Below are 56,981 nucleotides of genomic sequence, written 5' to 3' on the forward strand. Positions count from 1 at the left end.
GCGGTGCCTGCGGACGATTCCGAGCAGGCTGTAGCCCCCCGCATGGGAGAGGTTGAAGTCCAGGTGGTCGCCGCCGCGCGGCAGGCCGCCGGGCATCACGACACCGCCGCCGTCGCCGAGCGGCAGCACGTCGTCGAGCGCACAGCCGGCGCAGTCCGTGGAGGTCACCGTGGCCGGCGCGCACACGACGTACTCCGGGAGCTGTCCGCCGCCGGACGGGCAGACACCGTCGTTCACGGCGACGTTCACGGTGGGGCGGCTGCCCGCGCAGGTGGAGTACCGGTGGGTGACGACCCGCGGCTCGGTGTCCGACCCGGGGTGGCACACGCTGTCGTTCCCGGACGGCGGCGGGAAGAGCCGGCAGGTGCGGGTGACCCTGGCGGTGTACCGCGGCAGCGGGACGACCGCGGACCAGATCAGTGTGAAGGTGCGCGCTCCCGTGCAGACCACGTCGAACGCGGTCCCGTTCTCGGTGGGCTGTACGACGGGCACGGCGACGGAGACCCCGTCGGGCGGGGCCTCCGCTTCGGCATCGGGCTCACCGACGAGTTCACCCTGAGGGGCGAGCCCGTTCGGGTCACGCGTTGTTCGTGAACACCGGCAGATAGCCGCCGGAGTGGCCGGCCGCGGTGGGGTGGTACGACTCGCTGATGTCGAGCCAGTTGACGCTGTGCAGCCACGAGTCGCCGGAGCAGATCTCGTGGGTGGAGAAGGCGGTGCGGACGTCGCCGAAGACGAACCCGTGGGCCTGGGCGCGCTTCTGGATGGCGGCGTCGATGTAGTCGGCCGCGCCGTTGATCGCGGACCGCTTGGTGTCGGAGAGCCCGAGGCAGGTCTGGCCCAGCAGGTAGAAGCGGGGGTAGCTGAGCACGACCACCCGGGCGCCGGGAGCCTTGGCGCTGATCGCGTTGTAGACGGTGTCCAGCTTGCCGGGGAGCGTGGAGTCGACGTACGCCTTCGCGGTGTTGATCCGGTCGATGCAGGCGCTGTCGGACTGGATCACACAGGTCGTCATGACGTCGGAGAAGCCGGCGTCGTTGCCGCCGATGGTGATGGACACCAGTGAGGTCGAGGAGCTGAGCGAGCCGAGCTGGCCCGCCATGACATCGTCCGTCGTCGCGCCCGAGCAGGCGTTGAACGCGAACGAGGACGGGCTGTGGGCGGCGTTCCACAGGTACGGGTACGCCTTGGTGCTGCGGTCGCAGGAGCCGCTGGAGCTGATGTAGCTGCCCGCGCCGACTCCGGAGGAGTAGGAGTCGCCGAGGGCCACATAGCCACCGGTGGCGGCGGTCGCATGGCCGGCCCCGGTGAGACCGAGGCCGGCGGCGAGGAGGAGCGAGGTAACGAATCCGGTAAGTCGGGAACGTCTCATGGAACCTCCCTTTAGCAGGATCTCTGCCACAACTGTCGTAGCAACTACGCGTGTTGACGGGAAGTGTTCATGCCAAGACTTTTGGGGTCTCAACAGGATCAACGCGAAACGTTCACCGCTCATCTATTGCATGGACATGCCAGTTCTGTTGACGGTTCGACAACCACCGTCTTGACGACCCCACATGAACTGCGCCACATTGAAGCCCGGCATCCGGCGCGTCGGGGGGCAAAGTCGGTCATGCAGACCATACGCATCAAGACATCTTCATTGCCGCTGCTCGCGGGAGCCGCGACCGCCGTCGCGGGGTTCGGCGCGCCGCTCGCTCTCATCGACTCCGCTTCTCCGCTGCGCGGCCCGTGCACCCTGTTCTTCCTGATCACGGCGCCGGCCGTGGCGCTCGCCGCGGCGCTGCGCGGGCTGGATCCCTTCGGCCGGGTGCTCTGCGCGCTTGCGGGGTCGGTCGTCGTCAACATGCTGGTTGCCCAGGGCATGCTCGCGGTCCACCGCTGGTCGGTCCGCGGCGGGGTGGTCGCGGTGACCGTGCTGAGTCTGCTGCTCCTGCTCCTGGTCCTGATCCGGGAACGAATTTCCGGAAAACGCACACAAACCCGAGCAGCAATGGCCAAAGTTGTGTAACGGCCAAACCAACAAAACTGTGAGGCAGTCCCCCAGGGGTTGCCTTTCGGGTTCAATCGTCAATAACGTCGTACAACTCACCCGCACCGGCACGTCGGCACACGGCTCCAGGGGAGGGCTCAGGGCCGCGGCGTCCACCGGCGCGGGGCGCGGTAGGGGGGTGCCGTACTCGGTGACCGCAACTGTGACCGAGTCGTGCCGCGCGACCGGCTGCCGTTCTTCTCCGGCATACCGGCCAGCTTTGCCAGCTCATCGACATACACGGAGATCAGTTCCGAGATCGATCCCGAGATCGGTTCCGACATCGGTTCCCCGTGCCGAAGATGAGAAGAACCCCCCTTTCGAACCGGACACAGAGCCGGGCCGCCCGGGGGTGGGCGGTCCACCGGACGAGAGGGAAAAGACTCATGAGTTCCGTCCTGCGCCCGCCGAGTTCGGGCCAAGATCCTTTAATCGCCGCGCACTACCGGCCGATCTCCTCTCACCTGGCGATCACGCCGCCGGTGAGCGTGGTGATTCCCGCCATGAATGAGGCGGAGAACCTGCCCTACGTCTTCAAGACCCTTCCGGACTGGATACACGAAGTCGTCCTGGTGGACGGCAATTCCACGGACGACACCGTCGAAGTGGCCCGGTCCCTGTGGCCGGACGTCAAGGTCGTGGAACAGCGGGGCAAGGGCAAAGGGGATGCCCTGATCACCGGGTTCGAGGCCTGCAGCGGCGACATCATCGTGATGGTCGACGCGGACGGCTCCGCCGACGGCAACGAGATCGTGTCGTACGTCTCCGCCCTGGTCTCCGGCGCCGACTTCGCCAAGGGCTCGCGCTTCGCCAACGGCGGCGGCACCGACGACATGACCTTCATCCGCAAGCTCGGCAACTGGGCGCTGTGCACGGTCGTCAACCGCAAGTTCGGCGCCCGCTACACCGACCTGTGCTACGGCTACAACGCGTTCTGGCGGCACTGCCTCGGCAAGATCGACCTCGACTGCACCGGCTTCGAGGTCGAGACGCTGATGAACATCAGAGTGGTCAAGGCCGGCCTGAAGGTCCAGGAGATCCCCAGCCACGAGTACCTCCGCATCCACGGCACCAGCAACCTGCGGGCCGTGCGCGACGGGTTCCGGGTGCTCAAGGTCATCCTCAAGGAGCGCTCCAACCGGCGCGAACTGCGCCGCCAGGAACACCACTCGCCGATGCTCGACGCGGTCCGGGGAGAGGTGTCTTGAGAGATCCCGGCATCTCCGTCGTGATCTGCGTGTACACCGAGGACCGCTGGGAGGACATCCTCGCGGCGGTCTCCTCGGTGCGCGCGCAGTCGTACCCGGCGCTGGAGACGCTCCTGGTCGTGGACCACAACCCGGCCCTGAAGGACCGGCTGGAGCGCGAGTACAAGGAGAGCGCGGGCGTCCGGGTGCTGGCCAACGCGGGCCCCCGCGGCCTGTCCGCCGGCCGCAACACCGGTATCGCCGCCTCCCACGGCGAGGTCATCGCCTTCCTGGACGACGACGCCGTCGCCGAACGCGACTGGCTGCGCCGCTTCGCCGAGGGCTACGCCGACCCGCGCGTCATGGCGGTCGGCGGCCGTACGGTGCCCGTCTGGGCGTCGGGCCGGCGGCCGGCCTGGTTCCCGGAGGAGTTCGACTGGGTGGTGGGCTGCACCTACAAGGGGCTGCCGCCGGGCCGGGTCCGAGTGCGCAACGTCCTCGGAGGAAACGCTTCCTTCCGGCGTACGGCGTTCGAGGCGGCGGGCGGCTTCGCCACCGGAATCGGCCGCGACGGCGACCGCCGCCCGCTGGGCTGCGAGGAGACGGAGCTGTGCATCCGGCTCACCCGGGCCCGCCCCGACGCCGTCCTGCTCATCGACGACCGCGCGGTGATCCACCACCGGGTGCCCGAGCCCCGCGAGCACTTCGCCTACTTCCGCACCCGCACCTACGCCGAGGGCCTGTCCAAGGCGCTGGTCGCGAAGAGCGTCGGCGCGGACAAGGGCCTGGAGTCCGAACGCCGGTACGCCACCAGGGTGCTGCCCGCGGGGGTCGCCCGTGGCCTGCGGGACGCCCTGCTGGCCCGGCCGGGCGGCGCGGGACGCGCGGGCGCGATCGTCGCCGGGGTGCTGAGCGCCGCCGGCGGCTACGCGCTGGGCAGCCTGCGGGCGCGGCGGGGCGGTACGACGTTCTCGGTGGCGCCGATCGAAGGGGGAACAGGTGAGTGACACGCCCGTACCGATCCTCATGTACCACTCCGTCGCCACCGCGCCCAACGACGCCACCCGCGCCCTGTCGGTCGCGCCGGAGGCCTTCGCCGAGCAGATGGCGCTCATCGGCGACCTGGGCCTGACCCCGGTCACCACCGCCGACCTCGCGGCCCGCTGGCGCTCCGGCCGCCCGCTGCCCGCCCGGCCGGTGCTGATCACCTTCGACGACGGCTACGAGGGCGTGCACCGGCACGGGCTGCCCGTCCTCGCCAAGAACGGCTTCCCCGCCACCCTGTTCGTCTCCACCGGCTGGATCAGGGGCGCGTACGACACCGGGGGCGGCCTGGACGCCATGCTCGACTGGCCGCAGGTGCGCGAACTGGCCGCCGCCGGCGTCGAGATCGGCGGGCACAGCCACACCCACCCACAGCTCGACCAGCTGGGCGACGAGGCGCTGCGCACGGAACTGGCCCGCTGCACGGAGCTCGTCCGGGACGAACTCGGCGCACGACCGGTGTCGTTCGCCTACCCCTACGGCTACTCCGACCGCAGGGTCCGCCGGGCCGTGCGCGAGGACGGGTACGTCCAGGCCCTCGCCGTCGGCAACGCCCTCGCCCGCCGCCGCCAGGGGCCGTACGCCCTGCAGCGGGTCACGGTCCGGCGCTCCACCGGCGTGGAGGAGTTCGAGCGGCTGCTCCACGGCCGCGCCGTCGCCCGCACCTTCGCCAGGGACCGCGCCCTCACCAAGGGCTACGCCCTCGTCCGCAGAGCCCGTCAGGTCCGCCGGAAGGCCATCCGTTCCCGTGTCTGACACGACGACCACGACCGAGTCCACGACGACCGGCGCCGAGCCGCCCCACAAGTCCGGGCGCCGCCTCCGGCTGCCCGGCACCGGCCGGTCCTCCGACGGCAGCCCGCTGTTCCGCAACGCCTACGCGCTGATGCTCAACACCGGCATCTCCGCCGTGCTCGGACTGGGCTTCTGGCTGGCCGCGGCGCGCTACTACTCCGAGTCGGCGGTCGGGCAGGGCTCGGCCGCCATCGCCGCGATGAAGTTCCTCGCCGGGCTGACCGCGGTGACCCTGACCGGCGCCCTGGCCCGGTTCATCCCGGTGGCCGGGAAGCGCACCGGAACCCTCGTCTTCCGTACCTACGCGGGCAGTTCCCTGCTGGTGGCGGTCGCGGCGGGCGTCTTCCTGCTGACCCTGGACACCTGGGGGCCGTCGTACCGCTTCCTGCACGGGACGGTCAACGGGCTCGGCTTCATCGCGGCCGTCATCGCCTGGAACGTGCTCACCCTGCAGGACGGTGTGCTGACCGGACTGCGCAGCGCGACCTGGGTGCCGGTGGGCAACACCGTGTTCTCGGCCGTGAAGCTCGCCCTGCTCGTCGCGTTCGCCGCCGCCATCCCGACCACCGGTGTCTTCGTCTCCTGGGTGGCCGCGATCGCCACCTCGGTGGTGCCGCTGGGCTGGCTGGTGTTCCGCCGGCTGGCACCCCGGCACGTCAGGGCGACCGAGGGACGCGCCGAGCCGCCGACGCTGAAGCAGGTCGGCCGGTTCCTGGCCGGGGACTACACCGGCTCGCTGTTCTCCCTCGCGGTGATCTACCTGGTTCCGGTGATCGTCGCCTCGCAGGTCAGCTCGGCGGAGAACGCGTACTTCTACATCGCCACCACCATCGGCGGCACGACCGACCTGCTCGCCATCAACATGGGCGCGTCCCTCACGGTCGAGGGCTCGCACGACCCGGCACGGCTGGCCGCCTACACCCGAGCCGCGCTGAAGCGGATGGCCCGGATCATGCTGCCCATCGCGGCCCTGTGGATCATCGGGGCGCCGTGGATCCTCGGCGTGTTCGGCACGGGCTACGCGCACGCGGCGACCCCGCTGCTGCGCTGGCTGGCGGTCGGCTCGATGCTGCGGGTCGTGATCGAGACGTACTTCGCGGTGCTGCGCGCCCGCAGCCGCACCGCCGGACTCGCCTGGCTCCAGGGCCTGTTGTGCGCCCTGACGCTGAGCCTGACCCTGCTGCTCCTGCCCCGGATGGGGCTGACCGGCGCGGGCCTCGCCGAGGCAGCCAGTCTCGCGCTGATCGCCGCGCTCGCCGCGCCGAGGCTCTGGAGGACGATCCGGACCGCGTCCGACGCCGTGTCCGACTCGGCGGCGCCCGACGGGGACCTCGCCGACCTGGGAGCACCTGAGGTCCCGGCCTCCGCCCCGGCGCGCCGGCACAGCCCGGCCTGGGCGCTGGACTCCGACACCCTCGCCCTCGGCATCCATGTCGACTTCGACCACGTGGAGCGCCGGCCGGACGTCCGCCCGGGCCCCGGCACCCCGCCCGCCGGTACGCCGGTGCCGCCGCCGGCGCGTACGGTCGGTCTTCCGGTGGAGGAGAGGACGCCCGGCACCGAGGCCTCACTCGGCCCGGCGGAGGCCGAACTGCTGCGGGAGGCCGAGGCGGCGGAGGTCGACGCGCCCTTCACGGCGGAGGAACTGGACGCGTCCGTCGGGAGGATCGACTCCGTGGCAGGGATCGACGCGCCCGGCGCGCAGGCCCAGGGGGACACCGCCGAACGGGACGCGCCCGTGTCGCTGCGGCAGCGGCTGCTGCCCACCCGTACCGGTGTCGTCCTCGGCTGTCTGCTGATCGCCGCGCTGCTGCTGTACTGGGTGCCCGCGCTCCGGCTCGGCGAGGCCGACCTGGACCGGATGGGCGGGCTCGGGCTGGTCTCGGTGCTGCCGCTGCCGACGCTGGTCGGAGCGGCCCTGCTGGTGATCGTCTTCGCTGTGCTGCTCTGGCTGCGCCGCGAGCACCGGACGCTGCTGCTGCTCACCCTGGTGGCGACGGTCGTCTCGCTGCACGCGCTGCCCGCGGTGATCGAGACCGAGCCGCGGTTCCCGACGGCCTGGCAGCACCTGGGCTTCATCGACTACATCGACCGCACCGGGTCCGCCGTACCGGACCTGGACGCCCGCTGGAGCTGGCCGGGCTTCTTCGCGGTGGCCGCGTTCGTCGGCCGGGCCTGCGGGGTCACCGACTTCACCGAGGTCATCCGCTGGTGGCCGACCGCCGTCCAGCTCGCCTGTCTGGCACCGATGTTCCTGCTCACCCGGTCGCTGCGGGCGAGCTGGCGGGCGAAGTGGACCGGGGTCTGGCTGTTCGTGCTGTGCGGCTGGGTCGGCCAGGACTACTTCTCCCCACAGGGCTTCACCTACCTCCTGTACCTGATGTTCGTGGCGATCCTGCTGGTCTGGTTCCGCCCGCCGCGGGTGATCTGGACGAGGTTCCGTCCGGGCGAGGCCGAGGTGGAACCCGCCGACCGCAGCCGGCGGGCGGTGCTCCTGCTGGTGCTGATCGGCCTGTACGCGGCGAGCGTGCCCGCACACCAGCTCACCCCGTTCGTCATGCTCGGCGTGCTCGCTGCTCTGGTCCTGCTCGGCCGGTCCGAACTGCGCGGACTGCCGCTGCTGTTCGCGGTGCTGGTCGCGGTCTGGGTGGGCTTCATGGCCGAGCCGTACTGGTCGGGGCACTTCAACGACCTGTTCGGCGGGGTCGGCGGGGTCGGCAGCAATGTCTCCACGTCCGTCTCCGGCCGGATCCAGGGCGGCAGTTCGACCCACAAGCTGGTGCTGTACACCCGGGTGCTGCTGGCCGGCTCGGTCATGGCCCTCGCCTGCTGGGGCTGGTGGCGCCGGCGCTTCCACCGCTACCGCGAACGCTCGCTGCTGGTGCTGACCTTCGTGCCGTTCCTGGGCTTCGGCATGCAGTCGTACGGCGGTGAGATGGCGCTGCGCGTCTTCATGTTCGCGGTGCCCGGCGCGGCCCTGCTCGGCGCCCTCGCCCTCTTCCCTCGCACCGGCGTCACCGCGCAGGAACGCGAGAAGGACCGGGTGAGCCTCGCCCCGCTGGCCGCGCTGCTGGCCGGGCTGCTGCTGATGGGCGGGTTCCTGGTGGCCCGCTGGGGCAACGAGCCGTTCGAGCGCACCCGCCCCGGCGAGGTCGCGGCCATGAACTGGGTGTACGCCCACGACAAGCCGACTCTGCGGCTGCTGTGGCCGACCCAGGACACGGTCAACGACGTGACCCCGGCGATGCCGTGGGGGGCGAAGGACATGGAGCGGGTGAACTATGTGCCGACGCTCGCGCCGACCGACCCGGTGCTGGTGTCGGGCCTGGTCAAGGCGCTCAAGGACGCCGGCCCGAACTCGTATCTGATGGTCAACAAGAGTCAGGTGACCTATCTGCAGCTGGACGCGGGCTACTCCGCGACCTGGGAGCCCCGGCTGCTCGAGAACCTGGACGACCGGCAGGAGCTGACGAAGGTCCTGGTCAACGACGACGTCACGGTGTTCGCCCTGCGCAGGCAGCCGGCCGGCCCGGTGCCGGAACCGCACCCGGGGCCGATCGGGCCGCAGGTGACCTGGACCCCGTGGTCGGTGGTCGGCGCCCTGGCCGCCGTCGTCCTGCTCCTGCTGCTGGCCGCGCGGGAGGTCGTACGGGTCGCGCTGCGGCCCGGTGTACGCCAACTGCGGCTACTGCAGGGCACGTTCTGGTTCTCACTGCCGCTGCTGGCGGTGGTGCTGGCCTCGCTGGTGCAGCGGTTCCTGACCATGAAGTGAGGGTGGCTCGGCCGATCAGCGGTCGAGCCACTTCACCTCGTACGGTCGCATGTCGAACCGCTTGCCGTCGATCTGGGCGCTGATGGTCCGGTTCTGCGTGTTGACCACGAGGACGGTCCTGTCGCTCGCCAGGACGCGGACGTCGGGCACGTCATCGGCCGCCACGGACACGTTCTCGTACCGCGTCCCCGGCGGGAACGCCTTGGCGAACCGGGACACCAGACCGTACATGGGCAGGGCCGTGCCGCCGCCCGCGCTGTCGGTGGGCGTCCACAGACAGCCGGCGCAGTCGGTGCCCGTCTTCTCCTCCGGGTTCCAGTAGAAGCCGGACTCCGCGCCGCCCCTGACCATGGCGATCATCCCGGTGGCCTGTACGGCGACACGGTGCGGCTCGGTCCAGCCCTTGCGGTCGTCGTTGCCGTCGCCGGGCTCCACGTAGTACTCGGCCCACCACAGCGGCAGCCCGTGGGTCTGCTGCCGTACCCACGCGCTGACCGCCGTCAGTTTGTCGGTGGCCGCGAACTCGTTGGGCAGCATGTCGTCGTCGTGGGTGTAGCTGGAGCCGTCGACCACGGTGAAGTCGGCGCCCGCCTTGTGCGCGTTCCAGTAGGAGAAGGCGTCGAGCACCCGCCGGTCCATGGCGCCCCAGGGCCCCTTCAGGGCGGTGGAGGCGTTCTGGTCACGCGGGTCGACGCTGTCCATCACCAGGTAGGGCCCGCCGACCATGATGTCCTTGTCGACCTTCTTCAGCGCCTGGTACACGAGGTTGTACATCCTGGTGTAGCCCTCGTAGTCCCAGCGTGACCTGGCGTCGTTCCAGAAGCCCTTGAACTCGTTCCAGACGATGAAGTGCTTCACGTCCGGGTAGCGCCGGGCCACGGTGGCGGCGAGATCGGCGAAGTCCTGGTAGTGGTCGGGGGTGGGCGCCGTCTCCAGGGCGGCCCGGCTCCAGTCCGTGTTCCCGACCCCGGCCCTGCCGCCCTTCATCCAGTCCGGGGAGCAGCACAGGGTGATCACCGGGGTGCCGCCGGAGGCGCGCATGAAGTCGACACGGCGGTCGAGGGCACCGAAGTCGTAGCGCCCCTCGACCGGTTCGGGATTGTCCGCGCCCCAGCCCATGATGTGCTGGTTCTGCGCCAGCCCGGCGTTCTGCCCGAGCAGTTGCCGCACGCGCGCGGTCGCCGCGCCTGCGCCCTCGTCGGCGCTGTACTGGGTGTGGGTGAAGCCCCAGCCGACGTACGGCTCCGGTTTCGCGCGGGGACTGGCGGGGGTGCCGTGCACCTTGTCGCCGTCACGTATGGTGCCGGCCGTGCTGGGCCCGCCGGACAGCGTGCCGAACAGGGTCACGGCCAGGGCCAGCGCGGCCGCACCCACACCGAGCAGGGCGGTGAGCCGCCACCGCCGAGTATCCGAATCCCACCCATGACGTCCCATCAAGGACAACAGTAACGGCGGAAGCAGCGCCTCCGTCAGGACTTGGGAACACCCGGAACAGTCGTGGAACACCCGGAACAAGTGGAGGAAATGCCGTGCGCGGAGCCCACCGGTGGCGGATCATGGCCGCATGTCTGCGAACCCACACGACGCTCTGCCGATCCGGCTCCACGTCGACGACTCCGACTCGCCGTCCGACGTCGTCGACGCGCTGTTCCTCGGCCGCTTCGCGACGGGCGAGCAGCCGTACTCGCACGCGGCGAACATCGACCGCGTCCGCACCGGAGCGACCCTGCTGCCCGACGGCGCCCGTGTGCTCAGGGTCGCCCGCGACGAGGACCGCAGCGCCACCCTCGCCGAGGGCGACGGCTGGACCCTGCTCGTCTCCCGCTGGAACCGCGGCGCGGACGTCACGGTGACCGCGACCAGCGCCGAACTGGCCAAGAACGTCCTCGAGCTGGCCACGGACGGCGCCGCCGACGAGCCCGAGCCACAGCCCGAGAACGTCACGATGGGCTTCTGGTACGTCTCCCCCCGGCGCGGCCCGCACCGCACCACCCGGCAGATCTCCGCGGGCACCTGGGACGAGGTCCGGCCCAACTACACGGCACCGGTGGCGGAGGCCATGGACCGCCTGATGAAGACGACCCCGCAGGACATCGCGGGCCGGCTGCTCCTCCTCCACGGCCCTCCGGGCACCGGCAAGACCTCCGCCCTGCGCACGCTGGCCCGTTCCTGGCGCGACTGGTGCCAGGTCGACTGCGTCCTGGACCCCGAACGCCTCTTCTCCGACGTCGGCTATCTGATGGACATCGCGATCGGCGAGGAGGACACGGCGGGCAAGGGCCGCTGGCGCCTTCTTCTGCTGGAGGACTGCGACGAGCTGATCCGCGGCGAGGCCAAGCACACGGCGGGCCAGGCCCTGTCCCGGCTGCTGAACCTCACCGACGGCCTGCTCGGCCAGGGCCGCAACGTCCTGGTCGGCGTCACCACCAACGAGGACCTGGAGCGTCTGCACCCGGCCGTGGTCCGCCCCGGCCGCTGCCTGGCCCGCATCGAGGTGGGCAGGCTGACCCACCGGGAGGCGGTGAACTGGCTGGGCAGCGACGCCGACGGCCGGGAGGAGGCCATCGGCCGGGAGGGGGCGACGCTGGCCGAGCTGTTCGCGCTGCGCCGGGGCACGGCACCGACCTCGGTGCCGGGGGCACGGGACGGCGCGGACGCGGGGCTGTACCTGTAGTGCTTTGATGGTGCTGTGACCTTGTTCGTCGGCACCTCAGGGTGGCAGTACAAGGACTGGCGGGACCTCGTCTACCCGGCCGGGGTCCCGGCACGGCTGTGGCTGGAGGAGTACACGCGCCTCTTCGCTACGGTGGAGATCAACAACGCGTTCTACCGCCTGCCGTCCCGCGAGAACTTCGAGGCGTGGCGGGACCGGGTCCCGGAGGACTTCACGGTCGCGGTCAAGGCCAGCCGCTATCTGACCCACATCAAGCGCCTGAAGGACCCCGGGGAACCGGTTCACCGCCTGATGAGCCATGCGGCGGGTCTCGGCGACCGCCTGGGACCGGTCCTCCTCCAGCTCCCCCCGACCCTGCGCGCCGACCCCGCGCTCCTGGACGCCTGCCTGGCCTGCTTCCCGCCCGGTACGCGGGTCGCGGTCGAACCGCGCCACGACTCCTGGTGGACGGGACAGGTGCGGGACGTGCTGTCGGGCCGGGGCGCGGCCCTGTGCTGGGCGGACGTCCTGGCCCGCCCCGTCACCCCGCTGTGGCGCACCACCGACTGGGGCTACGTCCGCTTCCACCAGGGCCGCGCCCACCCCTGGCCCCGCTACGGCAAGCGGTCCCTGGAGACGTGGGTCGACCGCATCGCCACGACCTGGGAGTGGGGGGAGGACGTGTACGCGTACTTCAACAACGATCCGGGGGGTGCGGCGGTGCGGGACGCGGTGACGTTCGGGAGAGCGGCGGGACGGGCGGGGTTGCGGGTGACACGGATCCCGGAGCCCGCGAGAGTCCGGTGACCCTCAGGCCCCGTAGGCCGCCCGCAGGGCATCCCGCACGGCGGCCAGCGCCTCCGGCTCCCCCAGCCCCAGCCGCCGCACCCGCTCCGCGTACGCCTGGGCGGCCAGGGAGGCCTCGCGTTCCGCGGCCGAGCCGGCGGCAGCCACGAACGTTCCGTTGCGCCCCCGCGTCTCGATCACCCCGTCGCTCTCCAGCGCCCGGTACGCCTTGGCCACCGTGTTCACCGCGAGGTTCAGGGACTCGGCCAGCCCCCGCACGGTCGGCAGCCGGTATCCCACCGGCAGGGCCCCGGACCGCGCCTGCTCGGAAATCTGCGCTCGCACCTGCTCGTACGGGGGCGCGCTGTCATCGATGCGGATCTTCAGGCTCACGGGCCGATTGTCCCGCACCCGCCGGAAAATCGGAGGCATCCCCGGCACGCCTGCGCCTACGGTGCCTACCCATGACAGTGATCGTGCGCGACCTGCGACCCGACGTCCCGGCCGACACCGAGGGCTTCGCCCAGGTCCGCCATCTCGCCCTGCCCTACATCCTGTTCACCTCGGACTCGGTCCGCCACAACGCCGCCCACATGCCCCCCGAGGCCCGCTACCGCCCGCTGGTCGCGGAGGAGGACGGCGAGGTGATCGGCACCGCCCAGGTCCATCTGGCCCACGACAGCGCCGAGCCGGGCCAGGGCCTGCTGAACATCTACGTGCGGCCGGACCGGACCGGTCGCGGCGCCGGCGGGCTGCTGCTGCGGGCGGCCGAGGAGTACCTCGCCGCCCTGGGCGCGACCAGGCTGCTCAGCTGGGTCCTCGACGAGCCGGCCAACCGCGCCTTCGCGGAACGGCACGGCTATCGCGGCAGCCGGTCCGCCCACTTCCTCCGCCTCGACCTGGCGGACGCCGGCCTCCCCGCTCTCCCGCCGATCCCGCCGGGCGTCGAGCTGCGCACGGCCGCGGACTTCGCGGACGACCCGCGGCCGCTGTTCGAGCTGGACGCGGAGACCATGCTGGACGAACCGGGCGACGTCGACTTCGAGTACACGGACTACGAAGCCTGGATCGAGCAGTACTGGAAGCATCCGCATCTGGACCGCGAGTTGACGGTGGCCGCCTGTGCCGACGGCCGTCCGGTCGCCTTCAGCGTGGTCTACACCGACGGGGGCACCCGCTACTTCACCGCGATGACCGGCACCGCGCGCGCCCAGCGGGGCCGCGGCCTGGCCAAGCTCGTCAAGACCCACTCCCTGCACCGGGCCCGTGCCGCCGGGTTCCGGGAGGCCTTCACGGGCAACGACACCGGGAACGGCCCGATGCTCGCGGTCAACAAGTGGCTCGGGTACGAGATCTGTGCGGCGGAGGTGCGCTATGTCCGCGAACTCGGCTGAACCGGCGGCCCGGCTGGACGTCGTCCTGGTCAAGGCGGGCCGGACGAAGATCCGTTACCCGGCCGAGCTGCTCGGCGACGACGGCACCCGCGTCGCCGTGCGCGCGCCCTGGGCGGGTTCCGGCGTCCGCGACTTCGGCTTCGTCCGCTTCGAGGCGGGCGATGTCTTCACCGAGTACTACTGGCGCAACCGCTGGTACTCGGTGAAGGAGGTGCGCGCCGCCGACGGCTCGGTCAAGGGCTGGTACTGCGACGTCACCCGCCCGGCGGTCCGCACCGGCGGTGAACTGGTCGTGGAGGACCTGGACCTGGACCTGTGGCGCTCCGCCGACGGCAGGGACGTACGGCGACTGGACGAGGACGAGTTCGCGGAGAGCGGGCTGTCGCGGACGGACCCGGAGGCCGCGTCCGCCGCGCTGGCCGCCCTGGACGAGCTGGAGGCGCTGGCCCGCGCGGGCGGCTTCGAGGAGTTGCTCTGCTGACACCCTCGGCCACCGCGCGCCCGGCAAGCCCACCTCACGCCCGGCACAGGCCACCGCACAGCGGGCGACTGCCCCCGGCCCCCGCTCTCACACCCGCGCCACCACCGCGTACCGCTCGTCCGTCACGGCCTTCCCCCACAACACCGGGTCGCCGGACAGGCGCTCGACGCGCACGTCCGGGCACAGCGGTGCGAGCAGCGCGGTGAGGCGGTCGGCGGGTATGCCGACGGGGTGCAGGGTGCCCCAGACGCCCTCCACCAGGACGAAACGGCCTCCGGGGCGCAGCAGGTCCCGCCAGTGCCGCAGGACCCGGCCGGGCTCCGGCAGGGTCCAGAGCACATGCCGTACGAGGACGACGTCGAAGCGCTGCTCCCCCACCGGCGGGGTGGCGGCCTCGCCTCGCAGGACCACCGCGTCGCGCCCGGCGAGTTTGGCGCGGGCCCGCTCGGCCATGGCCGGGGACGAGTCGACGCCGGTCACCCGGTGTCCCTGTTCGGCGGCGAGGAGCGACAGGCTGCCGGTGCCGCAGCCGAGGTCGAGGACGTCGGTGGGGCGCTCGGGCAGCCAGGAGCGGAGCCGGTCGGCCCAGGCCGCACGGGTCCCGGAGTCGCGCAGGCCGTGGTCGGGCTCGTCGTCGAAGGCGGCGGCCTCGGCGTCCCAGTCGATGTCGTCGGTGTCCCGGGTACCCGCCGCGACCGTGTCGTCGTTCACGTTCGTCATGCCCAAACAGTGACAGCCGCCACTGACAACCCGGCTCCGATGAGGAACTCTCGCCAAAAGCGTCTACCACCGTGACGACACGGAAACCCGGTAGGCACTGAAGGAGGCAGTCATGCGCCGCGCAACTGTGCAGAAGCCCCTGAAGAGGACGGACGGCCGCCGGATCCGCGACGAGGCGGAGGAGCGCCCCTCCGGGCGCCCGGAAGTGCGCAAGGACATCGCCCGCACCTGGTGGCCCGACGGCTGAACCGCCGGGGCCGTCAGTCCAGCCACTTGCGGTAGTGGATCCGGTCGTAGGGCCCGTCGACACGGCGTTCGACGACCTCGTATCCGTACTTCGGATAGATTTTCCGGTTCTCCCACATCATCGCGTTCGTGTAGAGCCTGATCTCGCCGAGTCCCAGCTCACGCGCGCGTGCGTCGACGAACTGCAGCAGCCGCCGTCCGACGCCCGTGCCGTGGGCCTCGGGGCGGACGGCGATGCTGTCCAGGAAGAGATGGCCGGCGAACGCCTCGATCACGACCAGCCCGTCGACGGGCTCTCCCGTGACGAACACCCGGCCGGCGGCCACGTTCGCGGCGTGATCCGCCTCCATGGGCTGCGGCACCACCCCGATGCGCGCGATGTAGTGCCGGTAGGCCGCGTCGGTCACGGCCTTGACGGCCGGTACGTCGTCGGCGACGGCCGGCCGGACGCACTGCGGGCTCTCTTCGATCATGGGCGCACGCTATCTGCCTGAGCGCAGCCTGAGTACGCCCTTAACGGCACCATAAGGATCTCCTCCAGCCGCCTCCAGCAGGCGATTTCGCGGTTTTCTGGGGCTAGCTTCGGATCACCCCCACGGCTTCCCGCCCCGCCGAAGGACCGTCTTTTCCGAGGAGTTCCGCATGCCCGCACGCGCCCGCCGCATGCCCGCACGTGCCCGCCGCACGGCCGCCGTCGTCGCCGTGCTCGGTCTGCCGCCCCTCGCCCTGACCGTGCTCGCCGCCGCTCCGGCGTCCGCGCACGGTTCGATGGGCGACCCGGTCAGCCGTGTCTCGCAGTGCTATGCGGAGGGCCCGGAGAGCCCGAAGTCGGCCGCGTGCAAGGCGGCCGTGGCGGCCGGTGGCACGCAGGCGCTGTACGACTGGAACGGCATCCGGATCGGCGACGCCGCCGGACAGCATCGGAAGCTGATCCCGGACGGCAAGCTGTGCAGCGCGGACAACGAGGAGTTCAAGGGCCTGGACCTGGCCCGCGCCGACTGGCCGGCGACGAGCGTGCACGGCGGGGCGTACACCTTCAAGTACCGGGTGACGGCGCCGCACAAGGGAACCTTCGAGGTCTATCTCACCAAGCCCGGTTACGACCCCGCCAAGCCGCTGGCCTGGTCCGAGCTGGATCTGGGGCACCCGGTGGCGAGGGTCACCGACCCGGTCGCCTCGGGCGGCTTCTACACGTTCTCCGGCACGCTTCCCGAACGGTCCGGCCGGCAGCTGCTGTATGCGATCTGGCAGCGCTCGGACAGCCCGGAGGCGTTCTACTCCTGCTCGGACGTGGACTTCGGCGGCGCCGGCGGGGGCAGCACCGGCACCGGGCCCGCTCCGGCCGCCTCCGCACCCTCGGACCGGCAGATCGCGGACGGTGCCGACAGGTCGACGATGCGGCACCAGGGTCACGGCGGCGACACCGCGGGCGCACCGGCCCAGCAGCCCGCGCGGCAGCCCTCGTCCGCGCCCAACGCGCCCGAGGTGGCCGGTACTTCGCGCGACCTCGCGGAGACCGGTGCCTCCTCCGGCACCACCTGTGTCGCGATCGGCGGCGCGGCGGCGCTGGCGCTCGGTTCGGCGGCGCTGTTCCTGTCGGTGCGGCGGCGTGCCACGGGTGGCACCCACCGCCGCGGAGGTTCCGGGGCCTGTCCGGCGGCTCAGGCCGGACAGGCCCCGGCGGCACGTCAGCTGAAGGCGGACGCGCAGGTGGTGGCGGTGGCGCGCGGCGGGTCGAGCGCGTTGGCCACCTCGTGGAAGGCGATGCGGTCGAACAGGCCGATGGCGACGTGCTCGGAGAGGTCGAGCGGGCACAGGTCCTGGAGCAGGACGTTGTGGACGTCGGAACCGCTCAGGTACTGGCTCTGCCAGGGGGTGGCCACCTCGTCGTACTTGGTGGCGATGACCGTGTAGTGCACTCCGGGGACGGTGTCGCCGCCCGCGTTGAGCCCGGCGAGGAAGTCGGAGCCGGGGATCTGGTCGGCGAGGCCGGGGGTGGTGGCCTTGACGAGGTCCGAGGCGCCGGGGAAGTACGGCAGCAGGTTGGTGAATCCGCTCAGGGTGGCGCCGTGGTTGTCGGGGGCGAGGCCCACGAGGGCGTTCACCTTGGCGGCTCCGCCGAGGAACTTCAGGTAGTAACGGGGCATCATGCCGCCCTGGGAGTGTCCGACCAGGTCGGCCTTGGCGGCTCCGGTCGCGGCGAGCACCTTGTCCACGAAGGCCGACAACTGCTCGGCGGACTTGTCGATGGGACCGAGGCCGTAGAAGAGGGGGACGCCGGTGAGCTGCCCGTAGTCCAGGGAGTAGACGCAGTATCCGCGGTCCTCCAGGTAGGGGGCGAGGGAGAGCCAGTTGTCGACCGAGTTGCCCAGGGTGCCGTGCACCAGGACGACCGGGCGGGGGTGGTCGGCGGAGGGCTTGCAGGAGAAGTCGTTCCAGCCACTGCTGGGGGCGGCGTCGGCGGCGGAAGCCGTTGCGGCGGGAACGGTGGCGACGGCGGCGGTGAGGAGCAGCGCGGCGAGGGGTCTGAGCACTCGCTTCCAGGGCAGCATCGTGTGATCTCCTTGCGGCTCAAGGGAGGTGGGGGCCTTACCCTGTGATCCGGATCACGAGGATGCTGTTCACTCGTCAAGTTACGGGCGAGTAGCAGGCGTGTGAAGTTACGCGTCAGTAAAAACTTCCAGTGATAACCTGAGCACCGCCTGAAAACTGACGGACCGTCACCAGGCAGGCCTGATCGGACCACAGGGAGCGATCCGCGCCAAACGCTCCCCCAGCGCGCGCACTTCGCCCTCACCCAGCAGCGCGGCCCATCCCCCCACGACCTCGGCCGCCGCCGCCTCCGCCGCCCGGGTGCAGGCCCGGCCGCGCTCGGTCAGGACGACCAACCGGGCCCGCGCGTCCTGCGGATGCGGCCGCCGCTCGGCGTATCCCTTGCGCACGATCTCGTCCGCCAGCTGACTCGCGGCCTGCTTGGTCACCCCGAGGTGCGCCGCGAGGTCGGTGACGGTGGCCCCGTCCGGGGCGAGCCGCGCGAAGGCGAAGCCGTGCGCCGGCCGCAGATCGGTGAACCCGCGCGCCACCACCCCGTCGTGGATGCGTTGCGTGAGGTCGCCGGCGACGGCGAGCAGGGCGGCGGACAGGGCCATGGCTTCGGAGTTCTGCACGGAGGCATTGAAACACCCTTGACAGGTTGGTCAAGCAGCTTGACCATATAGTCAAGTCACTTGACCACTTGAACGGAGACCACCGCCATGCCCGTCGTCCGCTCGTCCGAGGCCACGACCCATGAGATCCACGGCGCCCGCTTCGTCTCGTACGCCACCCCGCTCACCGGCAGCAGGGAACTCTGCGCCTGGCGCGGCGAGATCCCGGCCGGCACCAAGGCGCCCGCGCACACCGTCAGCCGTGAGGAGATCTTCCATCTGCTCGTGGGTGAACTGCTGATCACGCTGGACGGCCGCACCGAGCGCATCGCTGCGGGCGACACGGTGATCGTCAACCCGGGTACGACCCTCGCCCTGGAGAACCCGACCGATCACACCGCGCTCTCCTGGGTCACCACCTCCGTCGGCCTGGAGGCGGAGCTGGCCGACGGGAGCCGCATCACGCCGCCCTGGGCCAACTGACCGACGTGGAGCCGCCACCGCGCCCCAGCGCCCCCGGCATCACCGCCCTGGGCCCGAACTTCGCCCGCGCGCGGTCCGCGACCTCCTCGACACGGCGGACCTTCTCGTCCACGGGGTCGAAGGTGAGCTGGCAGGAGGCCTGGTCGGCGGGGGCCAAGCCCTCGGCGCGCAGGGCGAGCGCGCGGACCCGGGCGCGCTGCAGGCCGAGCGCCTCGTACATGCCGTAGGCCGCCCTGGTCAGGGCCGCCGAGTGCGCGGTCGGCTCCTTCAGGGTGCGGCTGCGGGTGGTCGAGGACCGGTCGGCGTAGCGCACGGTGAGGGTCAGGGTGCGGCAGACCTTCCGCACCGCGCGCAGCCGGGCGCCGAGCTCCTCGGCGGCGGACAGCAGCGCCCTGCGGTGCCGGTCGGGGTCCAGCTCGTCGAGTTCGAAGGCGCGTTCCGTGGTCAGCGACCGCGAGACGGCGTTCGGCACGACCCGGCCCCGGTCGATGCCGCTCGCCTTCTCGCGCAGCTCACGGCCGGCCTTCGCGCCGATCAGCCGCTGGAGCGTGGACAGCGGCGCGGCGGCGACCAGGCCCAGGGTGTCCAGGCCGTACTCGCTCAGGGTGCGGGCGGTCGCCGTGCCGACTCCGGGCAGCGCGGACACCGGCCGCCCGGCGAGGAACTCCGCGATGCCGTCCGGGTCCTCGGGCACGGCACACGTCACCCCGGGCCGGGCGCCCTGCAGCGCCACGCGGGCCAGCATCGGGCCGGGACCGGCGCCGATCACACAGTCGACGCCGTACAAGGCGAGGGCCCGCACCCGGATCACCGAGGCCAGCTCCACCGCGCTGCGCCCGAAGTACCGCTCGGCACCGCGCAGATCGGCCAGCGCGCCGTCCGGCGGCAGCGCCTCCACGACGGGGGTGAAGTCCTCCAGCAACCCGAGCAGTCCCGGCAGGGCCGCCTCGTACATCGGCGGCAGCTGGAAACGTACGCAGAGAATGGTCATCCCGCACTCCCCGGACTCTGGTGCCACAACTTCCGTACGGCAGCAGGCCCTTGTGCGGCCTCCTGCCCCGCGGGCCGCAGGTCGGCCCACGGATGCATCTGGTATCCGGTCGGCAGCTGGATCCGCCGCCCACCGGTCGGATCGCCGCCCGCGCCCTCGGCCGCCGGCTCCGCGAGCCGCGCCGCCACCTCCTCGAGCCCGCCCTCGGCGCGCAGCTCGACCAGCTCGGCGAGGTTCCAGGCGGCGGAACCCACCACGCTCAGGCTGCGCGGGCCACGCCGCTGCACCACCCCGCGCACCAGCAGCAGCCAGGAGTGGAAGACGGTGTGGGCGCAGGCGTCGTGCGAGTCGTCGAAGAACGCCAGGTCGACCAGCCCCGTGCCGTCGTCCAGCGTGGAGAAGATGACCCGCTTGCCGGAGCGGATCGGCGGGGTCTGGGTGGCTGCCTTGGCGCCCGCGACCAGCACGGTCTCGCCGTGCCGCGCCTCGCGCAGCCGCCGCGCGGAGACCACGCCCAGCTCCTTCAGGAACTCCCGGTGGTCGTCCATCAGATTGCGCGAGGCGTCCATGGACAGCACGCCCAGCTCGGCGCTGAGCCGTTCCGCCGACGTCAGGTCCGGCAGCCCCGCCGGCGCGGTCTTCCGCCCGCCCGCCAACGGCAGCTGACCCCCGCCACCGCCCCGGGCGCCCCGGTGCAGCTCGGTCAGGTGCAGTTGCAGATCGCGCCGGTTGGCGCCGAAGGCGTCCAGCGCGCCCACCTGGGCGAGTCGCCCAGCCAGCGGCCGGCTCGGCCGCGCCCGCTCCCAGAAGTCCACCAGGGAGGAGTACGGCTGCCCGTCCGCGATCCTTTTCGCCTCGGCCTCGCTGATGCCGTGCACATCGGAGAGGGCGAGCCGAAGTCCCCACACCCCAGAGGATTCAGACACCAGTTCGATCCTGTGTGCGACCCCGGACACGTTCACGTCCAACGGCAGGATCGGCACCCCACGCCGCCGCGCGTCCGCCAGCAGCAGCCGCTTCGGATACATCCCGGGGTCGTGCGTGAGCAGCCCGGCGTAGAAGGCGGCCGGGTGATGGGCCTTCAGCCAGGCCGACTGGTAGGTCGGTACGGCGAAGGCGACGGCGTGCGCCTTGCAGAACCCGTAGGACCCGAAGGCCTCCACGATCTCCCAGGTCCGCTGAATCGTTTCCGCCCCATACCCCCTGGCCGCGGCCTGCTGTGCGAACCACACCTTGATCCGCGCCTGCGACTCCGGGTCGGACAGTCCCCGCCGCACCCGGTCGGCCTCGCCCCGGCCGCATCCGGTCATGACGGCGACGATGTCGATGACCTGCTCGTGGAAGACGACGACGCCGTACGTCCCCTTCAGCGCCTCTTCCAGGTCCGGGTGCGGATAGCGCACCGGCGCCCGCCCGTGCCGCGCCTCGATGAACGGCCGCACCATGTCGGCGGCGACGGGCCCGGGCCGGAACAGCGAGATGTCCACGACCAGGTCGTGGAAGGTGCTCGGCTGCAGCCGCCCCACCAGGTCCCGCTGCCCCGGCGACTCGATCTGGAAGCAGCCCAGCGTCTCGGTGGAGCGGATCAGCCGGTACGTCTCCGGGTCCCCCGGCGGCACCGCGTCCAGGTCGATCCGCTCGCCCGTCACCCGCTCCACCTCGGCGACCGCGTGCGCCATGGCCGACTGCATCCGCACGCCCAGCACATCGAGCTTGAGCAGCCCGAGGTCCTCCACGTCCTCCTTGTCGAACTGCGACATGGGCAGCCCCTCACCGCTGGTCGGCACCACCGGCGTACGGGCGAGAAGCGAGGCGTCGGACAGCAGCACCCCGCACGGATGCATGGCGACCCCGCGCGGCAGGGCATCGAGCGCCTCGACGAGCTCCCACAGCCTGCCGTACCTCTCCCCTTCCCGCTGCAGCTCCCCCGCGAGCTGCTTCAGCTCCGGCAGCTCCTCCAGCGCGGCGCGCGCGTCCCGGGCCCGGATGTGCGGAAAGGACTTGGCCATCCGGTCGATCTCACCCGGATCCATGGACAGGGCGGCGCCCACGTCCCGGATGGCATGCCGCACCCGGTAGGTCTCCGGCATGGACACGGTCGCGACCCGCTCGGTGCCGAACCGGTCGATGATCGCCCGGTAGACCTCCAGCCGGCGCGCGGACTCCACGTCGATGTCGATGTCGGGCAGCACCACACGCTCCTTGGAGAGGAAGCGTTCCATCAGCAACCCGTGCTCGACCGGATCGGCGTGCGCGATCCCCAGAAGGTGATTGACGAGGGAGCCCGCGCCGGAACCGCGAGCGGCCACCCGGATCCCCATCTCCCGTACGTCCTCGACCACTTGAGCGACCGTCAGGAAGTAGGAGGCGAAGCCGTGACAGGCGATGATGTCCAGCTCGTGGTGCATCCGCTCCCAGTACGCGCGCCGCCCGCCGTACCCGAGCCGCACCATCCCCGCCACCGCCCGCGAGGCAAGGGCCCGCTGGGCGGTGCGCCGCCCGGCACCCACCAGATGCGCCTCGGGAAAGTGAACGGTCCCGATGCCGAGATCCGCCTCGGGGTCGACCCGGCACTCGGCGGCCGTGGCCAGGGTCTGCTCCAGCAGCCGGCGGGCGGTGTCCCGCCGGTACCCGGCGGCCTCCACGACCCGCTCGGCGACCTGCAGCATGGCCTGCGCGTCCTTCAGCCAGGCCTCGCCGGAGTCCAGCTCCCCGCGCGGGTCGATCGGAACCAGCCGCCGCGCGGCATCCAGCACATCGGCAACGGGCCCCGCCCCGGGATCGGCGTACCGCACGGCGTTGCTGAGCACCGGCCGCACGCCCTGCTCGGCGGCGAACCCGACGGTACGGGCGGCGAGCCGCAGGGACCCGGGTCCCGTGCCCGTACGCCCGTGCCACACAGCCTCCAGCCGCAAGGCGTCGCCGTAGACCTCGCGCCACACCCCGAGAAGCCGTGCGGCCCGGTCCGGACGCCCCGCCGCAAGGGCCCGCCCCACATCCGACCCGGGCCCGAGCAGGACGGTCAGGCCGTCACCGTGATTGTCGGGCCAGGGCAGCAGGGGGGCGCCCCGGCTCTTGTGCGCCGCTGTGATGATCCGGCACAGGTCCGCCCATCCTCGGGCATCCCGGGCGAGATAGGTCACACGCGGGGCCGACTCGTCCACGAAGGCCCCGCCACGCACCGGTACCCGCCGCCGCTTGGACCGTACGGCCTCGGCCTCGGCCTCACCCACCGCCAGATCCACCCCGAAGACCGGCCGCACCCCCACCCCGGCGCAGGCCTTGGCGAAGCGCACCGCGCCGGCGACGGTGTCCCGATCGGTGAGGGCGAGCGCGTCCATCCCCCGCTCCGAGGCGCGCCCGGCCAGCCGCTCCGGATGGGATGCCCCGTACCTCAGGGAGAACCCGGAGACGGTGTGCAGATGCGCGAAGCCCGGCACACCGCACCTCCCGCACTCGTGAGCCCCGAACGGCTCTCGAACATCAGTTCCCTACTTCCACCCCCACCATACCTCTATTCTCGAACGTGTGTACGACATCCGTGGAACCGTCCCTCACCTGCGCAAACACCCTGGCAGCGGTCACCCACGGCACCCAGCACGGAGCCCCGCCCCCACACACCGGGGGACGGGGCTCCACGGAACGCACGCCGGACGCGTCAGCCGATCTGCGCCCCCGTGGCGGACAGCGCGGCGGTGACCGGCTGGAAGAACGTCTCCCCACCGGAGGTGCAGTCACCGCTGCCGCCGGAGGTCAGCCCGATGGCGTTGCTCCCCGAGAACAGCGACCCGCCGCTGTCACCGGGCTCGGCGCACACGTTCGTCTGGATGAGACCGCTGACGGTGCCCTCCTGGTAGTTCACCGTGGCGTTCAGCCCGGTGACCGTGCCGTCGTGCACATGGGTCGTCGACCCGCTGCGCGTCACCTTCATCCCCACCGTCGCCTCGGCGGCACCGGTGATCTTCTGAGTGGACCCGTCGTACAGGTCGACCTCGCTCGGGTGGTCCACCTGTGACGTGTACTTGACCAGCCCGAAGTCGGTCCCCGGGAAGTGGGACTCCGCGTTCTGCCCGATCTCCTTGCCGCTGGAGTCCGACCAGCTGCTGATCGCCGCGGTGCAGTGTCCGGCGGTCAGGAAGTACGGCTGGCCGTCCTTGACCACGTTGAAGCCGAGCGAGCAGCGTCCGCCGGACCCGCTGATCGCGTCACCACCGGCGATGAAGGGCTTGAACTCCCCCTTCGACCGCTTCAGTTCGGCCTTGCCGCCCAGCCCGTCGACCACCCTGCTCAGCTTGGCCCACTGCGCGGCGGTGACCGTCCTGTCGGCGGTGACGACGACCTTGTTTCCGACCGGGTCGGTCGCCCATGACGTCCCCGGTATCGTCGCGTCCTTCTTCAGCGTCGTCCGCGCGCCGTCGAGCGCGGCCAGGGAGTTGGTGACGAGTCTCGCCTTGGCCCCGGCCGCCTCGACGGCGTTCGCCGCGGCCTGGTCGAGCACGTTGACGACGAGGCTCCTGGCCCGGGCGTCGTAGTAGCTGCCGGCGGCGTCGGAGCCGAGGCTCTTCAGCAGCGTCGAGGCGAGGTTTCCGGCCGCCGGGGCGGACAGAACCTTCGGTTCCGGAGCCGACTTCGCAGGCTCGCTGGCGTTCGCGTTCTGCAAGGTGACACCCGCGGCGACCAGTGCGGCGATTCCCGCACCGGCCACGGCGGTCCGCCGCCCGGTGATGCGTCGGTGCTTCAACTCACGTCCTCCTGTGGGGGGATGGTCCGTGAGTTGTGGGGACTTCACGGACCGGAAGGCTGGTTGACGAGCGCCCACTCTTCCGAATGGCACAGGGAGCACACAAGGTTGACTTCAGGACGCGCATGGAGAGGGCTTGCGCCCCCGGCCTCGGCTTGACCGTGCACAGTCACCCAGGGGGATTCGCACAGCAAACACGACATGCACGGAACCCACACCGGACGGTGACGACACCAACTGGCCGAAAAGAAACGCCCCCGCACACCACGTGGTGTGCGGGGGCTTCCCAAGGACCCGAGCCGGACCGTCAGGGCAGCGTGACCCCGTAGTAGCTCAACGCCTCGGTCACCGGCTGGAAGAACGTCGTACCACCGGAGGTGCAGTCACCGCTGCCCCCGGAGGTCAGCCCGTAGGCCACGGTCCCCCCGTACAGCGGGCCACCGCTGTCGCCGCCCTCGGCGCACACCGTGGTCTGGATCAGCCCGTAGACGATGTCACCGCTGCCGTAGTTGACGGTGGCGTTCAGCGCGGTGACCCGGCCGCTGTGCGTACCGGTGGTGGAACCGCGCCGGTACACGGTCGTGCCCACGGACGGCGTGGCCGCCCTGGTGATGGACTGACCGCCCACCGCACTCGGGTGCGAGATCGAGGAGTTGGTGTAGCGCACCAGAGCGAAGTCGTTGCCGGGGAAGCTGTAGCCGACGTTGGTGCCGAGCACCGTGCTGTGGCTGGAGTTGCTGTACCAGGTCGAGGCCACCTGACCGCAGTGTCCGGCGGTGAGGAAGTAGTACGTACCGCCGCTGTGCACGTTGAAGCCGAGCGAGCAGCGGTACTGGCCGCCGTAGATGGCGTCGCCGCCGCTGATCAGCTTGCTGAACCTGCCGGGGGTGTGCCTGATGGTGAGCGCGTCGGCGTCGGCGCCGGCCTGCCGCTTGATCTTGGCGATCTGGGCCTTGGACACGGTGCTGTCGACGGTGACGAGGACGCGGTCGGTCTTGCTGTCCACCGCCCAGGCCGTACCGGGTACGTCGGCCTTGAGGACGGCGTCGTTGGCCTTGCTGAGCTGCGCGGGGCTGAACGCGTGGTCGTCGCCGGCGTTCGCTGTGGGGGCGGCGAACGCCGCCGCGGCCAGGAGGCAGGTGGCCACGGCGATCAGCCGGGTCCGTCTCGCGGTGCCGTTGTGGGGAGTGTTGCGCTTGATCCTCACTTTTCGTTCCCTCCCAGGGGAAGTCGGGGGCCCATGTGGGGTCGGTGCCCGTGAGGCGCAGCCAGGGGGGCGACGCCGGGTTCCGGACATCCATGCCCCCTGACAAGCGCTGAGGGGGAGTATTCGGCCGAACGACTCATCGCCACAAGGGTTCCTTTCGGCCGTTGGCCTTTAAACCACCTTTACGCAGGAGCCCCTGACACCGGTTCGGCCCACACGCGCCGCGGGCCGTACGGGGTGGCCTCGATGCACTTGACGGCGCGGCGGGCCGCACCTCGGTGGGCCCTGTTCCGCGGGCCGGCGATCACCGCGCCCTGAGCCGTCAAGTCCCGTGTGACGCCGAGGACTTCGCCGACGGTGAGGTGCGCAGGAAGGCCAGCGCCGCGCGGGCGGTGGCGTCGTTCTGCCGGAACGCGGCCCCTCCGGTGCGCGGCCGGGTGAAGGCGCCGGGGGTACGGGCGTCGGTGTACGGGCCGAGCGCGAAGCGCCGGGGATGCGGCCGCCCGGCGCCGTCGAGGATCCGGCCGTCGCCGGGGTCGACCCGGAGCAGTCCCTCGGGGGTCTCGGCGGCGCCGTCGGCGTGCAGCGCGCGCAGCAGGCGGTCGCGGGCCCGGCCGACGGTGGGCTCGGGCAGCCGGGCCTCGACCAGCGCCCGGGCCTCGACGGAGAAGCCCGGCACGGTGGGACTCGTGGCCCGGAACACGCCGTCCTCGGCGGTGACGGTCATGTCGGCGCCGACGAAGCCGAGCAGGCCGGCCCGGGAGAGTGCGAGCATCTGCCGCAGCCGGGGTCCGGGCGGCCCGGACGCCAGGTAGCTGAAGAAGCCGTGCCACCAGGGGCCGGTGTTCCCGAGGCGGACGAGCTGCCCGTAGACGGAGAGAAGCCCGAGGAAGACACCGAGATCCGCACTGTACGAAGGATCGTGACGTCTGCTCAGGTCCGCCTCGACATATCCCCGCAGGCCCTCCTGGAAGTCCTCGTGGGAGGCGTACCGCACCCCGTCCAGCGGGTGGTCGAGTGCGGTGAGGTCGAGGCGGTCGGCCGGATCCGGCACGGCGGCGGCGACCAGCGCCTGCACCTCGGCGGAGTCGCTCGCGACGGCGTACTTCTCCTCGAAGTCGGCCCAGGCCATGGCCGTACGTTCGGCGTGGGCCGTGAAGAGGCGGTGGTAGTGGGCGAAGCCCAGCTCCTTCTCCACCAGCGGCCACACATCGCGCCGGAAGTCGAAGCCGCCGGGACGGGCCTGCAGGGCCTCGACCTCGGCCGGTCCCAGGAAACGGGGCAGCGGGGGCCGGTCGCCGGTCCAGTCGTAGCCGATCTTCGCGTGGTACGGCACGCCGCGCCGGGAGCCGACGTGGAGCACCGGCTCCCGGCCCGAGGGAACGTAGGTGCCGCCCTCGTACCGTCCGCCGCGCCCCTCGGTGAGCAGCACCATCAGGTCGACGAAGGCCAGCCCGAAGCCACGCACGAGCACGGGTTCGCCGGGCTTCAGCAGGGACAGATCGCTGTCGGCGGTGAAGTCGGGCGGCAGGTGCACCAGTCCGTGCTCGCGGGCGTACGCCGCCAACTCCGCCTGTTCTGCGTCGAGTTGGGCGTCCAGGTGGCCGATCGCGAGAATCACCAGGTCGGCCGGGAGGGGGCGCGGGTCGCCCTCCAGCCACACCTGCTGGCGGCCCTCGCGCGGACCCCTGATCCGCACGGCACGCCGGGGATGGTGGTGAACGGTGATGCCCTCGGGCAGCTCGGCCCGTGCGCGCTCGTACACCCAGCGCAGATAGCGGCCCTGGAGCTGCCGGTCGGCGAAGGTGCTGCCGTCGAGGCCCGACCACTCGTGCAGCGTGGGGCCCTCGCGTACCGGGCCGTCCATGAGCACCGTCTCGTCGGTGAACATGGTGACGTCCTCGGCGTGCGAGTTCATCCACAGCAGCGGTGACTGCGCCTGGCGCCAGATGCGGCCGCCGCCCGGCGGGTGCGGGTCGACCAGGTGGATGTCGAGGCCCTGACCGACGTACAGCTCGGGGGCGTTGGCGGCGAGGCGCTCCAGCAGTCCGGTCCCCCGCGGGCCGGCTCCCACGATCACCAGCTGCGGCCTCATCGGGCGTGCTCCGTCGGCGCGAGGACGACGGCGGCTGCCGCGGTGGGGACTTCGGCGAGGGTGTCGGATGGCATGCGAAGGCTCCGTGGCGTCGGGAGAACACGGGTGGTGCCTTCACACGGGCGCGCCGTGCGGCGCGGGTACGGCCGAGCCCCTCAGCAGGGCCGTCCACCGAGAGTACGCGGGCGTTTCGGTGCACTGTCAAGGCTGTCCGGACTGTGAGCCGTACGTCTCAGGGCAGTTGACGCGGAACCGGATGCCTGTTCCACTTGGCCCATGCATCCACAGCAGTGGCTGGTCACCCGCTCCCACATCGACTTCGGTCGCGTGTGGTCCTGTTCCTGTTGAGCTGACCCCCTGCGCGCGCCTGCCGTCCGGCGGGCGCCCTCCTCGCGCTCTCCCGCTTCTTCCGCCACGCCTTCACACGCGCCCCTCCCCTCGCGCTTCGCGTTCGCCCACCGTCACGTCTCGCATCAGCCCACCGGAACCAGGGAACCGAACGGCACTGTCACAGCCCGCAGTCACAGCACGAGCAGCACTCACAGCATTCACAGCACTGGCAGGCCTCGCAGCACGACAGGTCGCAGTCGCAGTCGCAGTCGGCGCAGCAGCCCTCGCGCTTCTTGCGCGACCAGGGGCCCTCGAACTCGTCGGCGCAGCACACCTTGCAGGTGCAGCACAGGCCGAGGGCGGCCGCGCAGCCGGCCCAGAAGCCCCGTTTGTCCGGGTGCGGCGGCTGCCCGCCGAAGGGGGTGCCGTACGGGTGGCCGGGCGCGTTCGGCGCGTGGTGACCGGGCGGCGGTCCGAACGAGGCCTCGGGCGCGTGGCCGCACGCGCGCGTGCCGAACGCGCGGTCCACGGAACGCTCCAGCTCGTGCACGAGCAGCAGGTGGACCAGCTTGCCGTCGGCGAACTCGGCCTCCCGCAGGGCGAGCCGGACGCCGTGCAGGGCGTCGTCGGCGAGCCGGCGGGCCTCGGTCCGGGAGGTGCCCGTGGCGGTGAGCGGATTCCAGGCGCCCGACGCGGCGTCGGCCTCCTGGTCCTCCACGGCGTCCAGCAGATGCGCGAGCCGGCCGAAGAGCCGTCCCGCCTCCGCGAGGGGCTGTGCGTTGCCCGGGCGCCCGGCCAGCACCGCGGTGTGGGCGAAGGCGGCGGCGGTCGCGCACTCGGTCGGCTCGGTGACCGTCAGGATCGGGGTGCCGTACCCGGCGAGGGCCTCCAGGCCCAGTTGCCGGTCCGTGGCCTCGACGAGGACGCCGGTGTCGAAGCCGACCGCGGCCCCGCTGTGGGCGCCGGCCCTGCCCCAGCCCGCGGCGACCCGGCGCGCGGCGGCGGCCATGGGCCGGCGGGCCAGCAGCCCGTCCCGGTCGGCGACATGGTCGCGCACCTTCGCCGCGGCGAGCACCAGCGAGACGGCGGCGGCGAGCCGGGCTCCCTCGCCCTGGGCGACGGACGCGGTGCGCAGCCCGCGCAGCGCGCACGGCCCGGCCGTACGGCGCCCGTCGGCGGTCCGTCCGGTCTGAGCCTCCGTCAGGACCGAGACGAGAAGGCCGTCGTAGTTCGTCACGACGCGCGCGAGCTGCCCGTGATCGCGGCGCAGCGCGAGGCAGAGTCCGCACAAGTGCGCCAGCCACTGGGCCTTGAGGCTTTCACCGAGTCGATGAGAGCACGGTCTGACGATTCCGAACACGACGATCCCCCGTGATGTGGTACGACGTTGACGTTCACCCGGACGCACCGATCATCACCCATCCGCCGCTGACAATCATATTTCACTCTCAGTCAGCAGCCGTACGTGTCGCGACCCTTGGGACACAAGGACTCTCGACGGATCGGCTGTGCACCAGTACCGTCACAAACCCCCCGCGCGGCGTCTATCCACTTGGCGCGCCGTCCGCATCATGGATGACCATAGGGACGCGGAAAGCAGAAAAAGACCGCTGTGAGAGGAGGCGTCCATGGGATCGGTACGCAAGGCGAGTGCGTGGCTCGGCCTCGTCGACGACAACGATGACGAGCGTTACTACGACGACGAGTACTCCGAGGGCACCGAATCCGAGGGCGCCTGGGTCACCGACCCCCGGGTGAAGGTGGCCTCGGACACGGCCGAGGAGAAGGGCCGCCGGATCGGCACGGTCAACCCGGACAGCTTCCGGGACGCCCGAGCGATCGGCGAGCTGTTCCGGGACGGGGTCCCGGTCATCATGAACCTCACCAACATGGAGCCCGGCGACGCCAAGCGGGTCGTGGACTTCGCGGCGGGGCTCATCTTCGGTCTGCGCGGCTCGATCGACCGCGTGTCGAACCGGGTGTTCCTGCTCACGCCGGCCGACACACAGATCATCAGCGGCGAGGCGTCCGCCCACCGCGAGGACGGCTTCTTCAACCAGAGCTGAGGCAGGGCCGCTCACCGGCCCTGCCTGCTGACGGGGATCAGCGGAAGGCGTCGAGCCCGGTGAGCGCCTTGCCCAGCACGAGCTGGTGCATCTCGACGGTGCCCTCGTAGGTGAGCACCGACTCGAGGTTGGTCGCGTGCCGCATGACGGGGTACTCGAGGGAGATCCCGTTGGCACCGAGGATCGTCCGCGCCGTACGGCAGATCTCGATGGCCTCGCGGACGTTGTTGAGCTTGCCGAAGCTGACCTGCTCGGGACGCAGGCGGCCGGCGTCCATCCGCCGCCCCAGATGGTGGGCGAGCAGGATCCCCTTGTGCAGTTCCACCGCCATGTCGGCGAGCTTGGCCTGGGTGAGCTGGAAGCCGCCGATGGGCCGCCCGAACTGCTCCCGCGTCCTCGCGTAGTCGACCGCCGCCTCGAAGCTGCTGCGCGCCGCGCCCATCGCGCCCCAGACGATGCCGTACCGGGCGTGCGACAGACAGCTGAGCGGTCCGCGCAGTCCGGTGGCCTCCGGGAGCACGGCGTCTGCGGGCAGTCGTACGTCGTCCATCACCAGTTCGCTGGTGACGGAGGCGCGCAGGGACCACTTGTGCTTGATCTCCGGCGCCGAGAAGCCGGGGGTGTCGGTGGGGACGGCGAAGCCGCGGATGCCGTCCTCGGTCTGCGCCCAGACGACGGCCACCCCGGCGACCGAGCCGTTGGTGATCCACATCTTGCGGCCGCTGAGCACCCAGTCGGTGCCGTCGCGCTTGGCGTGGGTGCGCATGGAGGCGGGGTCGGAGCCGTGGTCGGGCTCGGTCAGCCCGAAGCAGCCGATCACCTCGCCGGCCGCCATGCGGGGCAGCCACCGCTGCTTCTGCTCCTCGCTGCCGAACCGGTGGATCGCGTACATGGCGAGGGAGCCCTGCACGGAGACGAGGGACCGGATGCCGGAGTCGGCGGCCTCCAGTTCCAGGCAGGCGAGGCCGTACTGCACGGCGCTGGCCCCCGCGCACCCGTATCCGCTGAGCGACATCCCGAGCGCCCCGATCCCGCCGAGTTCCCTGGCGAGTTCACGGATGCCGGGCAGCTCCCCCTTCTCGTACCACTCGGCGACGTACGGCAGCACGCGGTCCGCCGCCCAGGCCCGCACGGTGTCCCGCACGGCCAGGTCTTCCGGTTCCAGCAGGTCGTCGATCCCGAGCGGGTCGGCGGGATCGAAGGGGGGCAACTTCGCGGACGCGGACATGGGACACCCTCCGGCACACAGAAAACTAGCACCGCTAGTCAGTTGTTTGCCGCCGACGTTACGGCGCGGTGTCCCGCACGTCCAGTACGTCGGACACCTCAGACCGAGACGCGGGACTCCGCCACTTCCCGCTGCGCGGGCAGCTCCAGCGCCTCCACCGCCGCCTCGGGTTCCGCGCACTGCATGACCCGTGGCAGCCGCAGCGCCATCACCGCGCCCAGCAGCAACAGCACCGCGCTCACCAGCAGCGTCACATGCAGCCCGTGCACGAAGGAGTCCCGAGCGGTCCGGCGCAGCGCCGCCCCGACGGGACCGCCGAGCCGCCCGGCGACCGCGTAGGCCTCCCCGAGCGAGTGGCCGGCCGCGTCCGAGGCGTGCCGCGGGACGCCCGGCACCGAGCGCAGATGCGGCGCGTAGGCCGCGTTCATCACGCTGCCGAGCAGCGCGATGCCGATGCCGGCGCCGAGCTGGTACGACGTCTCGCCGATCGCCGCCGCGCCGCCGGCCTGGTCGGCCGCGGCCTCGCTGAGCATCGACTCGTACGCGCCGAAGAGCGTGGTCTCCAGGCCGAAGCCCAGCAGCACGAAACCGGAGAGCAGCAGCGGCGCGTCGTCGGTGCCGCCCATCGCGGTGAGCGTCAGGACCGCGGCGGCGGTGAGGCAGAAGCCGAAGCAGACCATGCGGCGCGGTCCGAAGCGGCGCAGCATCCGCGCGCCCGCCAGGCCCGCCGCCATCGCCGCGACGGTCAGGGGCAGCAGCCTCAGGCCGGTCTGAAGCGGGGAGAGCCCGAGCACCAGTTGCAGGTACTGGGCGGCGATCAGCTCCAGGCCGACGAGCGCGAGCATCGCCAGCACGATGCAGCCCACCGAGGTGCTGAACGCGGGCCGGCGGAACATCCGCAGGTCCACCAGCGGATGCGCGAGTCCGCGCTGGCGCCGTACGAAGAGGACGAGGAGGGCCGCGCCGACCAGCAGCGGCAGCACGGTGAAGGGGCTCGCCGGTACCTCTCCCCCGCCCAGCCGCTTCACACCGAGGACGACACCGAAGAGACCGCCGGCCGCCATCAGGGCGCCGACGACATCCCAGGGGCCGCCCTGGTCCCCGCGCGACTCGGGCAGCAGGATCCGGCCCACCGGGAGACTGACCAGCATCAGCGGGATGTTGACGAGGAAGACCGCGCCCCACCAGAAGTGCTCCAGCAGGAAACCGCCGAGCAGCGGGCCGACGGCCGCGCCGACGGCGGCCACCGCGCTCCAGATGCCGATCGCGAGCGCGCGCTCGCGCCGGTCGGGGAAGACCTGACGCAGGATCGACAGGGTGGCCGGCATGATCATGGCGCCGCCGACGCCGAGCAGCGCGCGGGCGAGGATCAGCATCTCAGCCGTCTGCGCGAGGGCGGCCACGCCGGAGGCGATACCGAACAGGCCGTAGCCGAGCAGCAGGACGCGTCTGCGGCCGACCCGGTCGCCGAGGGTGCCGAAGAGGATCAGCAGCGAGGCGCAGACCAGCGGATAGACGTCGACGATCCAGAGCAGCTCTATCGCACTGGGCTTGAGGTCCTCGGTGACGGCGGGGACCGCCACGTGCAGCACGGTCGCGTCGAGGGCCACGAGCAGCAGGCTGACGCAGAGGACGACGAGGACGACCCAGCGGTTGGCACCGGCACCGGCCGCCCGACGGCGCGGCCGTACGGCAGCCGTGGTCGTCCCGGACATGTACGTACCTCCCAGATGTGCCACGCGCGGGGCGGACCGACGGGGTGGGGACTCCCTGCCGTACGGCCGGAGAGGAGCGGTGTCTCCGGCCCGCGCAAAGCCACGCGGGTGACTCGTCAGCGTACGCGAGTTCACCTCCAGGACACGTGGTGGACCTCTCACACGCAGGACGGAACCCGTGTGGCGTACGCCACGTCGTGCCCTCTTGACCACGCCCCGGGGGCCGGTCCGGTTCCGCCGCCCGTCGATAATCGGCTCCGTGACCGATCGTGACACGCGCGTGGCCCCGTCCCACGCCCCGCTCCTGCGCCGGGCGCTGCCGGCCCTCCTGGGCTATGCCGCGGTGCGCGCCCTGGGGCTGGTCGTGCTCGCGCTGTGGAGCGCCGCGCGCGGCAAGAGCGCGTACACCCTGCTGACCGCACGCTGGGACTCCCTCTGGTACACGCGAGTGGCCGAGCTGGGGTACGGCTACGAGGTGCGGCTGCCGAACGGCGACGTGCACTCCAATCTGGCGTTCTTTCCGCTGCTGCCGTGGCTGGAGCGGTTGCTGCACGCGGTCACACCGCTGTCGTACGCGGACGCCGGTTTCGCCGTCGGCCTGCTCGCCTCGCTCGCCGCGGCCTGCGGGATCTTCGCCGTCGCCGACCGGGTGTACGGCCCCCGGGCCGGGGTCTGCGCGGTGCTGCTGTGGGCGGTGCTGCCGGTCGGGATCGTGCAGTCGATGGCGTACAGCGAGTCGCTGTTCACGGCGCTGGCGGCCTGGTCGCTGTACGCGCTGCTGATCGGCCGGTGGATCACCGCGGGCACGCTGGCGGCGCTGGCGGGGCTGACCCGGCCGGTGGGGGCGGCGGTGGTCGCGGCGGTGTGGGTGGCGGGCGTGCTCTCGTTCGTGCGGGACCGGAGCGCGATGCACATGCCCGGCGCGGACAACGGCGGACGCGCCCCGGCGCCCACGCCGGGCGCGACCGACGGCATGCAAGCCCCCGCTCGCGCACCCGGCGCACACGCCACTTCCCACAACCCACAGATCCCTGAAGCACCGGCAGACGCACAGGCCCCCAGCGCCCCACGCGCCCCCGCATGGCGCCGAGCGCTCGGCATGGCGATCGCTCCGCTCGGCGCCGCCGGTTACGTGCTCTGGGTCGGGCGGCGCACCGGAAAGGGGGTGCTCGGGTACCTGGACATCCAGGCCGGATGGCGCAACGGGTTCGACGGCGGCTTTGCGTTCGCCCGCTTCGTGGCCGACAAGTTCACGTCATTTCCGTCCGCGTTCGCCGGCGTCGGCCTGATCATCGGGGTGGCCCTGCTGCTGTGGCTGTACGCGACCGGCATCCGAAGGCGTCAGCCGGTCGCACTGCTGGTGTACACGGGGGTCGTCCTCGCCCTCGCCCTGTGCGCGTCGAGCTACTTCGGCTCCAAGCCGCGACTGCTGATGCCCGCCTTCCCCCTGCTGCTGCCGCTCGCCTGCGCCCTCGCCCGGCTGCGCACATCCCGATCCGTGCTGGTCACGGCGGGGTTGGCGGTCGCCACGTCGGCCTATGGGGCGTTCTGGCTGAACGGCTCCGGTCCTCCATGATCGACTTCGTCGGCCGATGACACGCCGGAAAATTCCGCGCCAGGACCGGGTTAACGTATTCATAAGCGCCATATAAACAACGCCCGGCATGATCAAAGGAATTGAAGAGAACGGCCTCACAGGATTGCGGAATGCCTGGAATTCGGACCGCGCTTGAGAGGTTTCCCACATCACATCGTCATCACAAACCCGCTGTTTCGACCGGGACCACAGCTCACCCGCTGTAACGTCGATTGGGTGCGTACCGAACGAAACCTCACCCGGCGTCTGGACCGGGTGTTCGCCAGACTCGACCGTGAGCCGGAACGACCGGCCCACATCGATGTGCCAAGGATGAGCCGGCACCGGGTCGTTCTGTTCACCGCGACCCTGGCTTTCTACCTGGCGATCGTGTGGGCCGTGGTCATCACGTCCTGGCTGGTCCGGCTCGACTGGCAGGTCATGTTCTTCCGGCCGTACCAGCAGTGGCCGCAGATCCACGCCTTCCTCGACTACTACGTGGTGCTCGGCCAGCGCGGCCCCACCGCGGTGATGGTCGCGGCCTGGCTCGGCTGGCGCTCCTGGCGGCAGCACACCCTGCGCCCGCTGCTCACCCTGGCCACCTCGTTGCTGCTGCTGAACATCACGGTCGGCGCCGCCAAGCTCGGCATGGGGCGCCTCGGTCCGCACTACGCGACCGTGATCGGCTCGAACGAGATGGGCCTGGGCGGCGATATATTCCCCAGCGGCCACACCGCCAACGCGGTGGTGACCTGGGGCATCCTGGCCTATCTGGCCTCCACCCCGAGAGCGCGCCGCTGGCTGTCGGCGCTGTCCGCGATCACGTCGCTGGGCGTCGGCCTCACCACCGTCTACCTCGGTACGCACTGGCTGAGCGACGTGCTGCTGGGCTGGGCCGCGGGCCTGCTGATCATGCTCGCCCTGCCGTGGTTCGAGCCGCTGATCGCCAAGGCCGAGACCGCGCTGTTCGATCTGCGCGACCGCTGGCGCGCCCGCCGCGGCAGGCCCCTGCCCGAACCGGCCGTGCCGGTCACACCGGTGGTGCTCAGGCCGCTCGGCGCACCGGCCGAGCAGCCGGCCCCGGCGCGCGAGCCGGTCGCCTCGACCCGTGCCTCCAGAGGACCGGCGCATCTGGCCCCGGGACCGCACACGACCCGTTCGGAACGCACTCCGGTCACCCCGGCGGGCAGCCGCCGCCCGCCGCACGCCGACCGCCTCCCGCGCGGCACGACCCAGCCGGCCCGGCCTTGACGCGCGGCTGACCCCCGGGCCCGGTACGCACAGCCGCCCCGCGGACACGACGAAGGCCCCGCTTCCCGACGGAGGGAAACGGGGCCTTCGTCCTGCATGTGTCCAAAGGCGCGGCCCTCAGCCTTTCCAGGCACGGGCCACCACGCCGTCCCGCACCTCGAAGTTCAGCCGGCCGGCCCGGTACTCCATCGTGATGATCGCGCCCGGCGGCAGCGACCGTACCGTCGACCACCCGCGCTGCTGGGCGAGCGCCTCGGCGTTCGCGGCATCGAGGCCGACGTACCCTTCGGGACTGTCCTGGGGCTCCGCTGGCGGAGTGGGAATCGGTGCCATGCCGCCACGCTACCGCGCGGGGCAAGGTAAGAGTCGTATCCGGCTATCGTCACACTTCTGTCACAGCCGTACCGCCGCGTTTCCTTCGAACTGAGTCACACGTACGGGCGTTTCCGCAAGAGCCACCGGGATAATCGAACAGAATTGGCGAGCCCCTGAGCAGTCCGTCGAATTACCCCGGCGGAAAGTTCCACCGCCGGGATCCGGACGGGTCCAGGGGCGTGATTACCCGCGCAATCCGGCAGCGATGCCAGGGCATCTGACGCCGCATAGGAATTTTCACGGATTCAGCACATCAACGCCGTACGTCCCCTGTCGGAGCGGGGGGACCCCGAGCATCATGGCGCCGGTCCGCGGGTAGGCGTGCCGCGGCGGGCCCGGGCGCGACGATGCGAAGGGGCGGGGCAAGACGATGGGGACGCAGACCACAGGGGCGACGGCGGGGCCGGTGCGCGGCAGGGGCCGGGCCGGCCGGGTGGTGGTCGACTGGCTCACCACCACCGACCACAAGAAGATCGGGCATCTGTACCTGATCACGGCGTTCGGCTTCTTCCTGGCCGGCGGGGTCATGGCACTGCTGATGCGTGCCGAACTGGCCCGCCCGGGACTGCAGATCATGAGCAACGAGGAGTACAACCAGCTGTTCACGCTGCACGGCACGATCATGCTGCTGCTGTTCGCGACCCCGAGCTTCGCGGGCTTCGCCAACGAGCTGATGCCGTTGCAGATCGGTGCCCCGGACGTGGCGTTCCCCCGGCTGAACATGCTGTCGTACTGGCTGTTCGCCTTCGGCGGGCTGATCGTGCTGGGCTCGCTGCTCACCCCGGACGGGCCGGCCGCGTTCGGCTGGTTCGCCTACGCGCCGCTCAACGACTCCCTGCACTCCCCGGGCGTCGGCCCCGACCTGTGGATCATGGGGCTGGCGCTGTCCGGCTTCGGGACGATCCTCGGGGCGGTCAACTTCATCACCACGATCGTCGGGATGCGCGCGCCGGGCATGACGATGTTCCGGATGCCGATCTTCACCTGGAACACGCTGTTCACGTCGATCCTGATCCTGCTGGCGTTCCCGGTGCTGGCGGCGGCGCTGCTGGTGCTGGAGGCGGACCGGCGGTTCGGCTCGCAGGTGTTCGAGGCGGCGAACGGCGGGGCGCTGCTGTGGCAGCACCTGTTCTGGTTCTTCGGGCATCCCGAGGTGTACATCATCGCGCTGCCGTTCTTCGGGATCATCACGGAGATCATCCCGGTGTTCAGCCGCAAGCCGATCTTCGGCTTTCTGACGCTGGTCGCCGCGACGATGGCGATCACCGGGCTGTCCGTCGTGGTGTGGGCGCACCACATGTTCGCCACGGGTGCGGTGTTGCTGCCGTTCTTCTCCTTCATGTCGTTCCTGATCGCGGTGCCGACGGGCGTGAAGTTCTTCAACTGGACCGGCACGATGCTGGGCGGCTCGCTGTCCTTCGAGACGCCCATGCTGTGGGCGACGGGCTTCCTGGTGACGTTCCTTTTCGGTGGCCTGACCGGGGTGATCCTGGCGTCCCCGCCGCTGGACTTCCACGTCACGGACTCGTACTTCGTCGTGGCGCACTTCCACTACGTCGTGTTCGGCACGGTCGTCTTCGCGGTCTTCGGCGGCTTCTACTTCTGGTGGCCGAAGTTCACCGGGAAGATGCTGGACGAGCGGCTCGGGAAGATCCAGTTCTGGACCTTGTTCACCGGCTTCCACACCACGTTCCTGGTGCAGCACTGGCTGGGCGCCGAGGGCATGCCGCGCCGGTACGCCGACTATCTGGCGGCCGACGGCTTCACCGCGCTCAACACCGTCTCGTCCATCGGCGCGTTCCTGCTGGGCCTGTCGACGCTGCCGTTCCTCTACAACGTCTGGAAGACCGCCCGGTACGGCGAGAAGGTCGAGACCGACGACCCCTGGGGCTACGGCCGCTCCCTGGAGTGGGCGACCTCCTGCCCGCCGCCCCGGCACAACTTCAACGCGCTGCCCCGGATCCGCTCGGAGTCCCCGGCGTTCGAGCTGCATCACCCGGAGTACGCGGCGCGGGAGCAGGCGCCGCCGTCCGCGCCAGCGCCGCGTCGAGCCGGTCCCGGATCCTCCTGATCTCCTCGGTCAGCCCGGCGGGCTCGATCACCTCGAACGGGAAGCCGGTCATCATGAGGTGAATGACCATCACCTCCAGGTTCGGCGCTCCGCTGCGCAGGACGCACGCGTCCTCCCCGTCGGCCTCCAGTGTCCCGGCCGACGGCGAGATCCGCTCGGCGGCCTCGTCGAGCGGCACCAGCAGCCGGACGGCGGAGTGCGTGGCGTACGCGCGCGTGGAGACGCCGTTCGAGACGTAGGCGGCCAGGTCCTCGGCGGGCGGCTCGCGCGGGGTGAAGCGGGGCCCGTGCGGTGGTGCGGGGGTGATGCGGTCGACGCGGAAGGTGCGCCAGTCCGCCCGGTCGACGTCCCAGGCGACCAGGTACCAGCGCCGCTCGGTGCACACCAGCCGGTGCGGCTCGACGGTACGGCGGCTGTCCGCGCCGTCGTGCGTGCGGTACGCGAAGCGCAGCCGCTCGGCGTCCCGGCACAGGTGGGCGAGTTCGGTGAGCACCGCCGGGTCGACGTCCGCGGCCGGCGGGCCGCCGCGCAGCATCGGCACGGTGAAGGCGTTCAGGGCGCTCACCCGGCGGCGCAGCCGTCCCGGCAGCACCTGTTCGAGCTTGGCGAGGGCGCGTACGGAGGTCTCGCCGATGCCCTCGATGCCCTGTCCGGCGGCGGTGCGCAGGCCGACGGCCACGGCCACGGCCTCGTCGTCGTCCAGCAGCAGCGGCGGGAGTGCGGCGCCCGCGCCCAGCTGGTAGCCGCCGCCGGTGCCGGGGCTGGCGTTGACCGGGTAGCCGAGCTCGCGCAGCCGGTCCACGTCGCGGCGGACCGTGCGCGTCGTGACGCCCAGCCGGTCGGCGAGTTCGGCGCCGGACCACTCGCGGTGGGCCTGGAGCAGCGAGAGCAGCCGCAGCAGACGTGCCGAGGTCTCCAACATGGGGCCGAGTCTGTCAGGGAACGCGGACAGCCGCTGTCCTCGACGGACAGCGGCTGTTCTGCGCGGCTGCTCGGTGTTCAGAGCGCGAGGCGCTGGCCGGGCACGATCAGGTTCGGGTCGTCGCCGACGACCTTCTTGTTGGCGGCGTAGATCCGCTGCCAGGTGGTGCCGTGCCGCTCGGCGATGGCGCTCAGGGTGTCGCCCTCGCGGACGGTGTAGTCACCCGTGCCGCGGGACTCGCTGCGGTTGGTGTGTTCCGCCGGGCGTTCCGGCGACTTCGCCGGGGCGGACTTCGCCGTCACGCTGCCCTTGTCGGCGCCGGTCCCGGTGGTCGCGGCCGCCGGGGCCGCGCCGTAGGCTCCGGCGCGGGCCGAGCAGACCGGCCAGGCGCCCCAGCCCTGAGCCTGCTGGACCTTGCCGGCGACGGCGATCTGGGCTTCCCTGGAGGCCTGGTCGGCCGTCGGGGCGTAGGCGGTGCCGCCGTACGCGCGCCAGGTGCCGGCGGAGAACTGGAGCCCGCCGTAGTAGCCGTTGCCGGTGTTGATGTGCCAGTTGCCGCCGCTCTCGCACTGGGCGATGCGGTCCCACACCCCGTTGTCCGCCGCGGCGGCGTTGCCGGTGGCTGCCAGCAGCCCCAGCGGGGCCAGCAGCGCGGCTCCGGCCAGCGCGGCCGTCGTACGGCCCTTGCGGGCGCCCTCGGGACGAGCGGTGTTGCGGGTGGTATCGGCACACTCGGACATGTAATTCCCTCTCCACGAACCCGGGTTCCCCCGGGCGGAGCACGCCTCGCCGCGCAGGACCGCGGTTGCTCGTGCCCGCCCCGTCCGCGTGCCCGGTGCCGGCGGTGGTGCTGTGCCGGTGCCGGGTGTCGGACGTACCCGAGCGGTGCTCGTTGCACACGGCGGAGGAATGTAGGGAGGACGAGCGGTCTGAATCAACCAACTCCCTGTCATTCCAGGCCAGTTGCCTGTTACCGAGGGTATCGGCGATTTTCGGCCACCCACTACATCCGCTGATTTCCTGATTTGTCGACCATCGACCGGCGCGATCTGTGACTCACTTCACCGCTCCAAGTTCCTTGACGAGACGACGAGTTGACCGTGAGTAGCACATTCCGGACCGGCGGTGACCGTATGCGCTGGTTGGTTCGAACCGGTCGCACCCGGGGCGTGACTCCCACCACAGGACGTCCGTTGTCTTCTTCATGAGCCCGGAACCCCGGAACTCAGCGGCCGGGAGCCACCCGGCCGACCCCAGCACGCATCCCGAGGGAGCCACCGTGCCGCGCATGCTCGACGTCAGTGACGCCGTACGCGCCGAGATCGGCGACGAAGAAGCCGACCGGCTGCTCGCCGGAGAGAACGCCCCGGGCAGTTACGACTGCACGTCCTGCCGCACCCCGGGCGACTCCGAGCAGGAGCGCACCAGCACCGTTCTGTTCGTCGGCGACGAGACCGCCGTCCTCGCCTTCGCCCACGCCAGCTGCCTGCCCTCGCAGGTCGTCCAGGTCACCGAGGAGCAGCTGCAGGGCGCCGTCCGGTCCATCGGCGGCGTCGGTGCCGCCGCGGGCGAGCCGCACCGGGCCGCGCCCGAGCAGGCCGTGCTCGGCGTGACCAGCGGACTCGTCCTGATCGAGGGCGAACTCCACCCCGCGCTCGTGGTCGAGCCGACCTCCCCGATCGTGCGCCCCGGCTCCACCGGGGCCGGCGACGACTTCCTCCCGCTCCTCATCGAACAGGGGTTCATGCCGCTGACCGAGCTGGCGTCCGTGCCGCCGGTGCTGCACGGCTGGTCGGTGCTGCTCGCCGTGGGCCAGCTGCACGCGGTGCTGCAGCCCTCGGCGCACGGCGGGCAGCCGGTCGCGTGGTGGCAGGCGCATCAGCCGCTGCAGGTCACCGACAGCTGGCGGGCCGCCGCGAACAAGCACCAGCAGGTTCTGCTGTTCGCGGCGCCGGTGGGGTCGATCGGGCGGCAGCCGCGGGAGGATCTGCTGCGGGAGTCTCTCGACAGGGCCGCGGCGAGCGGGAAGTTGGTCGCGGCGGCGCTGCCGCTCGCGGGGACCTGATTCCCCCGCCCGAGGGACCAGGGTTGCGCGCCGCCCGGCGCCCCGCACCCCCCAGGGGGTTGCACAACCGCATCTCTTTGACGCCCCGGTCGTTTGGACACACGTGCACGCATACGACATTCCTCCCCCACGCCGGTCCGTCTTCGGCTCCGTTCCGTCCACTCGGACGACGCAGGACGGGGTCGGGGGCGCCTCGGCGACGCCGATCTACGACATGCTCTACGCGGAGTGGGTCAAGACCTTCCGCACGTTGCCCGGTGACCGCAGCGGGGAGGAGGGGCTGAGGTTCAGTCCCTTCGGTCTCCTGCAGGACCGTACGGGCACCTACGCCACCGGCCCCTACGGCGGTCACCGGCCGGGGTCGTTCAGCAGCTCGTACAGCGCCTACAGCGCCGGGGCCTACAGCGCGCGGCAGCAGTCGCAATGGCAGCGGGTCGGCGGGCTCGGGCGGCAGCAGCCGGACACCGGGATGCAGCATGTTCCGGCGGCGCTGCCTCCGGGGCCGCGCCGGGGCGTGTGACCCCCGCACGGTGAAGGGCGGCACCTGGATCTCCAGGAGCCGCCCTTGACGTCGTACCGCCGTTACTTCTTCTTCGCGCCGCGCTTCTCGCGCACCCGCACGGAGATGTGGATCGGGGTGCCCTCGAAGCCGAACTCCTCGCGCAGGCGGCGCTCGATGAAACGCCGGTAGCCCGCCTCGATGAAGCCGGAGGCGAAGAGGACGAAGCGCGGGGGCTTGGTGCCGGCCTGGGTGCCGAACAGGATGCGCGGCTGCTTGCCGCCCCGGATGGGGTGCGGGTGGGCGGAGACCAGCTCGCCGAGGAAGGCGTTCAGGCGTCCGGTGGGGACCCGGGTCTCCCAGCCGGCCAGCGCGGTCTCGATGGCCGGGACCAGCTTCTCCATGTGGCGGCCGGTGCGCGCCGAGACGTTCACGCGCGGGGCCCAGGCGACCTGGCCCAGCTCGGTCTCGATCTCCCGCTCCAGGTAGTAGCGGCGCTCCTCGTCGAGGGTGTCCCACTTGTTGTAGGCGACGACGATCGCGCGGCCCGCCTCGACGGCCATGGTGACGATCCGCTGGTCCTGTACGGAGATGTTCTCGGAGGCGTCGATCAGGATGACGGCGACCTCCGCCTTCTCCACGGCCGCCGCCGTGCGCAGGGAGGCGTAGTAGTCGGCGCCCTGCTGGAGGTGGACCCGCTTGCGGATGCCCGCCGTGTCGACGAACTTCCAGGTCACGCCGCCCAGTTCGATCAGCTCGTCGACCGGGTCGCGGGTGGTGCCCGCCAGCTCGTTGACGACGACGCGCTCCTCGCCCGCCACCTTGTTCAGCAGGGAGGACTTGCCGACGTTCGGGCGGCCGATCAGGGCGATCCGGCGCGGGCCGCCGATGCCGCCCCCGCCGAAGGTCTCGCGCGGCGCGTCCGGCAGCACCTCGAGCACGGCGTCCAGCATGTCGCCGGTGCCGCGGCCGTGCAGCGCCGAGACGGGGTGCGGCTCGCCGAGGCCGAGGCTCCACAGGTAGGCCGCGTCGGCCTCGCCGCTCGGGCCGTCGACCTTGTTGGCGCACAGCACGACCGGCTTGCCGGCCTTGCGCAGCAGCCGTACCACCGCCTCGTCGGTGTCGGTCGCGCCGACCTTGGCGTCCACGACGAAGACGACCGCGTCGGCCGCCTCGATCGCGTACTCGGCCTGGGCGGCCACGGAGGCGTCGATGCCGAGGACGTCCTGCTCCCAGCCGCCGGTGTCGACGACCTTGAAGCGGCGGCCGGCCCATTCGGCCTCGTAGGTGACGCGGTCGCGGGTGACGCCCGGCTTGTCCTCGACGACCGCCTCACGGCGGCCGATGATCCGGTTCACCAGGGTCGACTTGCCGACATTGGGCCGGCCGACGACGGCGAGCACGGGCAGCGGGCCGTGGCCCGCCGCCTCGATGGCGCCCTCGACGTCCTGGATGTCGAAGCCCTCTTCCGCGGCGAGCTCCATGAACTCCGCGTACTCGGCGTCGCCGAGAGCCCCGTGGTCGTACTCGTGCTCAGCCGAGTCGCCGGGCTGGATGTCGTCGTTCATGTAGTCCGTACCTCGTCGTTCATTGTGGTGATCGGTGGAACAGGCCCTGACGGGATGAACCCCGGTGGGCCGATCCACTACTCAAGTGTCGCCTGGCGCCCGGTCAGGCGCCTGGCGTTTTCCAGGTGGCTGGTGAGCTGCTTCTGGATGCGCTCGGTCGCCTCGTCCAGCGCCGTGCGCGTACGCCGGCCGCTGCCGTCGCCCGCGTCGAAGGGCTCGCCGAAGACGACGTCGATGCGGGAACGCAGCGGGGGCAGCCCCTTTATCAGCCGTCCCCGCTTCTCGGAGCTTCCCAGTACGGCGACGGGCACGATCGGCGCCCCGCTGCGTACGGCGAAGTAGGCGAGCCCGGCGCGCAGCGAGGCGAAGTCGCCCTCGCCCCGGGTGCCCTCCGGGAAGATGCCCAGCACTCCCCCGGCCTCCAGCACGCCCAGGGCACGGGTGATCGCGGTGCGGTCGGCGGTGGCGCGGTCCACCTTCACCTGGCCGATGCCGGTCAGGAAGGGGTCCAGCGGGCCGACGAACGCCTCCTTCTTGATCAGGAAGTGCGTCGGGCGGGGTGCCACGCCCATCACCATCGGGCCGTCGACGTTGTGGGAGTGGTTCACGGCGAAGATCACCGGGCCACTCGTGGGCACCTTCCAGGCGCCGAGCACGCGCGGCCTGAACAGCCCGTGCATCAGGCCCACGCCGATGCGCCGCCCCACCTCGGCGCCCCGCCGCGAGGGCAGCTTCTCCGAAGGGGCCGCGGGGAGGCTCACTTCCCGGCCCGCTTCTCCTCGACCAGGGTGACGACGCACTCGATGACCTGGGCGAGGGTGAGCTCGGTGGTGTCCACCTCGACCGCGTCGCCGGCCTTGGCGAGGGGCGAGGTCTTGCGGGAGGAGTCGGCCGCGTCCCGCTTGATCAGGGCCTCGCGGGTGGCGTGGATGTCGGCGCCCTTCAGCTCGCCGCTGCGGCGGGCCGCGCGGGCCTCCGGGGAGGCGGTGAGGAAGATCTTCAGGTCGGCGTCCGGCAGGACGGTCGTACCGATGTCACGGCCCTCCACCACGATGCCGTTCTCGGCGCCGGCGGCGATCGAGCGCTGCAGCTCGGTGATCCGGGAGCGCACCTCGGGCACCGCGCTGACCGCGCTGACCTTGGAGGTGACCTCCTGGGTGCGGATCGGGCCGGACACGTCGACGCCGTCGACCGTGATGGTCGGCTTGTCCGGGTCGGTGCCGGAGACGATCTCCGGCTTGCCCGCGACGGCGGCGATGGCGGTCGGGTCCTCCAGGTCGATGCCGCTGTTGACCATCCACCAGGTGATCGCCCGGTACTGGGCGCCGGTGTCCAGGTAGCTCAGGCCGAGCTGCGCGGCGACGGCCTTCGACGTGCTCGACTTGCCCGTGCCGGAGGGGCCGTCGATCGCGACGATCACGGGCTTGGCGGTCGGGGCGGCGCCGTTTTCCACGGAGGGACACCTTCCTGGTTCGGTGTGGGCGGGTGCGGGGGCAAGAGTGCCCTGCACAAGGTTACTGGGTGCGGGTCACTCGTCCGGACGCGTGCGGTCGCCCCTACTGCCGCAGCGCCCAGCCCCGCTCCCGCAGCGCCTCCTTCAGCACCGGCGCCGTCTTGGGTTCCACGCTCAGCTGGACCAGACCGGCCTGCTGCCCCGTCGCGTGCTCGATACGGACGTCCTCGATGTTGACCCCCGCCCGGCCCGCATCGGCGAAGATCCGGGCGAGCTGGCCGGGCTGGTCGTCGATGAGGACGGCGACGGTCTCGTAGACCCGCGGGGCGGACCCGTGCTTGCCGGGCACCCGCACCTGGCCGGCGTTCCCGCGGCGCAGCACGTCCTCGATGCCGGCGGTGCCCTCGCGCCGCTTGGCCTCGTCGGAGGACTGCAGGGCGCGCAGCGCCTCGACGGTCTCGCCCAGGTCGGCGGCGACGTCGGAGAGCAGGTCGGCGACCGGTCCCGGGTTCGCGGAGAGGATGTCGATCCACATCCGGGGGTCGGAGGCGGCGATCCGGGTCACGTCCCGGATGCCCTGCCCGCACAGCCGTACGGCGGCCTCCTCGGCGTGCTCCAGGCGCGCGGCGACCATGCTGGACACCAGGTGGGGCATGTGGGAGACGAGGGCGACGGCGCGGTCGTGGGCGTCGGCGTCCATGACGACCGGTACGGCCCGGCAGTGCGAGACCAGCTCCAGGGCGAGGTTCAGCACCTCGGTGTCGGTGTCCCGGGTGGGGGTGAGCACCCAGGGGCGGCCCTCGAAGAGGTCGGCGGTCGCGGCGAGCGGGCCGGACTTCTCCCGGCCGGACATGGGGTGGGTGCCGATGTACGCCGACAGGTCCGGGCCGAGCGCCTGGAGCTCGCGGCGCGGGCCGCCCTTGACGCTGGCCACGTCGACATAGCCGCGGGCCACGCCCCGGCGCATGGCATCGGCGAGGACGCCGGCCACGTGGGCGGGCGGGGCCGCCACGATCGCCAGGTCGACCGGGCCCTCGGGGGCCTCGTCGGTGCCGGCTCCCAGCGCGGCGGCCGTACGGGCCTGCTCGGGGTCGTGGTCGGCGAGGTGGACCGTGACGCCGCGCTGGACCAGGGCCAGGGCGGCGGAGGTGCCGATGAGGCCGGTGCCGATGACGAGTGCGGTTCTCACTGGGCGATGTCCTTGCGCAGAGCGGCCGCGGCGCCGAGGTAGACGTGGTTGACGTCGGCGCGGGGCTTGTCCGACTCGATGTGCGCGAGCAGCCGTACGACCCGGGGCATGGCGCCCTCGATGTCCAGTTCCTGGGCGCAGATCAGGGGTACGTCGACGATGCCGAGCTTGCGGGCGGCGGCCGCCGGGAAGTCGCTGTGCAGGTCGGGGGTGGCCGTGAACCAGATGCTGATCAGGTCGTCGGCGGTCAGTCCGTTCCGCTCGAGGACCGCGGTGAGCAGGGCTCCGACCTGCTCGTCCATGTGCCCGGCCTCGTCCCGCTCCAGTTGGACGGCCCCCCGGACCGCTCGTACCGCCACGGCGCTGCTCCCTGCTGACATGCGGATCTCTTCTTGGTCCGTCCAGCGTAGTCAGGACGCGCGGAGGCGGCGCACGGCGCCCGATCGCTGAGACGATGCGATGCATCCGGTATTCACCGATTTCGACGTGTTGTACGGAGGAACGGCATGGCTGAGGGCGCGACGCGGCGCACGGTTCTGGCGACGGGCGCGGCGGCGGTCGTCGCACCCGTCGCGGCATGCGGCGGCAACGCCGACGGAAGCAGTGGCGGGGATCTGGGCAGGACCAGTGACATCCCGGAGGGCGGCGGCAAGATCTTCAAGGACCAGAAGGTGGTCGTCACCCAGCCGAAGAAGGGCGACTTCAAGGCCTTCTCGGCGATCTGCACGCACCTGGGCTGCACGGTGAGCAGGGTCGCGAACGGCACGATCGACTGCCCGTGTCACGGCAGCAAGTTCCACATCGCCGACGGCTCGGTGGCCCACGGCCCGGCGAAGAGGCCGCTGCCCCCGAAGTCGATCAAGGTGCAGGGAAATTCGATCAAACTGACGTGAGGGGGCGGCGTACGCTCCCGGCATGGAGCCCGAGACCCTGGTGCGCGAGCACACCATTTACGCCTGCGTCATGGGTTCCCGGGCCTTCGGTCTGGCGACGGACACGAGCGACACCGACCGGCGGGGTGTGTTCCTCGCCCCCACCCCCCTGTTCTGGCGGTTCGAGAAGCCGCCGACGCATGTGGAGGGGCCGGGCGAGGAGCAGTTCTCCTGGGAGCTGGAGCGGTTCTGCGAGCTGGCGCTGCGCGGCAACCCGAACATCCTGGAGTGCCTGCACTCGCCGCTGGTGGAGCGGGTCGACGACACCGGCCGGGAGCTGCTGTCCCTGCGCCGGGCCTTCCTGTCCCGCCGGGCCCACGACACCTTCACCCGCTACGCCCTCGGCCAGCGCAGGAAGCTGGATGCCGACGTCCGCACGCACGGCGCCCCGCGCTGGAAGCACGCCATGCACCTGCTGCGCCTGCTGACGAGCGCCCGTGACCTGCTGCGCACCGGCGAGCTGCGGATCGACGTCGGCGACCAGCGGGAGCCGCTGCTCGCGGTGAAGCGGGGCGAGGTCCCCTGGGCCGAGGTCGAGAGGTGGATGTCCCGGCTGGGCACGGAGACGGAACAGGCCCTGCACCACACCCCGCTCCCGCCCGGCCCGGACGAGGCACGGGTGGCCGACTTCCTCCACCGAACCCGCCGGGCCTCGGCGTACGGCGCACCCGCCGCCGCGGCACCGGACCTGCGATGACCCCGGCTTCCGCGCCCGGGCGTGCGAGGTGCGGCGCCGCCGTCCCGTTCCGGTGGGTGACGTCTCCTGGCCGCTGCCGCTCGCTCAGCCCGCCAGGCGGGCCCGGACCACGAAGTCGTGCAGGGCGTCGTACGCGGTGGGCGCGTCGGGCAGGGACGAGGTGGACTGGGCCTCGTCGAGTTCGGCGTGCAGCCGCTCCACGTCGGCCTCCACGCGCGCGTGCGGGACGGTGGCGCTGCCGTGCTCCCGCTCCGCCTTGGCGGCCATCAGCTCGGGCAGATAGCCGGGGGCGTCGAGCTGCTCCAGGAGCGTGGGCAGGTGGGCCTGGACCTCGCCGCTGCGCATGAGGTGGACGCCGGTGAGCAGTACCCGGAACGTGTAGAGCAGCGGCTTGAGTTCGCCGGTCTTCTCGAACAGCCGCCACTGGGTCACCGCGAACCCCCGGTAGTGGTGGGCGTGGTGGCTGGTGAGGACGCCGGGGGCGAGCGCGGCCAGCTCCCGGTGCGCGTCCCCGGTGTGCACGACCAGCGGCGAGAGCAGCTGCTCCAGCACATAGCCGTTGCGGCGCAGCATCAGCCGTACGAACTTGCGCAGATCGTGGGTGACGAGGTCCAGCTCGACGCCGTAGCGCACCCAGGCCCGGGAGCGGGTCTCCTCCGGCTCGCGCAGTCCGACGAGGTCGGCCGCCGGGAGCAGATGGACGCCCCGCAGGTCCACGTCCGAGTCCTGCGAGGGGAAGCCGTACAGATGGGCTCCGGAGACGGTCGCGAACAGCAGGGGGTCGGGCTGCTCCGCGACCACGGGCTTCAGGTCGATGTCGAGGTCGTCGATCATGGGGCTAAGCGTCCCAGAGCGTACCCAGCGCCGACAGATCACCCCGGTACTCGATCCGCTCGGTCCACTCGGCCGGCCAGGCCCCCTCGCCCAGCCACGCGCCCGCGAAGGCGCCGGTGAGGGAGGCGATGGAGTCGGAGTCACCGGAGGAGCAGGCGGCCCGGCGCAGGGCGGTGACGGGCTCGTCGGGGAAGAGCAGGAAGCACAGCAGCCCGGTGGCGAGGGCCTCCTCGGCGATCCAGCCCGCGCCGGTGGCCAGGCACGGGTCGCTCTCCGGGGAGACGGTCCGCACGGCCTCCTGGAGCCGGTCGAGGACCGCCAGGCACTCGTCCCAGCCGCGCGCGATGAAGTGCTCGGGGGTGGGGTCCTGGGCGCGGGTCCACAGGTCGCCGAGCCAGGTGTGGTCGTAGTGGGTGCGGTGGTCGAGGGCGTACGAGCGCAGTCGGCCGACCAGTCCCGTCGGGTCGGCGCCCTGGGCGAGCAGGTGAACCGCCCGGGCGGTGAGGTCCGAGGCGGCGAGCGCGGTGGGGTGGCCGTGGGTGAGCGCGGACTGCAACTGGGCGGCGCCGGCGCGCTGTTCGTCGCTCAGGCCGGGGGCGAGCCCGACGGGGGCGACCCGCATGTTGGCCCCGCAGCCCTTGGAGCCGACCTGACTGGCGTCCTGCCAGGCGCGGCCCTCCTCCTTCAGCAGGGCGCACGCGGTCAGGCAGGTGCGGCCCGGGGCGCGGTTGTTCTCCGGCGAGTCGTACCAGTCCACGAACTCCTCGCGCAGCGGCCGCTCCAGCCGCTTGGGCGCGAGATACCCGCGCCCCATGGCCGTCCCGAGCGCGCGCCCGACGGCGAGGGTCATCTGGGTGTCGTCGGAGACGAAGGCGCGCCGCGGCAGCTCCATCTCCCGCCAGGGCCCGCACTTGGCGAGGATCGACGGTACGTCGTTGAACTCGGTCGGGAAGCCGAGGGCGTCCCCGAGGGCGAGGCCCAGGAGTGCCCCGGTGGCGGCGCGCTTGGACATAGGATCACCATTCCCCTTTATCGTCACCATGACAATAAAGGGGGATGGTGATCGCGGCAAGGCGTTTTGTACGTCGGCTAAGAGGTCGACTTGTACGTCGGCTAGAGGTCGACTTCCTTCATCAGCATCCCGACCTCGGTGTTGGACAGGCGCCGCAGCCAGCCCGACTTCTGGTCGCCGAGGGTGATCGGACCGAAGGCGGTGCGAACCAGCTTCTCGACCGGGAAACCGGCCTCCGCGAGCATGCGCCGCACGATGTGCTTGCGACCCTCGTGCAGGGTCACCTCGACCAGGTAGTTCTTGCCGGTCTGCTCCACGACCCGGAAGTGGTCCGCGCGCGCGTAACCGTCCTCCAGCTGGATGCCGTCCTTCAGGCGCTTGCCCAGGTCGCGCGGGATCGGGCCGACGATCGCCGCGAGGTAGGTCTTCTTCACGCCGTACTTGGGGTGGGTCAGGCGGTGCGCCAGCTCACCGTGGTTGGTGAGGAGGATGACGCCCTCGGTCTCGGTGTCCAGCCGGCCCACGTGGAACAGCCGCGTCTCGCGGTTGGTGACGTAGTCCCCGAGGCACTGCCGCCCCTCGGGGTCCTCCATGGTGGACACCACGCCCGCGGGCTTGTTCAGCGAGAAGAACTGGTACGACTGCGTCGCGACCGTCAGGCCGTCGACCTTGACCTCGTCCTTCTCCGGGTCGACCCGGCGGCCCTGCTCCAGGACGATCTCGCCGTTGACCTCCACGCGCGCCTGCTCGATCAGCTCCTCGCAGGCCCGCCGCGAGCCGTAGCCGGCGCGCGCGAGGACCTTCTGCAGCCGCTCGCCCTCCTGCTCGGCGCCAGGGAAGGTCTTGGGCAGCTTGATGTCCTGCTTGCCCGCGTAGCGCTCCCGGTTGCGCTCCTCGGCGCGCGCCTCGTACTCACGCGAGCGCGCGGGGGCCGTACGGCCGCGCCCGCCGCCCTGCTGGGGCTGCTTGGGGCCGCCCTTGGCGCCACCGCGGGCCGCGCCGCCGCGCCCGGACTTGGGGCCCTCCTTCGAGGCGGCCGGGCCCACGTCGTAGCGGCGCTCCTCGGGGCGGGGCTTGCGGGGACGGCCCTGCCCCTGCCGCTCGTCCCGGTTGTTGCCGGCGCCGCGGTGGTTACCGCGCCCGCCGCTGTTCCTGCCGCTGCCGCTGCTTCGCATCAAGGTTTCCGTCTTAGTCGTCTGCGTCCTGAGCACCGGGCGCGTCGGGCGCGTCCGGGTCGAACGACGGGACTCCCTCCTGGGTCTCGGCCTCGATCGCCTCCGCCTCCGGGAGGAAGGGCGCGAGCTCCGGAAGCTCGTCCAGGCCACGCAGGCCCATCCGCTCCAGGAAGTAGTTCGTCGTCCTGTACAGGATCGCACCTGTTTCGGGTTCCGTGCCCGCCTCCTCGACCAGACCCCGTTGCAGCAGGGTGCGCATCACACCGTCGCAGTTGACCCCGCGTACGGCGGAGACGCGGCTGCGGCTGACCGGCTGGCGGTAGGCGACGACCGCGAGGGTCTCCAGCGCGGCCTGGGTGAGCCGGGCGGTCTGGCCGTCCAGGACCAGCCGCTCGACGGCGGGCGCGTACTCGGCCCGGGTGTAGAAGCGCCAGCCGCCCGCGACGAACCGCAGCTCGAAGCCGCGGCGCTGCACGGTGTACTCGTCGGCCAGCTCCCGCAGTGCGTCCGCGACCTGCCGTTTCGGCCGCTCCAGCAGCTTGGCCAGGTGCTCCTCGGTCGCGGGCTCGTCCACGACCATGAGCATCGCCTCCAGGGCGGGCTTGAGGTCGAGGTCGGCGGCGCCGCGCAGCCCCGGGGGGAGCTCTGTGGTCTCGCTCATGCCTTCTTCTCCTCCTTGGGCTGCTCGGGCGGCCGGTCGAACTCGTCGGTGACCATCGGTGCGGTGTCGGTGTCCCCGCCGGTCCAGCGCACGAGCAGCTCCCCGAGCGCGGTTTCCTGCTCCAGGGCGACGGCCTTCTCGCGGTACAGCTCCAGCAGGGCGAGGAACCGGGCCACGACGGTGAGGGTGTCGTCGGTGTCCTCCACCAGCGCCCGGAAGCTGGCCTCGCCCAGCTCCTTCAGCCGCGCGACCACGATTCCGGCCTGTTCCTGCACGCTGACCAGCGGGGCGTGGATGTGGTCGACGTAGACCTGCGGCTTGGGCCTGGGCTGCATCGCCTTGACCGCGAGCCTGGCGAACCCCTCGGGTCCGATGCTGATGACGACCTCGGGCAGCAGCTCGGCGTGGTGCGGTTCCAGGCCGACGGTACGGGGCCAACGCCGGGCTTCCTCGTCGAGCCGCCGGTTGAAGATGTCCGCGATCTGCTTGTACGCGCGGTACTGCAGCAGCCGGGCGAACAGCAGGTCGCGCGCCTCCAGCAGCGCCAGGTCGGCCTCGTCCTCGACCTCGGCGGTGGGCAGCAGCCGGGCCGCCTTCAGGTCGAGCAGCGTGGCCGCGACGACAAGGAACTCCGTGGTCTGATCCAGGTCCCAGTCGGGCCCCATGGCCCGGATGTGCGCCATGAACTCGTCGGTGACCTTGGAGAGGGCGACCTCCGTGACGTCCAGCTTGTGCTTGGAGATCAGCTGGAGGAGCAGATCGAAGGGCCCCTCGAAGTTGGCGAGCCGCACCTTGAAGACCCCGTCGGCGGAGCCTTGGGACTCCCCGCTCCCTCCGGGTCCAACGGCCGCGGGCGCTGCGGAGCCGACGGCCACGGGCGCTACCGGCTCGTCGACTACGGGAGCTTCGGCCTCGGCGACTGCGGGAGCTTCCGGCTCGGCGACCGCGAATGCCTCCGGCTCGGGGGCCGCCAGCGCGTCTGGCCCGGCGGGCACGGACCCTTCGAAGTCGGCAGCCACGGGCGTTACCGGCTTGCCGATTGCGGGAGCTACGGGCTCGGCGACCGCGAAAGCTTCCGGCTCGGGGCCCGCCGGCGCTTCCGGCCCGGCGGGCGCGGGCCCTTCCGAGTCGACAGCTGCGGGCGCTTGCGGTTCGCCGGCTGCGGGAGCTTTGGGCCCGGCGGGCGCGGACCCTTCGGTGTCGGCAGCCACGGGCCCTTCCGGCTCGCCTGCTGCGGGAGCCTCGGGCTCGACGACCGCGAATGCCTCCGGCACGGGGGCCGCCAGCACGTCTGGCCCGGCGGGCGCGGACCCTTCGAAGTCGGCAGCCGCGGGCGTTACCGGCTTGCCGATTGCGGGAGCTACGGGCTCGGCGACCGCGAAAGCTTCCGGCTCGGGGCCCGCCGGCGCTTCCAATCCGGCGGGCGCGGGCCCTTCCGAGTCGACAGCTGCGGGCGCTTGCGGTTCGCCGACTGCGGGAGCTTTGGGCTCGGCGGGCGCGGATCCTTCGGTGTCGGCAGCCACGGGCCCTTCCGGCTCGCCTGCTGCGGGAGCTTCGGGCTCGACGACCGCCCATGCCTCCGGCTCGGGGCCCGCCGGCGCTTCCGGCCCGGCGGGCGCGGACCCTTCGAAGTCGGCAGCTGCGGGCGCTTCCGGCTCGGCGGCTGTCGGTTCTTCGGACGGCGCGGGCGCCGGTTCCTCGGGTGGGGTGGCCACGGGTGTCTCTGCCCGCAGGTCGTCGTGCCCGTCGGTCTGCGCCGGAACCCCGGTCTCAGGCACCGGCTCGCTCTGCGACTCAACCGGCGCAGCCACCGGCGGGACCCCCGGACCCCGCCCCAGCGCACGCCGGCGGCCGGCGCCGGTGCCGGGGAGGGGAACGTCGTTCGAGGTCATAGCCCCCGCAGGCTACCCCTACCGCCCCCGCAGACGGCGTACGAGGATGCTCGCGTCCCCGCGGGACTCCAGGTCGGCCAGGACCACGGCCACCGCCTCGCGGACGATGCGCCCGCGGTCGACCGCCAGTCCGTGCTCGCCGCGGAGCACCAGACGGGCGTGCTCGAGGTCCATCAGCTCCTCGGCCGACACATACACCGTGATCTTCTCGTCGTGCCGCTCGCGGCCGCTGGGCCGCCGCGACGCCGCCCGCCCCCGCTTCCGCGGCGCCGCGCCGGAGGATGCGCCAGAACCTTCCTGCGCCGCCTGCCGGCGCGCCGGGCGGGTGCGGGACTCGCCGGCCCCGTCCTGCTCGGCCTCCGCCGCGACATGCTCCGCGCCCTCGCCGTCACCGCCCTGGACCGGCACCGACTGCGGTGCGTCCTCGGCGGCGGCCACGTCGTCGCTCTCCCCCGCGGGAGCCGGCACCCGGGCCTCACCACCCGCCGCACGCCGAGGAGTCGACGGCTGAAGCGCCATCCCCCCTGTCGTACGGAAGAGTTCGTCGGCCCCGGGCAGACTCACTCGGCGTGACACCGGGCGAGCACCTCCCTGGCGAGCTGGCGATAGGCGGCCGCACCGACGGAGTTGGAGGCGTAGGTGGTGATCGGCTCACCGGCGACCGTGGTCTCCGGGAAGCGGACCGTGCGGCCGATGACCGTGTGGTAGACGTGGTCGTCGAACGCCTCGACCACACGGGCCAGGACCTCACGGCTGTGGACCGTGCGCGAGTCGTACATCGTCGCGAGGATGCCGTCCAGTTCGAGCTCGGGGTTGAGCCGTTCCTGGACCTTCTCGATGGTCTCGGTCAGCAGGGCCACACCGCGCAGGGCGAAGAACTCGCACTCCAGCGGCACGATCACCTTGTGAGCGGCCGTCAGGGCGTTGACGGTGAGCAGGCCGAGCGAGGGCTGGCAGTCGATCACGATGTAGTCGTAGTCGGGCATCAGCGGCTTCAGGGCGCGCTGCAGCGTCGACTCGCGGGCGACCTCGGAGACCAGCTGGACCTCGGCGGCCGACAGGTCGATGTTGGAGGGCAGCAGGTCCATGTTGGGGACCGCCGTCTTCAGCAGGACCTCGTCCGCGGACATGCCCCGCTCCATGAGCAGGTTGTAGACCGTCAGGTCGAGTTCCATCGGGTTGACACCGAGTCCCACCGACAGCGCGCCCTGCGGGTCGAAGTCCACGAGCAGCACGCGTCGGCCGTACTCCGCGAGCGCGGCACCCAGGTTGATGGTCGACGTCGTCTTGCCGACGCCGCCCTTCTGGTTGCACATCGCGATGATCTTCGCGGGGCCGTGGTCGGTCAGCGGGCCCGGGATCGGGAAGTACGGCAGCGGGCGTCCGGTCGGACCGACGCGCTCACGGCGCTGACGGGCAGCGTCGGGCGCGAGCGTGGCCGCGTACTCCGGGTCCGGCTCGTATTCGGCGTCGGGGTCGTAGAAGTGCCCCTCGGGCAGTTCGTCGTAGTCGGCGAAGTGGTTGTGGGGCGCGCCACTTCCGTCGCCGGCCATGGCGTTCACGTGATGGCCATCCATGCTCTGGTGTGCTGTCCCGGTCACCTGCGGACCGGAACTCTGGTGGGCTGCGAAGGTGCGCACAGCTACGGAGCCGACAGCCTCGAATCCCGCGGGGCCCTGGCCCCGGACCGGCATTCCTGGTTGACCACCCCCGGGAGAAAATGTCGACTCATTCACAAGTCGTCTTACCTCCTTGGTGACCAGGAAACTTCTAGACAAGGTCAGCGTGGCACCATGCCGACGGTTGGCGACTCTATGGCGTGTCGGCGGTCCGCAGCAACACAATCCGCCGGACCCGGCAGGATGTGTCGGCAATGAAACATCTCGCTGTCAAGGGCGTACGGCCGTCGCACAGCAGGTTTCACCGGTGTACGAATCGGTCGAAGGGTTGCGTTCGAGGCGAGTTGACCAAGAGTCGCCAAGTGACCATACACACATCCGGCCGGACCTTGTCGGGCAAGGTCCGGCCGGGTGCGCACCGTTGACGAGTCGTGTTGACGAATCGCCTTTTACATCAGCCGAGCAGGGTCTCCAGCTCCACGTGCTCCAGGCCGTGGGCCTCGGCGACCTCCTTGTAAACGACCTTGCCCTCATGGGTGTTGAGACCCTTGGCGAGCGCGGCGTCGCGGCGCAGCGCCTCGACCCAGCCGTTGTTGGCGAGGGAGACGATGTAGGGCAGCGTCGCGTTGGTGAGGGCGTTGGTGGAGGTGTTGGGCACCGCGCCGGGCATGTTGGCGACGCAGTAGAAGACCGAGTTGTGCACCTGGAAGGTCGGCTCGGCGTGCGTGGTGGGGTGGGAGTCCTCGAAGCAGCCGCCCTGGTCGATCGCGATGTCGACAAGGACACTTCCGGGCTTCATGCGGGCCACCAGCTCGTTGGTGACCAGCTTCGGGGCCTTGGCGCCCGGGATGAGGACCGCGCCGATGACGAGGTCGGCGTCGAGGACGGCCTTCTCCAGCTCGAAGGAGTTGGACATGATCGCCTTGACCTTCGTACCGAAGATCTTGTCGGCCTCGCGCAGCTTGTTGATGTCGCGGTCGAGCAGGGTCACGTCGAAGCCCATGCCGACGGCGACCTGGGTGGCGTTCCAGCCGGAGACGCCGCCGCCGATGACGACGCACTTGGCCGGGGTCACGCCCGGGACGCCGCCCGGCAGCACGCCACGGCCGCCGGCCGCGCGCATCAGGTGGTAGGCGCCGACCTGCGGGGCCAGGCGGCCCGCGACCTCGGACATCGGGGCGAGCAGCGGCAGCGCGCGGTTCGGCAGCTCGACGGTCTCGTAGGCGATGGCCGTGGTGCCGGACTCGATGAGCGCGTCCGTGCACTCCTTGGAGGCGGCCAGGTGCAGGTAGGTGAAGAGGATCTGGTCCTTGCGGAGACGGTGGTACTCCTCCGCGATGGGCTCCTTGACCTTCAGCAGCAGGTCGGCGGTGGCCCACACCTCGTCGGCGGTGTCGAGGATCGCGGCACCGGCGGAGACGTACTCCTCGTCCGTGATGGAGGAGCCGAGGCCGGCGCCCCGCTCGATGACGACCTGGTGCCCGTTGCGCACCAGCTCGTGCACACCGGCGGGGGTGATGGCCACCCGGAACTCGTTGTTCTTGACCTCGCGGGGGATGCCGACCTTCACGTCGATCACGGTCCTTGGCTCAGAGGGTATGGGGGGTGCGTTACATGACATACCCAGGCATGCGGGGCACACCGGGAGACACCGCAGGAGAACGTGCGGCAGAGCCAGTTTAATGAAGGCGTTCCGCGTGTCTAGCCTTTCATTGCATCAATCTTCGCTGGATGCACTACGGATTTCGCAGGCTTCAACGTCCTGTTTGGGGCTTGTCCCGTCGTCCGGGGTCTCCTCGTCCAGCATGCGCCCGGCCGCCGCGCGGTGCAGACGGGCCGCGGTCGGGTCACCCAGGTGCTCCAGCGTGTCGGCGAGCCGGAGCTGCAGCGCGGCCTGCAACCGGATGTCGTCGGCGCGCCGTGCCCACTCCACCGCCTCCTGGCAGGTGCGCAGGGACTCCTCGAAGCGTCCCGCGTACTCCTGCACCCGGGCCAGCTCGCTCAACGCCCGCGCGTGGGCGGCCACATCGCCGCTCCGGCGGTAGCCGGCGACGGCGGCCCGCCAGTTCCGCAGGGCC

The 56,981-nt window shown here is 71.5% G+C and carries 50 protein-coding genes and 3 pseudogenes (1 of these 53 running past the window's edge); 20 read left to right on the forward strand and 33 right to left on the reverse strand.

Annotation, left to right across the window (positions count from 1 at the left end):
- Together ABT288_RS22655 and ABT288_RS22660 are read right to left on the reverse strand one after the other, a co-directional pair.
- A pseudogene (locus ABT288_RS22655) lies at positions 1 to 492 on the reverse strand (hypothetical protein); the annotation flags it as partial.
- 85 nt (positions 493 to 577) lie between these two features.
- Complete coding sequence (locus ABT288_RS22660) at positions 578 to 1,372, reverse strand: SGNH/GDSL hydrolase family protein (protein ID WP_351610619.1); 795 nt, start codon at positions 1,370 to 1,372, stop codon at positions 578 to 580.
- 240 nt (positions 1,373 to 1,612) lie between these two features.
- Here ABT288_RS22660 and ABT288_RS22665 point away from each other — a divergent pair, with 240 nt between their 5' ends.
- From ABT288_RS22665 to ABT288_RS22685, 5 genes are all read left to right on the forward strand, one after another.
- Positions 1,613 to 2,011 carry a hypothetical protein gene (locus tag ABT288_RS22665; RefSeq protein WP_351610622.1) on the forward strand — a complete coding sequence of 133 codons (399 nt, stop codon included), beginning with the start codon at positions 1,613 to 1,615 and terminating at the stop codon, positions 2,009 to 2,011.
- 407 nt (positions 2,012 to 2,418) lie between these two features.
- Positions 2,419 to 3,240: a glycosyltransferase family 2 protein gene (locus tag ABT288_RS22670; RefSeq protein WP_351610625.1), complete on the forward strand. Its 822-nt coding sequence runs from the start codon at positions 2,419 to 2,421 to the stop codon at positions 3,238 to 3,240.
- On the forward strand, positions 3,237 to 4,226 hold the full coding sequence (locus tag ABT288_RS22675; protein WP_351610627.1) for a glycosyltransferase family 2 protein: 990 nt from the start codon (positions 3,237 to 3,239) through the stop codon (positions 4,224 to 4,226). Before ABT288_RS22670 ends, ABT288_RS22675 begins: the two co-directional genes overlap by 4 nt.
- Positions 4,219 to 5,019, forward strand: coding sequence for a polysaccharide deacetylase family protein (locus ABT288_RS22680; RefSeq protein ID WP_351610630.1), 801 nt, complete (start codon positions 4,219 to 4,221; stop codon positions 5,017 to 5,019). The genes ABT288_RS22675 and ABT288_RS22680 overlap by 8 nt, the downstream gene beginning before the upstream one ends.
- Positions 5,012 to 8,830 carry a lipopolysaccharide biosynthesis protein gene (locus ABT288_RS22685; RefSeq protein WP_351610632.1) on the forward strand — a complete coding sequence of 1,273 codons (3,819 nt, stop codon included), beginning with the start codon at positions 5,012 to 5,014 and terminating at the stop codon, positions 8,828 to 8,830. The genes ABT288_RS22680 and ABT288_RS22685 overlap by 8 nt, the downstream gene beginning before the upstream one ends.
- Before the next feature lie 15 nt (positions 8,831 to 8,845).
- On the opposite strand, the gene ABT288_RS22690 is transcribed toward ABT288_RS22685, so the two are convergent.
- Complete coding sequence (locus ABT288_RS22690) at positions 8,846 to 10,264, reverse strand: GH39 family glycosyl hydrolase (protein WP_351610634.1); 1,419 nt, start codon at positions 10,262 to 10,264, stop codon at positions 8,846 to 8,848.
- A gap of 130 nt (positions 10,265 to 10,394) precedes the next feature.
- Here ABT288_RS22690 and ABT288_RS22695 point away from each other — a divergent pair, with 130 nt between their 5' ends.
- Both ABT288_RS22695 and ABT288_RS22700 read left to right on the forward strand, forming a co-directional pair.
- Positions 10,395 to 11,504 (forward strand): DUF5925 domain-containing protein, encoded by a 1,110-nt coding sequence (locus ABT288_RS22695; RefSeq protein WP_351610637.1) that lies wholly within the window; start codon positions 10,395 to 10,397, stop codon positions 11,502 to 11,504.
- 15 nt (positions 11,505 to 11,519) lie between these two features.
- A complete protein-coding gene (locus ABT288_RS22700; RefSeq protein ID WP_351610640.1) occupies positions 11,520 to 12,290 on the forward strand; it encodes a DUF72 domain-containing protein in 771 nt (256 codons plus the stop codon).
- A gap of 3 nt (positions 12,291 to 12,293) precedes the next feature.
- On the opposite strand, the gene ABT288_RS22705 is transcribed toward ABT288_RS22700, so the two are convergent.
- Entirely contained in the window at positions 12,294 to 12,662 is a 369-nt protein-coding gene (locus ABT288_RS22705; RefSeq protein WP_351610642.1) for a GntR family transcriptional regulator, read from the reverse strand.
- A gap of 71 nt (positions 12,663 to 12,733) precedes the next feature.
- Here ABT288_RS22705 and ABT288_RS22710 point away from each other — a divergent pair, with 71 nt between their 5' ends.
- Together ABT288_RS22710 and ABT288_RS22715 are read left to right on the forward strand one after the other, a co-directional pair.
- The gene (locus ABT288_RS22710) at positions 12,734 to 13,663 is read left to right on the forward strand and encodes a GNAT family N-acetyltransferase (RefSeq protein WP_351610645.1); all 930 of its coding nucleotides are present in this window, start codon (positions 12,734 to 12,736) and stop codon (positions 13,661 to 13,663) included.
- Positions 13,644 to 14,144, forward strand: coding sequence for a ribonuclease FAU-1 family protein (locus tag ABT288_RS22715; RefSeq protein WP_351610648.1), 501 nt, complete (start codon positions 13,644 to 13,646; stop codon positions 14,142 to 14,144). Before ABT288_RS22710 ends, ABT288_RS22715 begins: the two co-directional genes overlap by 20 nt.
- Before the next feature lie 87 nt (positions 14,145 to 14,231).
- Here the strand turns inward: ABT288_RS22715 and ABT288_RS22720 are convergent, their stop codons facing one another.
- The gene (locus ABT288_RS22720) at positions 14,232 to 14,864 is read right to left on the reverse strand and encodes a class I SAM-dependent methyltransferase (protein WP_351610650.1); all 633 of its coding nucleotides are present in this window, start codon (positions 14,862 to 14,864) and stop codon (positions 14,232 to 14,234) included.
- A gap of 112 nt (positions 14,865 to 14,976) precedes the next feature.
- Between ABT288_RS22720 and ABT288_RS22725 the strand changes: the two genes are divergently transcribed.
- Positions 14,977 to 15,111 carry a hypothetical protein gene (locus tag ABT288_RS22725; RefSeq protein ID WP_351610653.1) on the forward strand — a complete coding sequence of 45 codons (135 nt, stop codon included), beginning with the start codon at positions 14,977 to 14,979 and terminating at the stop codon, positions 15,109 to 15,111.
- 13 nt (positions 15,112 to 15,124) lie between these two features.
- Here the strand turns inward: ABT288_RS22725 and ABT288_RS22730 are convergent, their stop codons facing one another.
- Complete coding sequence (locus tag ABT288_RS22730) at positions 15,125 to 15,583, reverse strand: GNAT family N-acetyltransferase (RefSeq protein WP_351610656.1); 459 nt, start codon at positions 15,581 to 15,583, stop codon at positions 15,125 to 15,127.
- Positions 15,584 to 15,773: 190 nt separating this feature from the next.
- Here ABT288_RS22730 and ABT288_RS22735 point away from each other — a divergent pair.
- A pseudogene (locus ABT288_RS22735) lies at positions 15,774 to 16,745 on the forward strand (lytic polysaccharide monooxygenase auxiliary activity family 9 protein); the annotation flags it as partial.
- A gap of 53 nt (positions 16,746 to 16,798) precedes the next feature.
- On the opposite strand, the gene ABT288_RS22740 reads toward ABT288_RS22735, so the two are convergent.
- Positions 16,799 to 17,662, reverse strand: coding sequence for an esterase/lipase family protein (locus tag ABT288_RS22740; protein WP_351610658.1), 864 nt, complete (start codon positions 17,660 to 17,662; stop codon positions 16,799 to 16,801).
- A 168-nt stretch (positions 17,663 to 17,830) separates the two neighbouring features.
- On the reverse strand, positions 17,831 to 18,277 hold the full coding sequence (locus ABT288_RS22745; RefSeq protein WP_351610660.1) for a MarR family winged helix-turn-helix transcriptional regulator: 447 nt from the start codon (positions 18,275 to 18,277) through the stop codon (positions 17,831 to 17,833).
- 87 nt (positions 18,278 to 18,364) lie between these two features.
- Here ABT288_RS22745 and ABT288_RS22750 point away from each other — a divergent pair, with 87 nt between their 5' ends.
- Positions 18,365 to 18,739, forward strand: coding sequence for a cupin domain-containing protein (locus tag ABT288_RS22750; protein ID WP_351610663.1), 375 nt, complete (start codon positions 18,365 to 18,367; stop codon positions 18,737 to 18,739).
- Here the strand turns inward: ABT288_RS22750 and ABT288_RS22755 are convergent.
- The 6 genes from ABT288_RS22755 to ABT288_RS22780 form a co-directional block, all read right to left on the reverse strand.
- Positions 18,717 to 19,730 carry a DNA polymerase Y family protein gene (locus ABT288_RS22755; RefSeq protein WP_351610665.1) on the reverse strand — a complete coding sequence of 338 codons (1,014 nt, stop codon included), beginning with the start codon at positions 19,728 to 19,730 and terminating at the stop codon, positions 18,717 to 18,719. The two genes, ABT288_RS22750 and ABT288_RS22755, sit on opposite strands and share 23 nt — an antisense overlap.
- On the reverse strand, positions 19,727 to 23,170 hold the full coding sequence (locus ABT288_RS22760; protein ID WP_351610667.1) for a DNA polymerase III subunit alpha: 3,444 nt from the start codon (positions 23,168 to 23,170) through the stop codon (positions 19,727 to 19,729). The genes ABT288_RS22755 and ABT288_RS22760 overlap by 4 nt, the downstream gene beginning before the upstream one ends.
- 218 nt (positions 23,171 to 23,388) lie before the next feature.
- Positions 23,389 to 24,471: a S1 family peptidase gene (locus tag ABT288_RS22765; protein WP_351610669.1), complete on the reverse strand. Its 1,083-nt coding sequence runs from the start codon at positions 24,469 to 24,471 to the stop codon at positions 23,389 to 23,391.
- Positions 24,472 to 24,778: 307 nt separating this feature from the next.
- Positions 24,779 to 25,678 carry a S1 family peptidase gene (locus ABT288_RS22770; protein ID WP_351610672.1) on the reverse strand — a complete coding sequence of 300 codons (900 nt, stop codon included), beginning with the start codon at positions 25,676 to 25,678 and terminating at the stop codon, positions 24,779 to 24,781.
- 322 nt (positions 25,679 to 26,000) lie between these two features.
- Entirely contained in the window at positions 26,001 to 27,773 is a 1,773-nt protein-coding gene (locus ABT288_RS22775; RefSeq protein WP_351610674.1) for an FAD/NAD(P)-binding protein, read from the reverse strand.
- A 508-nt stretch (positions 27,774 to 28,281) separates the two neighbouring features.
- The gene (locus ABT288_RS22780) at positions 28,282 to 29,463 is read right to left on the reverse strand and encodes a DUF5685 family protein (RefSeq protein WP_351610677.1); all 1,182 of its coding nucleotides are present in this window, start codon (positions 29,461 to 29,463) and stop codon (positions 28,282 to 28,284) included.
- A gap of 268 nt (positions 29,464 to 29,731) precedes the next feature.
- On the opposite strand from ABT288_RS22780, the gene ABT288_RS22785 reads away from it, so the two are divergent.
- Positions 29,732 to 30,169, forward strand: coding sequence for a cell division protein SepF (locus ABT288_RS22785; RefSeq protein ID WP_351610679.1), 438 nt, complete (start codon positions 29,732 to 29,734; stop codon positions 30,167 to 30,169).
- 37 nt (positions 30,170 to 30,206) lie between these two features.
- Here the strand turns inward: ABT288_RS22785 and ABT288_RS22790 are convergent, their stop codons facing one another.
- Positions 30,207 to 31,397, reverse strand: a complete 1,191-nt coding sequence (locus ABT288_RS22790; protein ID WP_351610681.1) for an acyl-CoA dehydrogenase family protein — start codon at positions 31,395 to 31,397, stop codon at positions 30,207 to 30,209.
- Positions 31,398 to 31,495: 98 nt separating this feature from the next.
- Positions 31,496 to 33,112: an MFS transporter gene (locus ABT288_RS22795; RefSeq protein WP_351610684.1), complete on the reverse strand. Its 1,617-nt coding sequence runs from the start codon at positions 33,110 to 33,112 to the stop codon at positions 31,496 to 31,498.
- Between the two features lie 259 nt (positions 33,113 to 33,371).
- On the opposite strand from ABT288_RS22795, the gene ABT288_RS22800 reads away from it, so the two are divergent.
- Together ABT288_RS22800 and ABT288_RS22805 are read left to right on the forward strand one after the other, a co-directional pair.
- A complete protein-coding gene (locus ABT288_RS22800; RefSeq protein ID WP_351610686.1) occupies positions 33,372 to 34,688 on the forward strand; it encodes a mannosyltransferase family protein in 1,317 nt (438 codons plus the stop codon).
- A gap of 237 nt (positions 34,689 to 34,925) precedes the next feature.
- Positions 34,926 to 35,939 (forward strand): phosphatase PAP2 family protein, encoded by a 1,014-nt coding sequence (locus ABT288_RS22805; protein ID WP_351610688.1) that lies wholly within the window; start codon positions 34,926 to 34,928, stop codon positions 35,937 to 35,939.
- 117 nt (positions 35,940 to 36,056) lie between these two features.
- Here ABT288_RS22805 and ABT288_RS22810 read toward each other — a convergent pair whose 3' ends face one another.
- A complete protein-coding gene (locus ABT288_RS22810) occupies positions 36,057 to 36,272 on the reverse strand; it encodes an I78 family peptidase inhibitor (protein ID WP_351610691.1) in 216 nt (71 codons plus the stop codon).
- A 412-nt stretch (positions 36,273 to 36,684) separates the two neighbouring features.
- Here ABT288_RS22810 and ctaD point away from each other — a divergent pair.
- Positions 36,685 to 38,370 (forward strand): annotated as a pseudogene (gene ctaD / locus ABT288_RS22815) (aa3-type cytochrome oxidase subunit I); the annotation flags it as partial.
- Here ctaD and ABT288_RS22820 read toward each other — a convergent pair.
- Together ABT288_RS22820 and ABT288_RS22825 are read right to left on the reverse strand one after the other, a co-directional pair.
- Positions 38,258 to 39,307: a helix-turn-helix transcriptional regulator gene (locus tag ABT288_RS22820; RefSeq protein ID WP_351610693.1), complete on the reverse strand. Its 1,050-nt coding sequence runs from the start codon at positions 39,305 to 39,307 to the stop codon at positions 38,258 to 38,260. The pseudogene ctaD and the gene ABT288_RS22820 overlap by 113 nt on opposite strands.
- Positions 39,308 to 39,384: 77 nt before the next feature.
- Positions 39,385 to 40,047 (reverse strand): LysM peptidoglycan-binding domain-containing protein, encoded by a 663-nt coding sequence (locus ABT288_RS22825; RefSeq protein ID WP_351610696.1) that lies wholly within the window; start codon positions 40,045 to 40,047, stop codon positions 39,385 to 39,387.
- Positions 40,048 to 40,586: 539 nt separating this feature from the next.
- On the opposite strand from ABT288_RS22825, the gene ABT288_RS22830 reads away from it, so the two are divergent.
- Both ABT288_RS22830 and ABT288_RS22835 read left to right on the forward strand, forming a co-directional pair.
- A complete protein-coding gene (locus tag ABT288_RS22830; RefSeq protein ID WP_351610699.1) occupies positions 40,587 to 41,372 on the forward strand; it encodes a DUF8842 C-terminal domain-containing protein in 786 nt (261 codons plus the stop codon).
- A 103-nt stretch (positions 41,373 to 41,475) separates the two neighbouring features.
- Positions 41,476 to 41,892 (forward strand): hypothetical protein, encoded by a 417-nt coding sequence (locus ABT288_RS22835; protein ID WP_351610702.1) that lies wholly within the window; start codon positions 41,476 to 41,478, stop codon positions 41,890 to 41,892.
- Between the two features lie 62 nt (positions 41,893 to 41,954).
- On the opposite strand, the gene der is transcribed toward ABT288_RS22835, so the two are convergent.
- The 5 genes from der to aroH all read right to left on the reverse strand — a co-directional run bounded on the left by der (position 41,955) and on the right by aroH (position 46,440).
- Positions 41,955 to 43,439, reverse strand: coding sequence for a ribosome biogenesis GTPase Der (der, locus tag ABT288_RS22840; RefSeq protein WP_351610705.1), 1,485 nt, complete (start codon positions 43,437 to 43,439; stop codon positions 41,955 to 41,957).
- A 77-nt stretch (positions 43,440 to 43,516) separates the two neighbouring features.
- Positions 43,517 to 44,239 (reverse strand): lysophospholipid acyltransferase family protein, encoded by a 723-nt coding sequence (locus tag ABT288_RS22845; RefSeq protein WP_351610708.1) that lies wholly within the window; start codon positions 44,237 to 44,239, stop codon positions 43,517 to 43,519.
- Positions 44,197 to 44,892 (reverse strand): (d)CMP kinase, encoded by a 696-nt coding sequence (gene cmk, locus ABT288_RS22850; RefSeq protein WP_351610711.1) that lies wholly within the window; start codon positions 44,890 to 44,892, stop codon positions 44,197 to 44,199. The genes ABT288_RS22845 and cmk overlap by 43 nt, the downstream gene beginning before the upstream one ends.
- A 103-nt stretch (positions 44,893 to 44,995) precedes the next feature.
- A complete protein-coding gene (locus tag ABT288_RS22855; protein ID WP_351610714.1) occupies positions 44,996 to 46,081 on the reverse strand; it encodes a prephenate dehydrogenase in 1,086 nt (361 codons plus the stop codon).
- A complete protein-coding gene (gene aroH / locus ABT288_RS22860) occupies positions 46,078 to 46,440 on the reverse strand; it encodes a chorismate mutase (protein WP_351610752.1) in 363 nt (120 codons plus the stop codon). The genes ABT288_RS22855 and aroH overlap by 4 nt, the downstream gene beginning before the upstream one ends.
- A 147-nt stretch (positions 46,441 to 46,587) precedes the next feature.
- Between aroH and ABT288_RS22865 the strand changes: the two genes are divergently transcribed.
- Entirely contained in the window at positions 46,588 to 46,974 is a 387-nt protein-coding gene (locus tag ABT288_RS22865; protein WP_351610716.1) for a Rieske (2Fe-2S) protein, read from the forward strand.
- A 22-nt stretch (positions 46,975 to 46,996) separates the two neighbouring features.
- Entirely contained in the window at positions 46,997 to 47,710 is a 714-nt protein-coding gene (locus ABT288_RS22870; protein ID WP_351610719.1) for a nucleotidyltransferase domain-containing protein, read from the forward strand.
- A gap of 84 nt (positions 47,711 to 47,794) precedes the next feature.
- Here the strand turns inward: ABT288_RS22870 and ABT288_RS22875 are convergent, their stop codons facing one another.
- From ABT288_RS22875 to ABT288_RS22915, 9 genes are all read right to left on the reverse strand, one after another.
- Positions 47,795 to 48,544, reverse strand: coding sequence for a nucleotidyltransferase domain-containing protein (locus tag ABT288_RS22875; RefSeq protein ID WP_351610721.1), 750 nt, complete (start codon positions 48,542 to 48,544; stop codon positions 47,795 to 47,797).
- Positions 48,545 to 48,548: 4 nt separating this feature from the next.
- Positions 48,549 to 49,556, reverse strand: a complete 1,008-nt coding sequence (locus tag ABT288_RS22880) for an ADP-ribosylglycohydrolase family protein (protein WP_351610724.1) — start codon at positions 49,554 to 49,556, stop codon at positions 48,549 to 48,551.
- Between the two features lie 101 nt (positions 49,557 to 49,657).
- On the reverse strand, positions 49,658 to 50,731 hold the full coding sequence (locus ABT288_RS22885) for a pseudouridine synthase (protein WP_351610726.1): 1,074 nt from the start codon (positions 50,729 to 50,731) through the stop codon (positions 49,658 to 49,660).
- 13 nt (positions 50,732 to 50,744) lie between these two features.
- Positions 50,745 to 51,392: an SMC-Scp complex subunit ScpB gene (gene scpB / locus ABT288_RS22890; protein ID WP_351610729.1), complete on the reverse strand. Its 648-nt coding sequence runs from the start codon at positions 51,390 to 51,392 to the stop codon at positions 50,745 to 50,747.
- A complete protein-coding gene (locus tag ABT288_RS22895) occupies positions 51,389 to 52,387 on the reverse strand; it encodes a segregation and condensation protein A (RefSeq protein WP_502972796.1) in 999 nt (332 codons plus the stop codon). Before ABT288_RS22895 ends, scpB begins: the two co-directional genes overlap by 4 nt.
- Before the next feature lie 915 nt (positions 52,388 to 53,302).
- Positions 53,303 to 53,860 (reverse strand): hypothetical protein, encoded by a 558-nt coding sequence (locus ABT288_RS22900; protein WP_351610734.1) that lies wholly within the window; start codon positions 53,858 to 53,860, stop codon positions 53,303 to 53,305.
- Positions 53,845 to 54,978 (reverse strand): ParA family protein, encoded by a 1,134-nt coding sequence (locus tag ABT288_RS22905; RefSeq protein ID WP_351610737.1) that lies wholly within the window; start codon positions 54,976 to 54,978, stop codon positions 53,845 to 53,847. The genes ABT288_RS22900 and ABT288_RS22905 overlap by 16 nt, the downstream gene beginning before the upstream one ends.
- 379 nt (positions 54,979 to 55,357) lie before the next feature.
- Positions 55,358 to 56,473 (reverse strand): alanine dehydrogenase, encoded by a 1,116-nt coding sequence (gene ald, locus ABT288_RS22910; RefSeq protein WP_351610755.1) that lies wholly within the window; start codon positions 56,471 to 56,473, stop codon positions 55,358 to 55,360.
- Positions 56,474 to 56,620: 147 nt separating this feature from the next.
- A protein-coding gene (locus tag ABT288_RS22915) for a tetratricopeptide repeat protein (protein ID WP_351610740.1) crosses the window boundary here: on the reverse strand, positions 56,621 to 56,981 show its end. Its footprint extends 1,706 nt past the window's final position; only the last 361 of its 2,067 coding nucleotides appear in the window; its start codon lies off the right edge, out of view; it ends in the stop codon at positions 56,621 to 56,623.

The organism is Streptomyces sp. NPDC001093, assembly GCF_040298985.1.
Taxonomy (GTDB): Bacteria; Actinomycetota; Actinomycetes; order Streptomycetales; family Streptomycetaceae; genus Streptomyces.

Coding starts and splice junctions, on each gene's coding strand:
- ABT288_RS22660 (WP_351610619.1), bottom strand. CDS start 1,372: ATGAGACGTTCCCGACTTACCGGATTCGTTACCTCGCTCCTCCTCGCC.
- ABT288_RS22665 (WP_351610622.1), top strand. CDS start 1,613: ATGCAGACCATACGCATCAAGACATCTTCATTGCCGCTGCTCGCGGGA.
- ABT288_RS22670 (WP_351610625.1), top strand. CDS start 2,419: ATGAGTTCCGTCCTGCGCCCGCCGAGTTCGGGCCAAGATCCTTTAATC.
- ABT288_RS22690 (WP_351610634.1), bottom strand. CDS start 10,264: ATGGGACGTCATGGGTGGGATTCGGATACTCGGCGGTGGCGGCTCACC.
- ABT288_RS22695 (WP_351610637.1), top strand. CDS start 10,395: ATGTCTGCGAACCCACACGACGCTCTGCCGATCCGGCTCCACGTCGAC.
- ABT288_RS22710 (WP_351610645.1), top strand. CDS start 12,734: ATGACAGTGATCGTGCGCGACCTGCGACCCGACGTCCCGGCCGACACC.
- ABT288_RS22715 (WP_351610648.1), top strand. CDS start 13,644: ATGTCCGCGAACTCGGCTGAACCGGCGGCCCGGCTGGACGTCGTCCTG.
- ABT288_RS22720 (WP_351610650.1), bottom strand. CDS start 14,864: ATGACGAACGTGAACGACGACACGGTCGCGGCGGGTACCCGGGACACC.
- ABT288_RS22725 (WP_351610653.1), top strand. CDS start 14,977: ATGCGCCGCGCAACTGTGCAGAAGCCCCTGAAGAGGACGGACGGCCGC.
- ABT288_RS22730 (WP_351610656.1), bottom strand. CDS start 15,583: ATGATCGAAGAGAGCCCGCAGTGCGTCCGGCCGGCCGTCGCCGACGAC.
- ABT288_RS22740 (WP_351610658.1), bottom strand. CDS start 17,662: ATGCTGCCCTGGAAGCGAGTGCTCAGACCCCTCGCCGCGCTGCTCCTC.
- ABT288_RS22750 (WP_351610663.1), top strand. CDS start 18,365: ATGCCCGTCGTCCGCTCGTCCGAGGCCACGACCCATGAGATCCACGGC.
- ABT288_RS22755 (WP_351610665.1), bottom strand. CDS start 19,730: ATGACCATTCTCTGCGTACGTTTCCAGCTGCCGCCGATGTACGAGGCG.
- ABT288_RS22775 (WP_351610674.1), bottom strand. CDS start 27,773: ATGAGGCCGCAGCTGGTGATCGTGGGAGCCGGCCCGCGGGGGACCGGA.
- ABT288_RS22785 (WP_351610679.1), top strand. CDS start 29,732: ATGGGATCGGTACGCAAGGCGAGTGCGTGGCTCGGCCTCGTCGACGAC.
- ABT288_RS22790 (WP_351610681.1), bottom strand. CDS start 31,397: ATGTCCGCGTCCGCGAAGTTGCCCCCCTTCGATCCCGCCGACCCGCTC.
- ABT288_RS22795 (WP_351610684.1), bottom strand. CDS start 33,112: ATGTCCGGGACGACCACGGCTGCCGTACGGCCGCGCCGTCGGGCGGCC.
- ABT288_RS22810 (WP_351610691.1), bottom strand. CDS start 36,272: ATGGCACCGATTCCCACTCCGCCAGCGGAGCCCCAGGACAGTCCCGAA.
- ABT288_RS22820 (WP_351610693.1), bottom strand. CDS start 39,307: ATGTTGGAGACCTCGGCACGTCTGCTGCGGCTGCTCTCGCTGCTCCAG.
- ABT288_RS22825 (WP_351610696.1), bottom strand. CDS start 40,047: ATGTCCGAGTGTGCCGATACCACCCGCAACACCGCTCGTCCCGAGGGC.
- der (WP_351610705.1), bottom strand. CDS start 43,439: ATGAACGACGACATCCAGCCCGGCGACTCGGCTGAGCACGAGTACGAC.
- ABT288_RS22865 (WP_351610716.1), top strand. CDS start 46,588: ATGGCTGAGGGCGCGACGCGGCGCACGGTTCTGGCGACGGGCGCGGCG.
- ABT288_RS22870 (WP_351610719.1), top strand. CDS start 46,997: ATGGAGCCCGAGACCCTGGTGCGCGAGCACACCATTTACGCCTGCGTC.
- ABT288_RS22875 (WP_351610721.1), bottom strand. CDS start 48,544: ATGATCGACGACCTCGACATCGACCTGAAGCCCGTGGTCGCGGAGCAG.
- ABT288_RS22880 (WP_351610724.1), bottom strand. CDS start 49,556: ATGTCCAAGCGCGCCGCCACCGGGGCACTCCTGGGCCTCGCCCTCGGG.
- ABT288_RS22885 (WP_351610726.1), bottom strand. CDS start 50,731: ATGCGAAGCAGCGGCAGCGGCAGGAACAGCGGCGGGCGCGGTAACCAC.
- scpB (WP_351610729.1), bottom strand. CDS start 51,392: ATGAGCGAGACCACAGAGCTCCCCCCGGGGCTGCGCGGCGCCGCCGAC.
- ABT288_RS22905 (WP_351610737.1), bottom strand. CDS start 54,978: ATGCCGGTCCGGGGCCAGGGCCCCGCGGGATTCGAGGCTGTCGGCTCC.